Genomic DNA, 57,671 nt, shown 5'->3' on the forward strand with positions numbered 1-57,671 from the left:
TAACTGCCCGTAAATGCCCGATTGGTTCAACTAACCATCCGTGGGATTATAAACCTTCCCACTGATGGAAGTTTCAACTTATTAACAGAATGAAAACACCCCCTCGCACACAAGCTAACATGGAGCAACAACATGCTCAAATGTTAGCCGAGGGGTTTTTCGTTTGAACAAAAAACATTTCCTTTTTCCAATAATTAGCTTAATGTCAATAGGGCTAGCAGGCTGTGGGAATGATGAGTCTGCCGTACAGGATCGCAATACGGAAAGAGCTCAGCCATTTGGCTACTATTCCAATGAAAATCATCATAACGGTGGCAATGTACAAATTTTAGATGATAATGATGGTCCGATAACAGAGATGATGGACCATACGCTGGGTACTGAGGGGACAAATGATAGACGGCAAATCCTCGATGTGAAGGACGAAAATGGGAATCCAGGCAACCCAACTCTACCATTAGCAGAAAATGACCGTAATTTTTTTGAACGGGATAATCGCTTTAGTCGAAGTGATGCCAATTATCATGGCCAATTAGACGGGAACCAAGCTGGTGTTATGGGAACAAAGCGAAACCAGACTAGAATCCAAGGAACGAATGATCGTACAAGAAATCTGGATCAAGTTAGTACCCAGAATAATCGGGTAAAGGATGGAAATCAAACAAGGATTCAGAACACAAGTCCAACGGTCAATGATGTCAATTTATCAACAAAGCTTAATAAAACTGTGCTATCAGTAGCCAACGTTAAAGAAGTTCAATCAATTGTTCATAACAACAATGTTGTGATCGCGGTTGATTTAGATGACGATCGTGATGAACTGAAAACGAAGCAAAGAATTCAGCAGGCGGTAAAAACGTATACAAAAGGGAAAAAAGTCACAATCGTAACTGACCAAGGAAGCTTTACAAGAGTGCGCAATATGAATAATAATGGGGCATTTCGTGATGAAGATAATCAAGATTTAAGAAATATCATCCAATCCAATAATTACCGTAATCGATAAAAAAGGGCAGAACACTTATCCGTGTTCTGCTTTCTTTTTAGTAAGAATAAATTACTTTTTTTGGAAAATGGATAATTAATCTAAAATTGGCTAACCTATTTACGTATTGAATTGTTGGTTTAATGATTTTTATAATTAAGGCTATGTTTTGAGCAATCTGGTGATTGGAGCGAAATCAACAGCCAAACAGAGCCATTTTTAAAAGAGGTGGTCGTTTTATGAATGCCAGGATGTCCGTGTTATTTGCGATGGCAGCGAGTTTACCATTACTATTTATTCATAATGGGAGCGGATTTGCCCAAGAAAAAGAAGAATCAAGACATGTGACACAAGCTCACGAAGCTGAGCACAAGGTAACGATTGTTTTACAAATAGAGTACCTTGATGGCGATGTAAGTGAAGAGGTCATAACGGACACTTCTAGATCGATGCTGGAAATACAAGAAAAGTATAAACAATGGGAACTTATTAGCAGTAAGGATCAAACCTTTGTTTTTCGTTGCAAGGTTGACGATATTTCCCCGCTGTTAAAGGCTAACGGTTATTTTGGCATTACAGAAGAAGGGACATTGACGATTTTTAACGGGAAACCAAAACACTCGAAGGTCATTCATTCGTTTTTTCAAATAGATGTAGGTAAGCTTGAAAGTAGAAAGCGTCAGCAGTTATTAAAAGGAATACCAATCCGCTCGAAGGATCGCTATCAGGAAGTATTGGAAACCTTTAAACCGTATTCTAAATATGAGTAGGAAAAGGAGGCTGGACTAATCAGAGTTCAGCCTTTGTCATTGTTATTTTAACTGATTGTTTTCTAATGTTAAGATTTTTGTTCATGATTCGAAAAATGATATGATACAATGGTTAACAGTGAAATTTTGAGGAGAGAAAGCAATTGTTTGAATATATTAAAGGAAAAATCGAGTTTGTTGGACCTGAATACATTGTGGTCGAGAACCACGGAATCGGTTATCAAATTATTACGTCTAATCCATTTGTTTTTTCGAAGCAATTGGGAGAAGAAGTCAGAATCTATACCTTTCACTATGTTCGAGAAGATTTGATGGCTCTTTATGGCTTCCAAACGAAGGAAGAAAAAATTCTCTTTACGAAGCTACTAAATGTATCGGGGATTGGTCCAAAGGGTGCTTTGGCAATTCTGGCTTCTGGAAACCCAGTGCAGGTGATTTATGCGATTGAAAATGAAGATGAAGCGTTTCTGATCAAGTTTCCTGGTGTAGGGAAGAAAACAGCACGGCAAATGATTCTTGATTTAAAGGGGAAATTACAAGCGGTTGTTCCAGACTTCTTTCCAAACCTATTTACAGAGGAAGAAGAGCGTTTTCAGTCTCCATCTGTTTCTGAGTGGGAGGAAGCAGAATTGGCCCTTAAAGCGTTAGGCTATTCTGAAAAGGAAGTAAGAAAAATCGCTCCTGCCCTACAGAAAGAAAAACTGTCAACTGATCAATACATAAAGAAAGCTTTACAAAAACTATTAAAATAGAGAATGACACAGAGGGTGAGAATACTCAATGGAAGACAGACTTATTTCTGCACAAGCAGATATGCAGGATGATTCATATGAGCAAAGCCTACGGCCACAAACTTTAACTCAATACATTGGGCAGGATAAAATAAAAGCGAATCTAGATATTTTTATTAAAGCAGCAAAGCTACGCCAAGAGACTCTTGACCATGTGTTATTGTATGGCCCTCCTGGACTTGGGAAAACGACATTAGCGACGATTATTGCAAATGAAATGGGTGTTAATATTCGAACGACATCTGGGCCAGCAATCGAACGCCCTGGTGATTTGGCTGCTATTTTAACAGCGTTAGAGCCTGGCGATGTGCTGTTTATTGATGAAATCCATCGACTGCAACGCTCCATTGAAGAGGTATTGTATCCAGCAATGGAGGATTTTTGTCTCGACATCGTGATAGGGAAAGGACCGAGTGCGAGGTCGGTGCGTTTGGATTTGCCACCCTTTACATTAGTGGGGGCTACGACTAGGGCTGGATCAATATCTGCCCCTTTGCGTGATCGTTTTGGAGTGCTTGGTCGATTAGAGTACTATTCGGTTGAACAGCTGACGGATATCGTTACCAGGACGTCTGAAATTTTAGAAACGAATATCGAACCAATTGCTGCTGAGGAGATTGGGCGTAGATCACGGGGAACCCCGCGTATTGCTAATCGCTTGCTGCGGAGGGTTAGAGATTTTGCCCAGGTTAGTGGAAATGGAGAAATAGACGTTGCACTCGCAAATGAAGCTCTTGAGCGTTTGCAGGTTGACCGTTTAGGTCTTGATCATATTGACCATAAATTACTTGTAGGGATTATTGAAAGATTCCGTGGTGGTCCAGTCGGACTAGACACGATTGCCGCTTCAATCGGTGAGGAATCAACCACCATTGAGGATGTTTATGAGCCTTATTTATTGCAGATTGGATTTTTACAACGGACCCCACGTGGAAGAATTGTAACGGATTTGGTTTATCGTCATTTTCACATGGAGGTGCCGGATAAAAAATGAATGGAATCGCCAAAACCGTCATGATGCTTGGTGTCATTATATTTGTCATTGGCTTTATTATGAATTTTATTCATTTAGGTAAACTGCCGGGAGACATTGTAATAAAAAAAGGGAACACTACATTTTATTTCCCTGTTGTAACATCGATTTTAGTCAGTATCGTGTTATCGGTTATATTTTACGTAATTGGGCGCTTTCGTTAAACATGTTAGCTTTAAGGAAGGCTTGATTTTGAAAAGTTTATTAGAGGTAAAGGTGAAAGTATGAAAGTAGATTTGTTTGATTTTGATTTGCCAGAAGAATTAATTGCACAGGTTCCACTTGTTAATCGAACCGATAGCCGACTCATGGTTTTGGATAAGAAAACGGGAGCGGTAAAGCATGAAATTTTTAAAAATATTGTTGAATACTTTAAACCCGGAGATTGCCTTGTGTTAAATGATACAAGAGTGCTGCCTGCTCGACTATTTGGCACAAAAGAGGATACAGGTGCAAATGTTGAAGTGTTGTTGTTAAAGCAGGAGACTGGGGATACATGGGAGACGCTTGTTAAGCCTGCCAAGCGAATTAAGGAAGGAACGAAAATTCGTTTTGGTGATGGTCGACTTTCTGCAGTCTGTGTAGGGACAGCGGACCACGGTGGCAGGACGCTAGAGTTTGAATATGAAGGAATTTTTTATGAGGTTCTTGAATCACTAGGGGAAATGCCGCTTCCACCTTATATAAAAGAGCAATTAGAGGACCGTGAGCGCTATCAAACGGTTTATGCGAAAGAAAGAGGCTCTGCAGCAGCTCCAACTGCAGGTTTACATTTTACGGAAGAATTACTTGCTGAGCTGAGAGAAAAGGGCGTACAGATTGCGTTTATTACCCTTCATGTCGGACTTGGAACATTTAGACCAGTTAGTGTGGAGGATATTAACGAGCATGAAATGCACGCGGAATTTTATCAAATGTCTGAAGAAACAGCTCATCTTTTGAATGAAGTGCGTGCATCTGGGGGCAGAATTGTGTCAGTCGGGACAACCTCCACGAGAACGCTAGAAACAATCGCTAGCGCAAATAATGGAAGCTTTACTGAGGCAAGTGGCTGGACGAGCATCTTTATTTACCCTGGCTATGAATTTAAAGCCATTGACGGTATGATAACAAATTTTCACCTGCCAAAATCCACGTTAATTATGCTAATTAGCGCTTTGGCCGGTCGCGAAAATATACTCCATGCATACAAAACAGCAGTTGCCGAAAAGTACCGTTTCTTCAGCTTCGGCGACGCTATGTTAATAATTTAAAAAGCTTTTAATCATAGCTGTGTTAAGACTAGTGCGCTGATTTAACGCGCCTGTTGATTGGAGTGGAATGTGCGAGACTCCTGCAGGAGTAGTGGACATGGGAGACCCCGCACACGCAAAGCGTCGAGGAGGCTCCCAGACCGCCCTGCGGAAAGCGAGCACATGGAACGGAAATCAACAGACAACTTTAACACGGCTTTCATCAAAAAAGGAGGACAAGAGATTGTCTGCAATTCGATATGAGTTAATTAAAACGTGTAAACAAACAGGTGCGAGGCTTGGACGGGTCCATACTCCACACGGCTCGTTTGAAACCCCTGTTTTTATGCCAGTTGGTACATTAGCCACTGTTAAAACAATGTCACCTGAAGAATTAAAGAACATGGGTGCGGGTATTATTTTAAGCAATACGTATCATTTATGGCTACGTCCGGGCAATGAAATTGTAAAAGAAGCGGGCGGACTTCATAAATTTATGAATTGGGACCGCGCGATTTTAACCGATTCCTGCGGGTTCCAGGTCTTTAGCCTAAGCGATTTCCGAAAGATCGAAGAGGAAGGCGTCCACTTCCGAAACCATCTGAACGGTGATAAATTGTTTTTATCTCCTGAAAAGGCGATGGAAATTCAAAATGACCTTGGTTCTGATATTATGATGGCCTTCGATGAGTGTCCGCCATTCCCAGCGAGTTTTGAGTACATGAAAAAATCAGTGGAACGAACATCGAGATGGGCAGAGCGCTGCTTAAATGCTCATCAACGTCCACAGGATCAAGGATTATTTGGAATCGTTCAGGGTGGTGAGTACGAGGAGCTTCGCAAGCAAAGTGCGAAGGACTTAGTTTCATTAGATTTCCCTGGCTATGCGATTGGCGGGTTATCAGTAGGGGAACCAAAGGATATTATGAATCGTGTACTTGAGTTCACCTCTCCATTATTGCCAACAAATAAACCAAGATATTTAATGGGTGTAGGCTCTCCGGATTCACTAATTGATGGGGCGATTCGCGGAATCGATATGTTTGATTGCGTCTTGCCAACCCGAATCGCTCGGAATGGCACCTTAATGACAAGCGAGGGCCGCTTGGTCGTGAAAAACGCTAAATATGCAAAAGACTTTGGGCCGTTAGATCCGAACTGTGATTGCTACACTTGTAAAAATTACAGTCGTGCTTATATTCGTCACTTGGTACGATGTGACGAAACATTCGGAATACGCTTAACATCTTACCATAACCTATATTTTCTGTTAAAATTAATGGAACAAGTCAGACAAGCGATTCGTGAAGATCGTTTAGGTGACTTTAGAGATGAGTTTTTTGAAAAATACGGCTTCAACAAGCCTAATGCAAAGAACTTCTAATCTGCTATTTCTTGAAAGGAGTTGAAAATATGGAAGGTTTATTAGGAACAGTTGGTCCTTTAGTGCTAATGTTTGCTTTGTTTTACTTTTTATTGATTCGTCCTCAGCAGAAGCGTCAAAAAGCTGTACAACAAATGCAAAATGATTTGAAAAAAGGGGACAAAGTTGTCACAATTGGTGGCTTACATGGTTTCGTTGATTCTATTGACGAAGCAACTGTTGTGATCAAATGTGGAGATGGCAGCCGTCTTACATTCGACCGCAATGCCGTTCGCGAAGTTACTCAAAGCAGTTAATTAAAAGGAAGCTAGCATAACGCTCGCTTCCTTTTTTCATGCCATCCCAAATTATGCAGTCCTTGTTTTGGAGGATAAATTGACGCCTAAAATACCACCCATCATCGCAATCAGGATAAAACAAGTATGGTAAATGATTTGTTGTTGATCAAACAGTCTGTCATAGCCAAGATATTGGAACAAAAGGATGACAAAGGAATAAAGGATTCCTGTTGCTACCCCGAGCATCCAGCCCTTTTCTTTTCCTTTCCCCCAGAAATAAAGCCTCCGGCAAACAGTGATATAAAAGATGCTGCTGTAATAATAACCTGCAAACCAGATTCCTGAACAGACGATAGTTTTAGAATTAAGGAAAAAATCAGGCTACTAACAATTTCTAATAAAAAGATAGCAATTAAGCCGTGTAAAACAGCTAAGCCAAATTGTTTGGATGCGATAATCATCCTCCCCCTTCTTTTTACCAATAGGATTATTACTGCTCCATTGGATTACAGTATTGGTTAGTACAAGCATATTCGCATATGTTTCGGATTAGAATGTAAAGTTTTTTGTAAGAGGAAATTAATTGGATTGAATTCGAATTTAAGACATGAAATTTCAACGATGGGATAAACTAGGATGGTCCAATTTTTCAAGGAGGGGACGAAATTGGAAGAATATTTGATTATCATATTTCGAACAATCGTTTTATATTTGCTCATTTTGCTGTTGTTCAGGTTAATGGGAAAGCGGGAAATTGGTGAATTGAGTTTATTAGATTTAGTTGTCTTTATGATGATTGCTGAATTGGCTGCCTTATCGATCGATAAGACAGATGATTCTATGTTTCGATCAGTCGTTCCGATGATTCTGTTAATGCTTATCCAAATCGGATTTGCTATTTTATCATTAAAAAGTAAAAAGTTTCGTGATCTTGTTGATGGTAAGCCATCGATCATTATTAATAATGGTCAAATAGACGAGCATGCGATGAAAAAACAACGCTATAATTATGACGATCTCCTGCTACAATTAAGAGAACAAAATATTCGAAATATCGCAGATGTTGAATTTGCGATATTAGAGTCGTCAGGAAAGCTGTCTGTATTAGAAAAGCGCGGAAACAATGAACGAATGGGTGGATTTACGCTCCCTCTTATTATGGATGGTGAAATCATTGAAGAAAATCTTCAAAAAATAAACCAAACGAATTTCTGGTTAAGACAGCAGTTGAGGCAAAAAGGCTACAACAATCCGAAAGAAATTTCCTTTTGCAGTTATCAAGATGGCGAATTCTTTATCGATAAAAAGGATGAAAAATAGGGCGTTCTACTTTTGTCATATTTTTCATCCGGATTTTTTAACAACCAAAAACCGCTTTAGCGGAAAATCCACCTCGCTAGTGTTTTTCCAACCAATGGAATCCTTCCGATATCTTCTTTGTAAACTAACCTAAAAACGAACAATAGAATCACATAGAGCAATGTCATCTCCATGGAAGCGATGATCACCTTTAGCGCGAGCGGTGAATCGAGGTTGAAATGATCGATGAGCCAGTTTCCGCACCATGCAGTAAGACCAATCACAATAAAGGTTTTTAAGTATTCTCGTACATAAAATGAAAAAGAGATTGTCTTTAATACAGTGGCAAAATGGAGGAAGGTGACAAGGACTATTCCTGTAATGATTCCTAATGCTGCACCATTAATTCCAAAGCTAGGCTGGCTCGCTAAGACAAAAATAACAGCTGTTTTCATAATCGCCCCAATTAGACTATTAATCATCGCCGCCCGTGCAAGATTTAGAGCCTGCAAAACGGCTTGAAGTGGCCCTTGGTAGTAATAAAATAAAAAGAAGGGAGCCATTATTTTAATAAATTGCGCACCGCTAGTTGAACCGTACATCACTTTCATAAGTGGTTGTGCCAAAACGAACAGGAGAACAACCGAGATGCCACCTGTCAAAAAAGTTAGCCTCAGCGCTTGTTGGAGCCGATGTTCGATTAATTTTTTATCATTGCGTGAGTTTGCTTCACTGATTGCTGGGACTAAAGAAGTGGATAACGATAAGGTGATAAACGATGGAAGCATCAGAACAGGCATTGCGAACCCAGTAAGTGCACCATATTGTTTTGTTGCTTCAATGGTTGCGATACCTGCCAAAGCCAGACTGTGCGCGACCACGATTGGTTCAAAAAACCAGGCGATAGAGCCGATCATCCTGCTTCCTGTTGTTGGTAAGGCTACACTCATTAGCTCGTTGAAGGTTTGTTTTCCCGAATGAACAAACTTGAAAAAATTTGTACGCAACTTAAAGCGTTTCTTTAATTTAAATGAAGTGAGTAAATAAATCAGGGATGCTAATTCGCCTATAACGGATGCAAACATTGCTCCTGCGGCAGCATACTCAATTCCATAAGGCAAAAACGCTTTTGTTAGGGCAGCAATTAAGGCAATGCGGACAAGTTGTTCGAGTACCAGAGCAATTGCCGTAGGTTTCATGTTTTGTTTCCCTTGGAAATAACCGCGCAACACAGACGATACGGCGATAATTGGGACAATTGGTGCAATAGCTAACAGTGGATAAAGGGTCCGACGGTCCGTGAATAAATTTTCTGCTAGGAACGGTGTTAACAATAAAAGGGCAGGAGTAAAGATAATCGATAACAAAAGCGTAATCGATAATGACACAATTAAAATCTTTTTAATTTTTTTATGGTCGCCCATTGCTTCTGCTTCTGATACATTTTTTGAAATGGCAACAGGCAGTCCCAATTGGGTAATTGTAATAACTAACGTAAAGGTCGGAATAGCCATCATGTAAAGACCGACACCTTCTTCGCCAATAAATCGGGCAATCACAATCCGATTGATGAACCCTAGTACCTTGGTTACGAAGGTTGATATTAAAAGAATAAAAGTTCCCCTCAAAAACTTGGACATCTCCGGCTCCCTGCCTTCTCAAACTTACTGATATCATTTACAATTAACTATATGCAAGAAAGTGGACAAAGCATGACAAGTTGTTTTGAGTGAGGATAAAATAGACCTAAGCTTGGAGGCGGGTAGGATGGTTAATGGCCATGAGTATGAGCGTTTTCGTGAATTGGTTCACCCAGCATTAAAAAGTAAGGTAGTGGAATTTAATATTCTTGGCTATCAAACAGTGTCAGAGCAGGAAATTTGGAATTTCTTAATGGCAAAGAAATGGCGAAAGGCAAAGGAAGATGTCCATCTTTATGAAGTTGTCCAAGATATTTTAGGGGTGCAGGTTGGTCAGTATATGAGCTATGCAACGGTTGAAGCCTTTAAAACACCAGAATTTTCATTAGATAATGAAGAAGATCGCAAAGCATTGCTTAAATAAAATTAACATGATTATTAACTTTTATTGACTTTTGCAAAGGGAAATTGACTTCATAAATAAAAAGTTTCATAATGACAATATTGACTTTATTTCTTTATTTTTTTGAATAATAGTTGGTTGGGCTGTTCTATTTAAGGAGGATTTATACATAATGGTAAAACGGAGTCGCATCGTTGCTTTCATTCTCCTCATCGTGTTTATCGGGGGATTAATGGGCACAACAACAAAGGGTATTCTCGACCGAATAAAATTGGGCCTTGACCTACAAGGTGGCTTTGAGGTTTTATACGAAGTAAAACCTGCTCAAAAGGGCCAAAAAATTGATAAGGATGTGCTTGCGAGTACTGCGGAAGCTTTAGATAAGCGGATCAATGTACTAGGTGTCAGTGAGCCAAATATTCAAATTGAAGGAAAAGAGCCGAATTCGGATTCAGTTAGCGGGGGTTGAGGATCAGGATAAAGCTCGTGAGATTCTTTCAACCGAGGCCAATTTGTCATTCCGTGATGTAAATGACAAGTTAATGATGGATGGGTCAGATTTAGCCCAGGGTGGAGCAAAGCAAACATTTGACGAAAATGGAAAACCAAGCGTTTCGCTAACCCTTAAAAGTGCTGATAAATTTAAAGATGTAACAAAACAAATTGTTAACATGGGTTCACCTAATAATTTATTAGTTATTTGGTTGGATTTTGAAGAGGGAAAAGATTCCTTTAAATTGGAAGCGGCAAAGGAAAATCCTAAATACCTTTCAGCACCAAGAGTAAGTCAAATTTTTAATCAAAAACAGGTTTCCATTGTTGGCGATTTTACACTAGAGGAAGCAAAAACGTTATCCGCTTTATTAGATGCAGGGGCATTGCCTGTAAAGCTGAATGAAATTTATTCAACATCAGTGGGCGCTAAATTTGGTGAACAAGCCTTAAACGAAACCGTATTCGCCGGCATCGTAGGCGTTGCGATTATCTTCTTGTTTATGCTGTTCTATTATCGCTTACCAGGGGTGGTTGCTTGTATCACCCTATCAATTTATATTTATCTAATTTTGTTAGTGTTTGATGCAATGAACGGAGTATTAACACTTCCAGGGGATTGCGGCATTGATACTCGGAGTCGGGATGGCAGTTGATGCCAATATTATTACCTATGAACGGATTAAAGAGGAATTAAAGGTTGGAAAATCATTAAAATCTGCCTTTCAAGCTGGGAATCATAATTCATTAGCCGCGATTTTTGATGCTAACATTACCACCATTATCGCAGCGGGTGTATTGTTCTTCTACGGTACAAGTTCTGTTAAAGGCTTTGCAACAATGCTCATCGTGAGTATTCTGTGCAGTTTTATTACAGCTGTTTACGGGACAAGATTGTTTATGGCCCTCCTTGTCCACAGTAAAATGTTTAATAAAAAGCTTGGCTGGTTCGCGGTTAACAAAAGTGAGATTCATGATATTAAGGACAATGTAGATACAATCGATTTACCAACCAAATTTGATCGATTTGATTTTGTTAAAAGCCGGAACAAGTTTTTTGTGTTTTCAGGTGCATTAACGGTTTTAGGGATTATCTTTTTAATTGTATTCCGTTTAAATCTTGCGATTGATTTCTCGAGCGGGACAAGAATTGAAATTGCATCAAAAGATACAATTTCAACTGCTGAAATCGATAAAGAACTAAAGGCATTGGATTTAAAGGCGGAGGATATTGTCTTATCAGGAACTGATAAGGATGTTGGAGTCGTCCGTTTAAAAGGGGTATTGTCCAAGGATGAGATATCCACTCTAAAATCACATTTTAAACAGAAGTTTGGAGCCGAGCCTAACGTTGGTACAGTCTCACCAACTGTAGGCAAAGAATTGGCAAAAAATGCGATTATTTCGGTTATTATTGCTTCAATCGGTATTATTATTTATGTAACAATCCGATTTGAAATGTATATGGCAATTGCGGCGATTGTATCGTTGTTGCATGATGCATTTCTCATTGTTACTGTATTCAGTGTTACACGACTAGAAGTCGATTTAACGTTCATTGCTGCTATCCTGACAATAATCGGATATTCCATTAACGATACGATTGTTACTTTTGATCGCATGCGTGAAAATATGCAAAAGAAAAAGCGGTTAAAAACATACGAGGATATCGTTGATGTAGTCAACACAAGTCTTAGACAAACACTTCTTCGTTCGGTTAATACAGTATTAACGGTTATTATCACCGTAGTTGCATTATTAATCTTTGGAAGTGAATCCATTAGCAATTTCTCAATGGCATTGTTAATCGGGTTAATTGCGGGTATGTACTCTTCAATCTTTATTGCCGCTCAGTTATGGGTCGTTTGGAAAAGCAAAGAATTGAAGAAAAAGGGTGTTATCCGCACAGTTAAAGAAAAACGTAAAAATTCAGATCAGCCACAGGTATAAACAACTATTGACAACCCAAGCCACATGTTGGTACGGGTTGTCTTTTTTATGCTTTTTTCTGAAAAAACGGTAAATGGTTCTCGTATTGAAAGGTCTGACCTGCTCTTGTATAATGAGAAGGTTGAGGGGTGAAAACGAATGTTACGATCAAAATCAAGATGGATAGTTCGTCAGTCAAATGAAGAGAAAATTCAACAGCTTCAGCAAGAGCTTGCTATTTCTCCGCTTGTTGCATCATTACTCATCAATCGCGGCATAGAAACGGTCGAGGATGCAAAAAGCTTCTTACACACGAACGATCAATCCTTTCATGACCCCTATTTACTGAAAGATATGGATAAGGCTGTCACCAGGATTAAGCAGGCGATTGAGCAGGGTGAACAGATTTTCATCTTTGGAGATTACGACGCAGATGGCGTAAGTAGTACTACCGTCATGATGAAAACGCTCCAGGACCTAGGTGCCAACGTACAGTACTACATTCCAAACCGCTTTACAGAAGGTTATGGTCCAAATGAGCCGGCTTTTCGCTATGCATCAGAATGTGGTGTTTCATTAATTATTACGGTAGATACTGGTATTTCTGCCTTACACGAAGCCCAGGTAGCAAAAGAATTAGGCATTGATTTAATTATTACCGATCATCATGAGCCAGGCCCAGTCTTGCCAGAGGCATTGGCGATCATTCATCCGAAATTAGAGGATAGTATTTATCCTTTCCGTGAATTAGCGGGTGTTGGTGTAGCATTTAAATTAGCCCATGCACTCTATGGTTCTTTACCAGAGCATTTACTAGATATTGTCATAATCGGCACGATTGCTGATCTTGTTTCCCTAACAGGGGAGAATCGGTTAATAACCAAACTCGGCATACGTAAAATGAAATCAACAACAAATGTTGGCTTGCAGGCGTTATTAAAGCTTGCCGGAGTTAATTCTAATAGTATTAATGAAGAGACAGTAGGCTTTGTATTAGGTCCGCGTATTAATGCGGCCGGACGCTTAGAAAGTGCTGATATAGCTGTCGATTTGCTTTTAACTGAAGATCCAGAAGAAGCAAATAGTATTGCTGAAGAAATGGACCAGCTAAATAAACAAAGGCAGGCACTTGTTAATTCCATTACGGAAGAAGCTATTAAAGAGGTCGAGGATAACTTTCCAATCTCTGAGAACTCAGTATTGGTCATTGGAAAAGAAGGATGGAACGCTGGCGTTATTGGGATTGTTGCTTCAAAGTTAGTCGATCGCTTTTATCGGCCGACGATTGTCCTTAGTTTTGATAGAGAAAAAGGCTTAGCGAAGGGCTCTGCTCGAAGCATTGCCGGTTTTGACTTGTTTCAAAATCTCTCAACCTGTCGCGAAATTCTTCCTCATTTCGGTGGCCATCCAATGGCTGCAGGGATGACCTTGAAGATCGATGATGTTGCAGAGTTAAGAGGACGGCTGAATGATTTAGCAAAAGAGCAATTGACAGAGGAAGATTTTATTCCAATTGTTAAAATTGATAGTGCTGTCGCCTTAAGGGATATCGATTTGTCTTCGATCGAAGAAATGCAGATGCTCTCTCCTTATGGGGTGGATAATCCAAAGCCAAAGGTGTTAATCAATGAGGTAGCTCTATCGACGATTCGAAAAATAGGCTCAGAGCAAAATCATTTAAAGGTAACGCTCGAAGAATCAACAGCTAAGCTTGATGGTGTTGGATTTGGCTTAGGTCATCTATATGACCACATTTCTCCGAATGCTAAGCTCTCAGTAATAGGAGAGTTGGCGATAAATGAATGGAATAATATTCGTAAGCCGCAAATCTTTCTTTCTGATTTAGCAATCCGCTCCTGGCAGCTGTTTGATTACCGAGGACAAAAACGTCAGAATCAATTTTTAGATTCACTTCCAATTCAGCAACGAAAATGGGTAGTTTTTAATGAGAAAAATAAAGCGATCATACCGGATTATCAAAATCAGGATGTTTTGTGGATTGAATCGATTGATTATGCAAAAAATGTTAACATCGATCAGCAGCACATTGTATTAGTAGATTTGCCGCCAACAAAAGAAATGGTGCAGCATTTGCTCCAAGGTAAGCAGCCAGCTAGAATCTACGTGCAATTTTATAAAAAAGATAGTGATTTCTTTAGTACCATTCCAACTCGAGAACACTTTAAATGGTTTTATGCTTTCCTTGCTAAAAAAGGACCATTCAATATGAAACAGCATGGTCATCTATTAGCAAAACAACGTGGCTGGACAAATGAAACAATTGAATTTATGTCACAGGTGTTTTTTGAATTGGACTTTGTTAAAATAAACAATGGACTCATTACACTAGTGCCTAGTGCACCGAAACGAGACTTAACAGAATCAACGACGTATCAGATGAAGTTAGCGCAAACCTCCCTTGAAAATGATTTGCTGTATTCATCTTATCAGCAGTTAAAAAATTGGTTTGATCAAATGATTCAAGGGTTTGTTAATCATGAGGAGGAAGTAAAAGAATGGATTTGAAACAGTATATAACAACGGTTCCTGATTGGCCAAAGCCAGGAATTCAATTCAAGGATATCACTACTTTAATGGATAATGGTGAGGCATATAAATACGCAACCGATCAAATCGTTGCTTATGCACGTGAGAAAGCGATTGACCTAGTGGTTGGACCTGAAGCACGTGGTTTTATTATTGGCTGTCCTGTAGCTTATTCTTTAGGAGTGGGCTTTGCACCTGTAAGGAAGGAAGGGAAGCTTCCAAGGGAAACCGTTAAAGCTGAGTATGGACTGGAGTATGGAAAAGACGTTTTAACCATCCATAAGGATGCTATTAAACCTGGACAAAGAGTCCTTATTACAGATGATCTATTAGCTACCAGGTGGAACGATTGATGCTACCATCCGTTTAGTGGAGCAGCTTGGTGGAGTTGTAGCTGGTATTGCTTTCTTAATCGAGCTTTCTTATTTAGAAGGTCGCAGCAAACTGGATAACTATGATATTTTAACTTTAATGGAATTTTAAATTGTAGGAGCACTCGAATTAGGGTGCTCTTTTTGAATCGTTACGTTAAATGGGACACAATTCATGCCTGAGAATTCTTATGTTAATATTTTTTCGAACATTTCAATAAAGGTTTTGAACGATAGCCGCCATTATAATATAATTAAATCTTAGAGCTTAATTTTATTCATTGAGTTAAAAAACCAGAACTTTGAGAAAAAAGTTCCAATCACTTTACTTCTTATGTTTTTTTTTCGATAATGATAACAATCATTATAATTTAATAAGTTTTGTAAATGAAACTGGTCATATAAAAATAAGGCGAAAAATAAAGGTGATTCTATGGCGAACGATCAAGTACTTAGCGCCGAACAAGTCATCGACCGTACAAAAGCATACTTAAATGAAGAGCATGTAGAACTAGTCCAAAAGGCGTATGAATATGCTAGACATGCTCATCGTGATCAATATCGAAAATCAGGGGAACCGTATATTATTCATCCCATCCAAGTCGCCGGAATTCTGGCCGATTTGGAAATGGATCCAGCTACGGTTGCCGCAGGTTTTCTTCATGATGTCGTTGAAGACACTGCCGTTACCTTAGCGGATTTAAAGGCGGAGTTTAACGATGAAGTGGCAATGCTTGTTGATGGAGTGACGAAGCTCGGGAAAATTAGATATAAATCACATGAAGAACAACAGGCAGAAAACCACCGAAAAATGTTTGTGGCGATGGCCCAGGATATGCGGGTTATTTTAATAAAGCTGGCGGACCGTCTTCACAATATGCGGACATTAAAGCATTTACCGCACGAGAAGCAGCGTCGTATTTCTAATGAAACAATGGAAATATTTGCTCCGCTTGCCCACCGCTTAGGGATTTCGAAAATTAAGTGGGAGCTTGAAGATACAGCATTAAGATACCTTAATCCACAGCAGTATTATCGAATTGTCAATTTGATGAAGAAAAAACGGGCTGAGCGTGAGCAATACCTTGATGAAGTGATTGCAGAGGTTCGAGCACGAATGAATGAAGTGGCGATTAAGGCAGAGATATCAGGAAGACCAAAGCATATTTATAGCATTTATCGAAAAATGCATTTGCAAAATAAACAATTTAATGAAATCTATGATCTATTGGCGGTTCGGATTATTGTTAATAGCATTAAGGATTGTTATGCAGTGCTAGGTATTATTCATACGTGCTGGAAGCCGATGCCTGGTCGATTTAAAGATTATATTGCGATGCCAAAGCCGAACATGTACCAATCACTGCACACAACGGTTATTGGTCCAAAGGGAGAGCCACTTGAGGTTCAAATAAGGACATCGGAAATGCATGAAATTGCTGAATTCGGGATCGCAGCGCATTGGGCCTATAAAGAGGGCAAAGCAGCAGGAGAAATTACCTCCTATGAAGAAAAACTAACCTGGTTCAGAGAAATTCTTGAATTCCAGAATGAATCAGTCGATGCTGAAGAGTTTATGGAATCGCTAAAGGTTGACCTATTTTCAGATATGGTGTTTGTCTTCACGCCCAAAGGCGATGTGATTGAACTACCATCCGGATCAGTGCCAATTGATTTCTCCTATCGGATTCATTCAGAAATCGGAAATAAAACGATAGGTGCAAAAGTTAACGGGAAAATGGTCACGTTGGATTACAAGTTAAAGACTGGTGACATTATCGAGATTCTGACTTCTAAGCATTCTTACGGACCAAGTCAGGATTGGCTAAAGCTTGCTCAAACCTCACAGGCGAAAAATAAAATTCGTGCCTTTTTCAAAAAGCAGCGTAAGGAAGAAAATGTTGAAAAAGGGAAAGAGCTTGTTGAAAAAGAAATTCGAAATATGGATTTTGATGTTAAAGAAATTCTGACGACCGATAATTTAAAACGGGTTGCTGAGAAATTTAACTTTGCTAGTGATGAAGATATGTATGCTGCCGTTGGTTACAATGGTGTAACGGCCCTTCAGGTAGCGAATCGCTTAACTGAGAAATGGCGTAGAAAACGTGATATGGAACAGGTTGCAGATGTCTCGACTGCTGTTTCTGAGCTTAAAGGATTCCCGGTTAGCAAGAAACGTGAATCTGGAGTTCGGGTAACAGGAATTGACAATCTGTTAATCCAGGTTATCACGGTGCTGCAACCCGGTTCCAGGTGATGAAATCGTTGGTTTTATTACAAAGGGTAGAGGAGTATCGGTGCATCGTGCAGATTGTACAAACATCAATACTGAGGATGCAAAGGAACGTCTCATCCCGGTTGAGTGGGAAACGGGACTAAATGTTCGTAAAGAATATAATGTTGATATCGAAATTACTGGTTACGATCGTCGTGGCCTGTTAAACGAAGTGCTTCAAGCAGTCAATGAAACGAAAACGAATATTTCAGCTGTTTCTGGAAAATCAGATCGAAATAAGGCCGCAACGATTATTATGACGATTGCCATTCACAACGTCGCTCATTTGCAGAAAGTGGTCGATCGAATTAAACAAATCCCTGATGTTTATGCAGTCAGAAGGATTATGAATTAAGGAGTTTTCGCAAAAATGAAAGTAGTAGTTCAGCGCAGTAAGGCAGCTAAAGTTACGGTTGCTGGCGAGATTGTTGGTCAGATTGATCATGGATTTGTCTTGCTTGTCGGCGTTACCCATGAGGATGAGGAAGCAGATGCCGCCTTTTTAGCTGATAAAATCGCAAATTTGCGTGTTTTTGATGATGAAGCAGGCAAGATGAATTTATCTTTGCTAGATGTAGGTGGCCAGATTTTATCCGTATCCCAATTTACCTTGTATGGCGATTGCCGAAAAGGGCGACGTCCGAATTTTCTTGAAGCGGCCAGACCTGAGCATGCGATTGGTATTTACGATGCGTTTAATGGGTTATTGCGGGACAAAGGTATCAAAGTAGAAACTGGCGTATTTGGAGCGATGATGGACGTTGAGCTCATTAATGATGGACCGGTTACGTTGATTGTCGAAAGTAAATAATTAAGTTGTATTGTGCTGTGCTCCCCATTAGATTAGGGGAGTTTTTTGTATGTAAAAAAGCTCGTCCAAGGACGAGCTTTTCCAATTAATTTGTAAAATACTTCACTAACCCTTTATAAATCCCCGTTGCAGCTTTCTCCTGAAAAGCATCCGTGGTGATGAGGTTTTCTTCAGTAGGGTTACTTAAATAGCCTAATTCTAGCAAGGTAGCGTTCCGCTTGTTTTCGCGCAGAACATGGTAATCTCCAAATCGAACGCCTCGGTCTTTAAGACCAGTACTCTGAACAATTGCTGAATGCAACGATGATGCCAGCGGTTTTTGAAACGGGTGATTGTAAAAGCTGGTTGTACCACGAACGCTTGTATCATTAATGCTATCATAATGAATACTAATAAACGCATCTGCTGAATGATAATGGGAAAGGCGGACGCGTGAAGAAAGAGAGAGAAAGGAATCATTTGAACGGGTTAAAATGACATTAGCCCCAGCTGCTTTTAACTTATTGCTTAACAGCAAAGCTGTTTTTATCGTCACATTTTTCTCTTGAGTCCCTTTGTAGCCTTCCGTTCCTTGGTCTTTACCCCCATGCCCTGGATCAACAACAATCGTTTTATTTTTTAAATGTATCTCTGATCCTGATTTTTCAATTTGCTGCGAACTGTTCAGATCTTGAACTAACCAGCCTGCAACATAAGCGCTATCTCCATTTTCTAAAGATATCTCATACCAATCATTTGTTACCTTTACGATTTTAAATGTATCCCCTTCATTGGCTCGTTTGACAACGTCTGATTGAACGCTTGGTTTTTTTCTGATGTTTGTTCCATCAAATAATATTTTGACGGTTCCTGTTTTGGAAACCGAATCATTTGTTTTTGTTACTGACTTTTCCATATACCATGAGGCGACCCAGCCGTACGATCCGGATTTGTATTCAATTTTCATCCAATTATTGACCTCATCCAGGATGACAAATTTGTCCCCTTGATACACTTTACCAATAATGTCTCCGTCAAGTGCCCCTTTTTTACGAACAATAAGAGAAGTTGCTGTAACGGTTCCAGTCGCTTTGTCTGTTTTCGTGCTAGTTGATTCCTTTTGGGATTGATTATTTTCTTCTTTCTGCGATAGTTCAACAAAATTGCTGCTAACCCAGCCTGTGTTGCCGCTATATGTAATTTTGACCCAGTCACCATTGAGTTCCTTAACTTCACCAGTTTGGCCAAGATTGACAGAATCTAGCACCTTGTACTTCGTTCCTGGACCGGAGCGCACTCGGACATTATCGCCGGTTATGGATATAGTTTTGCCTTTAGCAAGCTTCGAGGAAGAGGTTTGTGTTTGTTCATAGGTAACAAGCCAATTTGCGACCCAGCCTTTTTCATTGTTATTAAGCTGTATTTGGATCCAATCTCCGCTTTCTTTTAATACAGGAAAACGATCTCCTTTGCTTGCTTGTCTTATTTTTTTGTAGCTTAAACCTGGGCCTTCGCGAATGTTTGTTTGATTTTCATTGATGATTACACTGCTGCTGTTCGCCGTAGTCTTCCCGACTGGCAGTAATCCAGATACGAGAAGGACGATGATGATAAGCAAACTAATATGTATTTTTTTCTCAGAACAGTGCCCTCCTTTCAGACATACATCCATTTTATCGAACTGTTTTCACGAATACACATCTTTTTGCTCAATGATTATGAAAAATATGAAACATTTTTGCCACTGCTGGACAGACTAATAGTAAAATACTGTGGAAGGATGAGCAAAATGAGATTTAGCAGCAAAGGAATGTCAGCCATTGAAGGAGACAATCAACTGTTTGGGGTAGACTTTCATGATTTTATTCAGCGAGAACAGCAGGCTTCGATGTTTGAATTAGCTTCTGAATTTGGTCTTTCACTTGGTGATGTAAAAAAACTTAAAAAGCATTTAGAACGTTCTTGATGAAACTATTGACAATCCACTTAATGCTCATTATGATTATATAGATAAAATCCATAGTAAATTAGAACTGAACCGATGATCGAGAAAAGTAGTGAAGACCCACGTGATTAGAGAAGAAATGCCTTGGCTGAAAGCATTTCTGCATGTGACTTGATGAAGGAACACTCAGGAGGTTTCACTCTGAAAAGGAACATGAATCCTTAGTAGGAGCTGGACGTAAACAGGCGTTATCTGTTTTGAGCGGAAGTAATTTATTGCTTCAACTAGGGTGGTACCACGGGATTATACAAACTCTCGTCCCTTTTGTTATTTTTAACAAGGGACGGGGGTTTTTTATTTATTTTACATAAATTGTAAACAACAAAATAAATTCCAACTGGAATGGCAATACAGCATGCATTAAGGAGGATCAATCAAAATGTCAATTCAAATTCCTAGAGGAACGCAGGATATTCTCCCTGGACAGGTGGAGAAATGGCAGTTAATTGAAAAGAAAGCAAGAGAACTTTGCGAGAAGTATCAATACCGTGAAATTCGCACGCCAATTTTTGAGCATACTGAATTATTCCAGCGCAGTGTTGGCGACACAACGGACATCGTTCAAAAGGAAATGTATACCTTTACTGACCGTGGTGATAGAAGCCTTACTCTTCGCCCAGAGGGAACGGCATCAACCGTTCGATCGTTTGTGGAAAATAAAATGTTTGGTTATGCTACCCAACCAGTTAAGCTATACTACATGGGACCGATGTTCCAGGTATGAACGGCCACAAGCAGGACGTTTTCGTCAATTTGTTCAATTCGGTATCGAAGCACTCGGAAGCTCAGACCCTGCGATTGATGCAGAAGTTATCTCACTAGCAATGTCACTCTATCAGGAGCTTGGGTTAACGAAATTAAAGCTTGTGATCAATAGTCTTGGTGACAAGGAGAGCCGGACTGCTCATCGTGAGGCGTTATATCAGCATTTCGAGCCGAAAATCGGTGAATTTTGTGGTGATTGCCAAAGCCGCTTATCGAAAAATCCAATGAGAATTCTCGATTGTAAAAAGGATCGTGATCATGAGTTGATGAAATCAGCTCCATCGATCATTGACTACTTGAACGATGAATCTCGCGAGTATTTTGAAAAAGTAAAAAAATATTTAACTGCACTTGATGTGGAGTTTGAGGTCGATCCGAATTTAGTTCGTGGCTTGGACTATTACAATCATACTGCTTTTGAAATCATGAGCAATGCTGAAGGCTTTGGTGCGATTACCACTCTTTGTGGGGGAGGTCGCTACAATGGTCTTGTTGAAGAGGTTGGTGGACCTGAGACACCGGGAATTGGCTTTGCGATGAGTATTGAACGCTTTCTTGCAGCACTTGATGCGGAGAAGGTGGAGCTTCCACTTCAAGAAAGTATCGATTGCTACTTAGTATCACTTGGCGATGAAGCAAAGGATTTCACGGTTTCCTTGCTGCATAAGCTAAGACGAGCAGGATTATCCGCAGAACGAGATTATTTAGATCGGAAAATTAAGCCACAATTTAAAGCGGCTGATCGTCTTCAAGCGAAATTTGTTGCCGTCTTAGGTGATGATGAACTTAAGGTTGGTAAAATTAATGTCAAAAATATGGCTACTGGTGAGCAAAACGAAGTGGCACTAGAGTCATTTATCGAGACATTAAAAGACTATTGTCAAAATTAATTAGCTAGCGGTACAGTCATCAAAAAAGGCTGCCCGCCTTACGCTTTTATTTATTAGAGGGGGAAAAATTTTCATGTTTGGAAGAACCTATTTTTGTGGAGAAGTAACAGAAGCAGCAATTGACGAAAAGGTAACGCTTAAAGGCTGGGTTGGAAAACGACGTGATTTAGGTGGAGTTATTTTCATCGATTTACGTGACCGTTCAGGAATTGTTCAAATTGTTTTTAATCCGGATTTATCAAGTGAGGCTTTGGCTATTGCCGAAAAGGTCCGTTCAGAATATGTCCTAGATATAAAAGGGACAGTTGTTGCCAGAGATGCTGGTACAATCAATGAAAACATTAAAACAGGTAAAATTGAGGTTCATGTTGAGGAAATTACGATTATTAATGAGGCCAAAACACCTCCATTCCAAATTGAAGATAAAACGGAGGTTTCAGAGGATTTACGCCTTAAATATCGCTATTTAGATATGCGTCGTCCAGTGATGTTTGAAACATTCAAAATGCGCCATCAAGTATCAAAAGCGATTCGTGATTATTTAGATACGGAAGGTTTTCTTGATATAGAAACACCAATTTTGACAAAAAGTACACCAGAAGGCGCACGTGACTATCTAGTCCCAAGCCGTGTGCATCCAGGTGAATTTTATGCGCTTCCTCAATCACCGCAACTATTTAAGCAGCTTCTTATGGTCGGTGGAGTTGAACGTTATTATCAAATCGCTCGCTGTTTCCGTGACGAGGATTTACGTGCGGATCGTCAGCCTGAATTTACTCAGGTCGATATCGAGACAAGCTTTTTAAGCCAGGATGATATCATTGCCCTTATCGAAACGATGATGGCAAAAATCATGAGTGAAGTAAAAGGCATTGAAATTCAGCTTCCTTTACCGCGGATGACTTACGATGAAGCAATGGGGCGTTTCGGATCAGACAAGCCAGATACAAGATTTGGTCTCGAATTAACGGATCTTTCCGAAATCCTTAAGGATTCTGGTTTTAAAGTATTCTCTGGTGCAATTAACTCTGGAGGACAAGTTAAAGCATTAAATGTAAAAGGTGCAGCCGATCGTTATTCTCGTAAGGATATCGATGCCCTTACAGAATTTGCAGCAATTTATGGTGCAAAGGGCTTAGCATGGGTTAAAGCGGAGCAGGATGGATTAAAAGGACCAATTTCAAAGTTTGTATCTGAAGAGGAGCAACAGCAAATTAAAGCAGCACTTGATGTTGAAGTTGGTGACTTGCTATTGTTTGTTGCTGATAATAAAAAGGTTGTCGCAGATAGCTTAGGAGCGTTACGCTTGAAGCTTGGTAAGGAATTAGAGCTTATCGATGAAAGTCTATTCAATTTCTTATGGGTGACAGATTGGCCATTGCTTGAATACTCAGAGGAGGATGGTCGATACTATAGTGCTCATCATCCATTTACAATGCCATTCCGTGAGGATTTAGCGTTATTAGATACAGATCCAGGTAAAGTTCGTGCTCAAGCATATGATATTGTTTTAAATGGCTATGAGCTTGGCGGCGGTTCGCTTCGAATTTTTGAACGGCCGATTCAAGAAAAAATGTTTGAAATCCTTGGGTTTACTCCAGAAGAAGCTCGTGAGCAATTTGGATTTTTACTTGATGCGTTTGATTATGGAACACCACCACATGGCGGAATTGCTTTAGGGTTAGACAGATTAGTCATGCTATTAGCTGGAAGCACGAATCTTCGCGATACGATTGCATTCCCGAAAACAGCAAGTGCGAGCTGCTTGCTCACAGAGGCACCATCACAAGTAAGCAAAGCTCAATTAAAAGAGTTGTATTTGGATTTAACTGTAAAATTAGACAAGTAATTGACACTAGTCCTTTCTTGATTGAAAGCATGATTTATGATAATATTTAATCAATAAGAAAGAGTCCTGATGTGTTTGTTGCATTAGCAGATGTTTTGACCTAACATTTTCACTTTGGGAGTTTGGAGTTTTCAAGTTGCGTTCACGCCTCGCTCAATGAGGACCTACATAAGCTTGGGACAGAACACCCACCTGCAGGGAGCAGGATCAAAACGAAGCAATTACGTGACGGCACGATTGGGGCTTTTTCACCTATACATAAGCATTCACTCCATGGTTTCATGGAGTTTTTTTATTATTGGAATGGTTGTGTGCGGTTTGCTTGTTGATTTAGAATGATTTTTTGAAAAATAGACCGATTTTGATAAAAAAATAGCTATTTTCCGAAAAAATCTCAAATTCTTAAGAAGAACTCACTCCTTTTTAATAAAACAGCCCCTTTTTAACAAATGTAAGTAAAATGAGATCGTTTTTATGCACGCAAATCAGCTGATATGCACGTTGAATTGTGAATATGATACAAGTTCAAAAATATATGATACAACTTTTCAGAAATATGCACGACTTTTTCATTTTATAGTCCAACTTTAAAATTTTATGCACGTTTAGTTGTGGATATGCACGCCCAAACGGAGATATGCACGTTTGGCAGCAATAGCCCCTTTATGTGTGGTTCCCATAAAAGTCGCAAGCCATGAGCGGAAATACATTGAAATCATGAAAAAAAGGTAATTCTTATAGAATTACTTGTTTTTATAATAAAGTATGATATATTCATAATCGGGAAAAAGATAAGAAGTGATATGAAATTGAATGAGTTTGTTTTTGGAGTGATAATATATGTTGCATCAATTTTCAAGAAATGAGCTGGCAATTGGTAAGGAAGGTCTAGATATCATGAAGGGCAGCACGGTTGCAGTCCTTGGAATTGGCGGCGTTGGTTCATTTGCGGCCGAAGCGTTGGCCCGTTCTGGTGTAGGCAAATTAATTCTTGTTGATAAAGATAACGTCGATATTACAAATGTGAACAGACAAGTGATTGCTCTTTTATCAACGGTTGGAAAGCCGAAAGCCGATTTAATGAAGGAACGGATTAAAGATATTAATCCAGATTGTGAAGTCATTGCGCTTAAAATGTTTTATACAGAAGAAACGTATGAGCAATTTTTCAGTCATGGTTTAGACTTCGTGGTTGATGCGTCCGATACGATTATGTACAAAATTCATTTGATGAAGGAATGTCTAAAACGCAATATTCCAATGATTTCGAGTATGGGCGCTGCCAATAAAATGGATCCAACCCGCTTTCAAATTGCCGATATTTCGAAAACACATACGGATCCACTAGCGAAAGTAATCCGAACTCGACTTCGTAAAGATGGAATCTACAAAGGGATCCCCGTCGTTTTTTCAGATGAAAGTCCAATTGTGATTCGTGAGGATGTCCGTAAAGTCGTAGGGAATGACCAAGCTGAGATTCGCAAGGCGCAAATGCCACCATCGTCTAACGCTTTTGTTCCGTCAGTCGCTGGCCTAATAATGGCAAGCTATGTAGTCCGCCAACTGTTAGCAAATATAAAAATTACTCGTGTTCGTGACGAAAAATAATAATAAATAACCCATAGCCTTCGAACCAATCGAAGGCTATTTTATTACAATCTCGAGATTGTATTGCCCAAGCGACAAAAAAAAGATAAGTTATTTACGGAAGTTACTCTTAAAAAGCGAGGAGTACGAAATGGAGCCAATTGTTTCAATTAAAAATTTGACCAAGGTGATTAAAGGAAGAACCATTATTGATGATCTAAGCTTCGACGTATACAAAGGAGAAGTATTCGGCTTTCTTGGTCCAAACGGTGCCGGGAAAACGACGACGATTCGGATGATTGTTGGATTGATGAGCATTACATCGGGGGATATTCACATCGGTGGCTTTAGCATTCAAACAAACTTTGAGAAAGCAGTTCGTTCTGTTGGAGCGATTGTAGAAAACCCTGAAATGTATAAATTTTTATCGGGATATCAAAATTTACTTCAGTATGCGCGCATGGCAAATGGTGTGACCGAAGCAAAAATCGCTGAAATCGTTGAATTGGTCGGTTTGTCTGAGCGCATCCATGACAAGGTGAAAACTTATTCACTCGGTATGCGGCAGCGGCTCGGACTAGCGCAATGCCTTCTTCATGACCCCGATGTATTGATTTTGGATGAACCAACAAATGGTTTAGACCCAGCAGGTATTCGTGAAATTAGGGATTATTTACGTTTCCTTGCGCAGGAAAAAAATATGGCCGTCATCGTTTCAAGCCACATCCTATCTGAAATGGAAATGATGTGTGATCGCATTGGTATCATTCAACGCGGAAAACTGATAGATGTTCAGCAGGTTAAGGAGTTTGTTCAAGGAGCAGAAGCGTGGTTCGAATTTGAAGTATCACCTGTTCAACAGGCGATTCAATTATTGGGAAATCTTTATCCCACGATAGAAATACATAAGACTAAGACGGGAATATCCTTGGCAATTGAACAAGAAAGAATACCGGACATTGTTAAGCAATTGGTATTGTCTGATATCAAAATTTACGGAATCAAAGAAATCACGAAAACATTAGAGGACCGATTCTTAGAAATAACAAAAGGGGAGGGTAGAATCTTATGATGAAGTTGATTCAAAATGAAATGGTCAAGATTTTTCGCCGCCCTGGGACGTATGTCATGCTTGGTTTGTTAGTCATTATTATTGCCATTGCAGGTGCGGTGATGAAGTATAATCAAGGTACTTATTCTACTGAAGACCCGCAATGGAAGGAAAGTTTGCAAACAGAAAATGTAGCACTAAGAAAGCAACTAGAAAATTCTGCTGAGGGACAGCCAGAAATGGCTCAATATTACGAAAAAAGCATTGCGTTGAACGAATATCGAATTAAACAGAATCTCCCACCACAAGAAGAATATACAGTTTGGAGTTTTGTTAATGACATTTCACAAACTATTGATTTTGTTGGGATATTTATTATTACAGTCGCTGCAGGAATTGTAGCGAGCGAGTTTAACTGGGGACAATTAAGCTATTGCTAATTAGACCAATCAGTAGAGTGAAAATACTAACCTCGAAGTATTTAACTGTGTTTTTATTCGGTCTTTTACTTCTTACCATTTTATTTGCCTTTTCTGCTGTGTTAGGTGTAATCCTTTTTGGGTACCGGATTCTGCCAGTCCATATTTAATTTATAAAAATGAAGTGGTATTTGAGAGGCCAATGTGGTTGCAGTTGATCATGTTTTATAGCTTAAAATCAATTAATATGGTGATGCTAGTTACGATGGCGTTTATGATGTCGGCGGTGTTCAGAAACAGTTCACTAGCGATTGGGTTATCTATTTTCCTTATGTTTACTGGTGGTCAAGTAACAACGTTAATTGCAGCAAGGTACGAATGGGCGAAATACATCTTATTTGCTAATACTAATTTGATGCAGTATTTCGAAGGTGCGCCGATGATAGAAGGAATGACTTTGTCCTTTTCCATTATGATGCTTGTGCTTTATTTCTGTTTATTTTTAGGGCTGGCTTATTATGTCTTTAAGAAGAGAGATATCACAGCGTAAGTAAAGTAGGGAGTCTGACCCCAAATGTCGTATGCTGGTTAGTGAAGTAGGGGTCAGAAACCAAAAGGTCTGGACAAATATCCGTCACACGCTCTTAAGGGGTCTGACCCAGATATGTTATTTTTTATTTAATTTATCATAAACAGAGGACAAGGCTTGTTCGAATTTTCCGGTTAGCTTCGGCTCGTAGTAGCGTTGATTTTTTATTCGATCAGGGAGGTATTGCTGTTTGACCCAACCGTTTTCAAAATCATGTGGGTATTTATAGTCAATCCCACGACCGAGTTCGCTAGCTCCTTTGTAATGTGCATCGCGGAGATGAGCTGGGACTTCACCGGCTTTTTCCGTTCCGTATATCTGCTAGAGCAGCTTCAATTGCTAAAACAGCCGAGTTTGACTTTGGTGAAAGACAAAGCTCAATCACTGCGTTCGCAAGTGGAATTCTTGCCTCGGGAAAACCAAGCCGTTCAGCGGTTTCGATTGCCGCAAGGGTCCTCGCACCCGCCTGAGGACTAGCTAACCCAATATCCTCGTAGGCGATGACAATTAATCGTCTAGCAATGCTTAGCAAATCACCCGCTTCAATTAACCGTGCTAAATAATGAAGCGCCGCATTGACATCACTGCCACGGATCGACTTTTGAAATGCAGATAGCACATCATAATGTCCATCACCGTCTTTATCGTAGGTCAGGCTTTTTCGTTGGATGCATTCTTCGGCAGTGTTAACATTGATATGAATCTTTCCATCCTCACTCGGGGAAGTGGACAATATCGCAAGCTCAAGCGCATTTAACGCACTTCGAACATCACCATTCGAAACAGTAGCTAAATGGGTTAAGGCATCCTCGGAAACGACAGTCCCGTATTTCCCTAGTCCTCTTTCTTCATCGACCAGTGCTCGACTCAATGCTGTGAAAATATCCTCGGGATTTAACGGCTTCAATTCGAATATTTGACAACGACTTCTTATCGCAGGATTGATCGCAATGTATGGATTGCTTGTTGTGGCGCCGATTAGTGTAATCATGCCACTTTCCAAAAAAGGTAACAGAAAATCCTGCTTTCCTTTATCAAGCCTGTGCACCTCATCAAGGAGCAAAATCACTTTTCCAGACATTTTTGCCTCGGCTGCAACTATTTCCATATCTTTTTTATTGTTCGTTACGGCATTCAGCATTCGGAAAGCGTATTTTGTGCTTCCGGCGATTGCACTTGCAATCGATGTTTTTCCAACTCCGGGTGGTCCATATAAAATCATCGAAGAAAGCTGTTTTGCCTTGACCATTCTACTGATAATTTTTCCTTCACCGACTAAATGGTCTTGTCCGAGTACCTCATTAATATTTTTTGGTCTCATCCGAAAAGCAAGCGGTTTTTCTGACATGTTCATCTCTCCAAATTGTATCGAAAATCCAAATTATATAGCAATCATCCCTCCTAACATACCATGATATAAGGAAAATTGCATTTTCTGTGCTATAATACCAAGGTGAGTATATATTTGATAAAATTGATTAGACTGAATGGAATTGTTGAATTTATTTACAAATAATGGAAATAACATGAATGAAGTGGTAGAGACAAAACTATTGAATTTTAAAAGAGGTGCATAGGATGAAAATCTCAACTAAAGGTCGATATGGTTTAACAATCATGATTGCATTAGCAAAAAAACACGGAAACGGAACGGGTCCATTATCTCTAAAAACAATTGCTCAAGCAAATGATCTTTCCGAGCATTATTTAGAGCAACTTATTGCTCCATTACGGAATGCAGGTTTAGTAAAAAGTATACGTGGTGCTTACGGCGGATATGTTTTAGGTAATGAACCTGCAAACATTACTGCTGGTGATATTATCCGTGTTTTAGAAGGACCGATAACTCCGGTTGAGGGAATTGAAGATGAAGAGCCGGTAAAACGCCAGCTTTGGATTCGTATACGCGATGCGGTTAAGGATGTTTTGGAAAGTACAACATTAGAAGATTTAGCTAATTTTCCAGATGATCAAGAAGAACTTGATTCTTATATGTTCTATATTTAATAAATTGTTCGTTAAGTTTGTTGTGTGTTGATTAAATGAGTGGAATTAGCAACAAACTGTATGAAACGGATTATTGTTTGAAAGCAGGTGAAATTCGATTGGAACGGATTTACGTCGATCACGCCGCAACCTCACCGATGCAGCACAATGTGATAAATGCAATGGTAAAAGTTATGAATGAAAACTTCGGGAACCCGTCAAGTATTCACTCCTTTGGGAGAGAAGCGCGAAAGCTTATGGATGAAGCACGTAACGGGATTGCGCGTAGCATAGGGGCAGAAGGCAATGAATTGATTTTTACGAGTGGAGGGACAGAAGCTGATAATTTAGCTTTGTTTGGTGTTGCCGAAGCAAATCGAAACAAGGGAAATCATATCATTACAACAGTCGTTGAACATCATGCCATTCTTCATTCCTGTAAACAGCTTGAAAAAATAGGCTTTGATGTCACTTATTTACCCGTCGATAAAACAGGTAGAATTTCCGTTCAGTCTGTAAAAGAAGCGTTGCGTGATGATACGATTATTGTCTCGATTATGTACGGTAATAATGAAATTGGCACACTTCAGCCAATAGCGGAGATTGGTAAGTTGCTTGCAGGTCATCAAGCGCTTTTTCATACTGACGCTGTACAGGCGTATGGTTTGGAGCCAATCAATGTCCACGAGCTTCATATTGATTTGTTATCTGTATCGGCGCATAAAATTAATGGTCCAAAAGGGATTGGTTTTCTTTTTGTGAAAAAAGATTTAAAGCTATCCCCACGCAGCTTTGGTGGAGAACAGGAGCGAAAGCGTCGTGCTGGAACAGAAAATGTCCCATCCATTGTTGGATTTCATGAAGCTGTCAAAATTGCGCAGAAGCAGCAGAAATCCAAGCAGGAACTGTATCGGAATTTTAAAGAAATCATGATTCACACGCTTCAGAACGAGGGAATTCAATTTTCCATAAACGGATTGCTTGAAAATTCCTTGCCACATGTTTTAAACTTAAGCTTTCCTGGAGTAAATGTCGAATCGATGCTTGTAAATTTAGATTTGGCTGGTATTGCAGCTTCGAGTGGATCGGCATGTACTGCAGGTTCAATTGATCCTTCCCACGTTCTAGTCGCTATGTTTGGGAAAGACTCTGAGCGAATAATGAATTCAATTCGCTTTAGCTTTGGTTTTACAAACACAACCGAGCAAATTCAACAGGTTGGCGAGGAAACAGCTAAGATCGTTAAACGATTAACAGCTTTATGATAAGAAGGATCGCTATATTAGCGAGGTGAAGAAACAATGCAAAAAGCACCAAAAGATACACGTGTAGTAGTTGGGATGTCTGGTGGCGTCGATTCATCGGTAGCTGCACTGCTCTTAAAGCAGCAGGGCTATGATGTTATCGGTATTTTTATGAAAAATTGGGACGATACTGATGAGAACGGTGTTTGTACCGCAACAGAAGACTATGAAGATGTTATTCGTGTTTGCAATCAGATTGGAATTCCATACTATGCTGTAAACTTTGAAAAACAATACTGGGATAAGGTGTTTACTTATTTTCTTGAGGAATATAAGGCAGGAAGAACACCAAATCCTGACGTAATGTGTAATAAAGAAATTAAGTTTAAGGCCTTTTTAGAGCATGCCTTAAAGCTTGGGGCAGATTATTTAGCAACAGGTCACTATGCTCGTGTTGAATATCGTGATGGCGAATATAAAATGCTTCGTGGCGTTGACGAAAATAAGGATCAAACTTATTTTCTCAACCAATTAAATCAAAGTCAGCTTGAAAAGGTTATGTTTCCGATAGGCTCATTAGAAAAAGCGAGAGTAAGGGAACTGGCGAAAGAGGCTGAACTTGCTACTGCGACGAAAAAAGATAGTACTGGAATCTGTTTCATCGGTGAGCGCAATTTTAAAGAATTCCTTGGAAACTATCTACCTGCTAAGCCAGGCAATATGGAAACCTTTGATGGTAAGATTATGGGACGTCATGATGGACTAATGTATCATACCATTGGGCAGCGCCATGGTCTTGGTATTGGTGGCTCAGGTGAACCATGGTTTGTGATTGGCAAGGACCTGGAACGAAATGTTCTATATGTAGGCCAAGGCTTTGATCATGAAAAGCTTTATTCCGACTCAATTGTTGCAACAAAAATTAGTTGGACATCGAATCGTCCAGTCCAAGCCGAATTTACCTGCACCGCAAAATTCCGTTATCGTCAAGCAGATAATAAGGTGACTGTTAAGAAAATGGATGATGGACAAGTTGAAGTTATTTTTGATGAACCGATTCGTGCGGTTACCCCTGGACAAGCGGTTGTTTTTTACAACGGTGATGAATGTCTCGGTGGGGGCACAATAGATAAAGTATACAAAAATGGTGAACAACTTACCTATGTAGGATAAAAAATAAGGGGCTGACTGTACTTAGCAGTCGCTCCTTTTTTTTGCGTTATATATGCTATACTCTTTGTTAGAACAGGAGTGAAAAGAATGGATAAAAACCAATTGGGTATTGAAATGATGAAAGAGGGAAAATGGGAGGAAGCCGCAAAGGCTTTTATGGAAGTGATTGAAGCCAATCCGTCTGATGCGGTTGCCTATATTAATTTTGGGAATGTTTTATCTGCTGTTGGTGACCCTGAAAAAGCGTTGAAATTTTTTGAAAAAGCGATTGAATTAGGGGGAGGAGGAGCAGCTTATTATAGTGCTGGAGCCCTTTATTATGAAAAAGAGAAATATGATGAAGCTAGAAAAAGCTTTGAACAGGCGATTAAAGAAGGTTTACATACAAGCGATAATTATTTCATGCTTGGTATGACATTCGTTCATACTGGCGCATCTAGATTAGCGCTACCATATTTACAAAGAGCAGTTGAGCTTAATGAAAGTGATGCAGAAGCCTTATTTCAATATGGTTTGTGTTTAGCTCAGGAAGGATTACTTGATGAAGCGATTGCCAAGCTACAAAAATGCATTGAACTAGAACCAGATCATGCAGATGCCTATTATAATTTAGGCGTTGCTTATGCTTTTAAAGAAAACAAAGAAGCGGGGCTCTCGATGCTGGAAAAAGCATTACAAATTCAGCCAGATCATCTTTTAGCACAAAATACAAAGTCTATTTTAATTAGCGCTGAGGAATCAAACTAAGTCATTTTCTTGTAATGAAAGGGGGAAGGCACCGTGCAGCAACAGAATCAACTAGATTTATTCCAGGAACAAGGGAAATTCATTAAAGGGAAGCATCTGGTAACCATTTTTCATAATGAACAAAATTTATATACCGTCCTTAGGATTCGAGTAGAAGAAACGAATGATGAGTCCTATGAGGAAAGAGAAGCTGTCATCACGGGATATTTCCCCCGTATTCATGAACAAGAATCGTATATATTTTATGGTGAAATGAAGGAGCATCCTCGTTTTGGCATGCAGTTTCATGCGACTCACTTTCGAAAAGATATGCCGCAATCAAAACAGGGTGTCATTAATTATCTAGCCGGTGAAATGTTCAAAGGAATCGGGAAAAAAACAGCAGAAAAAATAGTTGAAATGCTTGGTGAAAATGCGATTTCGAAAATATTAAATCAGCCCTCTCTGCTAGATTCCATCCCGAAGCTTCCGCCAGAACGCGCAAAAATGCTTTACGATACGTTGATGGAGCACCAAGGTTTGGAGCAAATTATGGTCGCCCTTAATCAATTTGGTTTTGGACCTCAAATATCAATGAGAATATACCAATCGTATAAAGAGCAAACACTCGAAATTATCCAAAAAAATCCATACCAGCTTGTTGAGGATGTGGAAGGGGTTGGCTTTGGTCGAGCAGATGAATTGGGACATCAGCTTGGCATTACTGGTTCTCATCCAGACCTGAATAAAAGCCGGATTATATTACACACTTGAAACAGAAAGCATTCAAGCGGGTCATGTATTTATTGAAGCGCGTCCGTTGCTGGAGACGGTTCAGTCATTGCTGGAGGAAAATAAGCGGGATCTTATTGACTTTGCCGATATATCGAATGAGTTGATTAAGCTTGCTGAAGAAGGAAAAATTATCATCGAGGAACAACGAGTTTATCTCCCGTCACTTTATTTTTCTGAAAAAGGAATTGTCACCCATGTGAAGCGGTTGATGGCACAAACTGAATATGCTGACCAGTTTCCTGAATCGGAATTTTTATTAGCACTTGGTAAATTAGAGGAGCGAATTGGGGTACAGTATGCACCGACTCAGAAAGAAGCAATCCAAACCGCTCTCATGTCGCCAATGTTAATTTTAACCGGAGGTCCCGGAACAGGAAAAACGACAGTTATTAAGGGAATTGTTGAGCTTTATTCAGAGCTTCACGGTTGTTCCCTTAACCCGAAGGATTATAAAAAGGAAGAACCGTTTCCGTTTTTATTGGCAGCACCAACTGGGCGGGCAGCGAAGCGGATGGCAGAATCAACCGGTCTACCGTCTGTAACGATTCACCGGCTTCTAGGGTGGAATGGCTCGGAAGGGTTTAATCATAATGAGGACAACCCGCTTGAGGGAAAAATACTGATTGTTGATGAGACATCAATGGTTGATGTTTGGATGGCGAATCAGTTGTTTAAGGCTCTCCCACCTCATATACAGGTAATTTTTGTTGGTGATGAAGACCAGCTTCCTTCAGTTGGCCCAGGACAAGTGCTAAAAGATATGCTTCGCTCAAAGGTTATTCCAACCGTTCGTCTTACCGATATTTATCGTCAGGCTGAAGGCTCTTCAATCATTGAACTGGCACATGAAATGAAACAGGGAAAACTTCCGCAGGGAATTGCGGAGCAGCAAAAGGATCGCTCGTTTATTAAATGTTCAACGAATCAAATTGCTAATGCCGTAGAGAAAGTAGTCCTAAATGCGAAGAGGAAGGGCTTTACAGCAAAGGATATTCAAGTGTTAGCCCCAATGTATCGAGGGCCTGCTGGTGTGGACCGCTTAAATGTACTGCTTCAGGAAATTTTTAATCCAAATCTCGATGGCTCTCGTAAGGAGATTCTATTTGGCGAGGTCAAGTATCGAATCGGAGATAAGGTTTTACAGCTAGTCAATCAGCCTGGAGAGTAATGTGTTCAATGGTGATATCGGTGAGATTGTGTCGATCTTTTTTGCAAAAGAGAATGTTGAAAAGCAGGACATGGTCATTGTATCGTTTGACGGGACAGAAGTAACATACACACGACAGGATCTGAATCAGCTAACACTTGCCTATTGCTGCTCGGTTCATAAAGCACAAGGAAGCGAATTCCCAATCGTCATTCTCCCAATCGTAAAAAGCTACTACCGAATGCTCCGCCGAAATTTAATTTATACGGCCATCACTCGAAGTAAGCAATTCCTTATTTTATGTGGGGAAGAAGAGGCATTGAGGATGGGCGTAGAAAGAATGGATGACCAAGCAAGGAATACGACCTTGACGGAAAAATTGCAGGAATTAACGCCACTGATTGAATTAAGTGCTGAAAAAGATTTGAATCCTAATCAAGAACCGTACGAAGACATGTTAATGAATGTGGATCCGTTGATTGGAATGGAACAACTTACACCTTACGATTTTATGGAGAAAAGCATATTGAACTAATTGGTAAACGTTACTCGTTATTTTTTACTAAGGAAATGAGAAACTATAAATGTTCGGAAAGGTGGGGACAATCTTTGCGGACATTCTCATTAGTTAAAGGTCTTCCTGTAATTGAAATAAATAGCGGATCAAAGCTTGGCGAAGTGTGTGACTTAAGCATTTCGAGTGATGGAAAGGTTGAAGGAGTTCTTCTTAAAAAGAAGACTTTGTTTCATAAAATGCGGTTAATTTCGATCCGAAATATCGATTCCTTTGGCTCAGACGGAATAATGGTAAGTCATTCTCAAGTGCTTGAGCCCTTGAATTCTCCTCCAGAACATACTATTGATCATCAAAGAAAACTTACCTGGAAAAATGGTCATGTCAATGGAAGGGGAAAAGCTGGGGATTGTTGAGGATGTTTATTTCCAAGAAGAATTGGGCACAATTGTGGGGTATGAATGCACGGATGGTTTCTTTTCTGACTTAAAAGAAGGAAAACGGGTCGTTAAAACGGACGAACCCCCTGCGATCGGCAAGGATACCATTATCGTGAATGTAGAAACATTGTGAGGTGTCCCCGGTGTTAAAGTGCCCAAACTGCCAAAGTAAAGATATTGGGAAAATTGGAATTAACCAATACTATTGTTGGAATTGTTTTATTGAGCTTTCTTTAAATGATGGTTTAATCCATACACACCAAGTAGAGGAAGATGGTTCATTAAGTTCACTCGATGATTTGTTTGATGAAGATGAGCGTAAATATAGCGTGTAAATCTACGATAGAGGTGAATTAATATGAACAAAGTAGTCACTTCAGCTCTTGCAATCGGTGCAGGTGTAGCAGCTTTTAGTATGATGAGAAATAACAACATGATGTCGAATCGGCAGATGAAAAAAATCGGAAGACGAATCAGCCGAATGTTCTAATTGTACAATCCCCTAAGCGACGCTTAGGGGATTTATTTTGGAAAAATAAGGAGAGTATAAAATTTTGATTGGTGTCTAGCTCCAGGCGCCATCGGCTCGAGGTCACAAGCCAATCCGTCCAAAAGGTTAAAGAACAACCTTTCGGCCGGCTCGTCTTGTGCTTGTCGCCGATAGGCGGGCGCCTTCCGCTTTTCTTTTAAAGCATAAAATCCCTCATACCACTTAAACTAAGCGAGTGGAGGTGTGAAAGTGGAAATGCAAATAAAGTGGTTTTACCGCGTAGGCTTTTTCCTGTTATTATTTGCGATGATTTTTATCTTTCTTAAGCTGCAGCAAATTTGGTTACCAATAGTGAATATAGTCATTACTGCTTTCATTCCATTTTTTATTGCAGCTTTTATTACTTATTTACTTCACCCAACGATTGAGAGGCTCCATGAGGCGGGATTGCATCGTGGTTTAGCCGTCATTTTTATTTATTTCCTGTTTTTTGGAGGAATTGGCTATGGATTGTATAAAGGGATTCCTGCAATCATTGTTCAGATAAAGGATCTTTCTGAAAATATCCCAACATTTGCTACACAGTACATGGATATGGTCGACGAAATCCAAGACGGCACATCGACCTGGCCAAATGGAATGAGGGAAAAAATCGATGCAGGAATACTGGGGATTGAAAAGAAGCTTGATCAATTTTTAACAAGGGTCTTAAGTGGATTTGTCTTAATTCTTAACTCGATTGTGGTATTTGCGATTATCCCATTCATTGCCTTTTACATGCTTAAGGATTACCATTTATTAATGAAAGCTGCCTGGTATTTAACACCGAAAAGCTGGCGCAAGCAAGGACTACAGTTTTTGCGTGATGTTGATTCTTCTCTAGGCTCTTATATTCGTGGGCAACTGCTTGTATGCGTCATAATTGGAGCGATATCAGCGATTCTTTTTTGGATTACAGATATGCGTTATCCATTGATACTTGGTTTCATTATTGGGGTAACGAATGTTATTCCATATTTTGGTCCGATTTTTGGGGCAATTCCTGCGGTGATTATTGCTGCAACCATTTCTGTAAAAATGGTGATCATATCGCTCGTCATTATTTTTATTTTGCAGTTTTTGGAGGGAAATATTTTGTCTCCATTTATTGTCGGAAAGAGTCTTCATATGCACCCACTCTTTATCATGCTTGCCCTTCTGATCGGTGGTGAGGTTGGGGGGTTCTGGGACTGATTATTGCTGTGCCTGTGTTATCGATAACGAAGGTGGCCATCATCCATGCAAAGGATCATGTCGTTAAATACAGGAAAAATTTGAGTGCTCCGTCCAAACATTGACAAACTATTTCTCGATTTTATATAATTCGTCTATATGTATATTTAACATGTTGAAGGAACAAGTATGTTATAGTCCATCTTTAGGAAGCGTGTGCACGTGAGAATCGGTAGTATACGTTTTACCTGCTAGAGAGGAATTTCCTTAGGCTGAAAGAAATTCTAAGATGAAGGATAACAGAACGCTAGTCCGGAGTGCAGCTAACCACTGCCGTAAACCGCGTTAAGGTTAATTGAGAGGTGGACGTTTTATTTTGTCCATAATCAGGGTGGTACCGCGAGAAGCTAAGCTCTCGTCCCTGCTTTAGGGATGAGGGCTTTTTATATTGTTTTTTAACACGATTAGGAGGGTTTTTGGTGAAAAAGAATTTATCTGGTTCAGATATTCGCAGGCTTTATTTAGAGTTTTTTAAAGAAAAGGGACATACGGTGGAACCGAGTGCACCGCTTGTACCTCATGATGATCCGTCTTTATTATGGATTAATAGTGGAGTAGCAACACTAAAGAAATATTTTGATGGACGTGTAATCCCGGATAATCCAAGAATTACGAATGCGCAAAAATCAATCCGTACAAATGACATCGAAAATGTTGGGAAAACGGCAAGACATCACACGTTCTTTGAAATGCTTGGGAACTTTTCAATTGGTGAATATTTTAAGGAAGAAGCAATTGAGTGGGCTTGGGAGTTTCTAACAAGTGAAAAATGGATTGGCTGGGATCCGGAACGCCTATCGGTAACAATCCATCCTGAAGACACAGAAGCATATGAATATTGGAATAAGAAAATTGGGATTCCAGAGGAAAGAATCATCCGCTTAGAAGGTAACTTCTGGGATATTGGTGAAGGTCCAAGTGGTCCGAACACAGAAATCTTTTATGACCGCGGACCAGAATATGGCGATGATCCAACAGATCCGGAGCTATACCCTGGTGGCGAAAATGAGCGTTATTTAGAGGTTTGGAACCTTGTGTTTTCTCAATTTAATCATAATCCGGATGGCACATACACGCCGCTGCCAAAGAAAAACATTGATACCGGGATGGGTCTTGAGCGGATGGCATCCGTTGTTCAAGACGTTCCAACTAACTTCGACACGGATTTATTTATGCCTATTATTAACGCAACAGAAGAAATTTCGGGTGTAAAGTACCGTGAAAATAAAGAAAACGATGTGGCATTTAAAGTCATTGCCGACCATATCCGGAACTGTTGCGTTTGCTATCGGAGACGGAGCGTTACCGTCAAACGAGGGCCGTGGCTATGTATTACGTCGTCTACTTCGCCGTGCAGTACGCTATGCAAAGCACATCAATATTGAGCGTCCGTTTATGTTTGAACTAGTACCGGTAGTTGGAGAAATCATGCATGATTTTTATCCAGAGGTAAAGGACAAAACAGAATTTATTCAAAAGGTTATAAAAAATGAAGAAGAGCGTTTCCATGAGACATTACATGATGGATTAGCGATTTTATCAAGTGTTATCAAGAAACAAAAGGAACAAAATAGCGACACTATTCCTGGTGAAGATGTGTTCCGCCTTTACGATACGTATGGATTCCCAGTTGAATTAACCGAGGAATACGCTGAAGAAGAAGGTATGAAGGTTGATCATGATGGCTTTGAAAATGAAATGGAACTTCAACGCGAACGGGCTCGTGCTGCAAGACAAGATGTTGATTCGATGCATGTTCAAGGCGGAGTGCTTGGTGATATAAAAGTCGAAAGTAAGTTTATTGGCTATGGCCAATTAGAAACAAATGGAACGGTTTTAGTTCTATTGAAAAATGGCGAATTGGTATCAGAAGCTAATGCAGGCGATGAGATTCAGGTTATTTTAGATGAAACTCCTTTCTACGCTGAGAGCGGGGGCCAAATTGCTGACCAGGGTCTTCTTGTAGCAGATGGCGTAAAAGTAAGAATTAAAGATGTTCAAAAGGCGCCTAATGGGCAAAACTTGCATCAAGCAGTGGTAGTTGAAGGAACGCTATCTACCAATCAACAAGTATCTGCAACTGTTGACCAAGAAAATCGGGGTAATATCATTAAAAACCATACAGCTACTCACTTGCTTCATCAGGCGTTAAAAGATACTCTTGGTGAACATGTAAACCAAGCGGGTTCCCTTGTTGAAGCGGAGCGGTTGCGTTTTGACTTCTCTCATTTTGGTCAAATTCACCCTGAAGAGCTAGAAAAGATCGAAGCAATCGTGAATGAAAAGATTTGGAGAAGCATTCAAGTTAATATTGATTTAAAACCAATTGCTGAAGCAAAAGCAATGGGCGCAATGGCGCTGTTTGGTGAGAAATATGGCGATATTGTTCGGGTTGTTCAGGTCGGTGATTACAGTCTAGAGCTTTGTGGAGGCTGCCATGTACCAAATACATCTGTGATTGGATTATTTAAAATTGTTTCTGAATCTGGTATTGGAGCGGGTACGCGCCGAATTGAGGCGGTTACAGGTGAAGCGGCATACAAATTATTAAATGAACAAATTGGTTTGTTACAAGAGGCCGCTGCGAAGTTAAAAGCTAATCCGAAGGACATCGTCCAGCGTGTCGAGGTTCTACTTGGGGAAATCAAGCAGCTTCAACGAGAAAATGAATCATTATCTGCAAAATTGGGTAATATTGAAGCGGGTAGCTTAATTTCTAAAGTAAAGGAACTAGATGGAGTTAAGGTATTGTCAGCAAAAGTCCAAGCAACAGATATGAATAATTTGCGTAATATGGCAGACGATTTGAAACAAAAAATAGGTTCTGGTATTATCCTTCTTGGAAGTGTTAATGATGATAAAGTCAATCTGATTGCTGGTGTCACAAACGATTTAATTGAAAAAGGTTACCATGCAGGAAAGCTTATTAAAGAAGTTGCTACTCGTTGCGGCGGTGGCGGTGGTGGTCGCCCTGATATGGCTCAAGCTGGTGGTAAAGACCCAAGCAAATTAGATGCTGCGCTTAACTTTGTTGAAGAATGGGTGAAATCCGTTTGATTAGTGAACAAAGTAGTGTAAAATGGAAAGTAACCAATTCTTAACAACAAATTGTTGCTTCACTGAAAAAAGCGAGGTGCCTAAGATGAGCTCATTTGATAAAACGATGAGATTTAACTTTCCGGAAGAGCCGTTTGAACATAATGTAACGGAAGTTCTTAATCAGGTTTATGCAGCATTACAGGAAAAAGGATATAACCCGATTAACCAAATAGTTGGTTATTTGTTATCCGGAGACCCAGCGTATATTCCACGTCATCGTGATGCTCGTAATATTATCCGCAAATTAGAACGAGATGAGATTATTGAAGAACTGGTTAAATCGTATTTAAAACAGCAGCATGAGGGGTAATCTATGCGGATAATGGGCTTGGATGTCGGTACAAAAACAGTTGGTGTAGCAATCAGCGATGAGTTAGGGTGGACCGCCCAAGGACTGACAACCTTAAAAATTAATGAAGACGAAAAAGACTACGGCTTTGAAGAAATTGAAAGACTCATTAAAGAGCACGAAGTCAATAAAGTTGTTGTGGGGCTCCCTAAAAATATGAACGGGACGATTGGCCCAAGGGGAGAGGCTTGCCAATTCTATGCTAGTGAATTGGAAAGACTCTATTCAATTGAAACCGTCCTTTGGGATGAACGACTAACGACGATGGCGGCAGAACGAGTTTTGCTTGAAGCAGACGTTAGTCGAAAGAAGCGGAAAAAGGTCATTGATAAAATGGCCGCAACCTTGATTTTACAAGGTTTCTTAGATAGTAAACTATAATGAGGTGGACATAATGAATCACGGAGAAAATAATATTACTGTTGTCGATGAGGATGGAAACGAGCAATTATGTGAGGTTTTATTCACATTTGACTCAGAAGAATTTGGAAAATCATATGTTTTATACTACCCAATCGGTAGTGAGGATGATGAAGAGGACGTTGAAATCCATGCATCAGCTTTTACACCGAACGAAAACGGTGAAGATGGCGATTTAATGCCAATTGAAACAGATGAAGAGTGGGATTTGATTGAGGAGATGCTCAACACATTCCTAGAAGAACAAGAAGACGAAAACTAAGACTAAATAGATCGTACTTAAAAAGCTGCCCGAGAACTCCTCGAGGCAGCTTTTTTGTATGAGAATTAATGGATTTTTACACACTCTGTTGATTGGAACGGAAGGTGTAGCCTACTGTCGGATATCCCCTAATACTTTAATTTTATGTAGAATTTTGCGATTGAAAATAAAAATATAGTATAATGATTCGAGGTGTATAACATAAAGATAAAGCAATGCTTTTGAGTGGAGGGAAGATTTTGTCAGATAGGAAACAAACAAAAGACGTCATTCGCGAAAAAATAATTGAACAACAAAGTGAGGCAAAAGTTGTCCGTAAAATTGTCCTTATCGTATCTATTATTATTTTTCTATTAATTGGAGCTATATTTGGCGGAGGTTATTTTTATATTCAATCTGCTCTTAAACCAGTGGATCCCGAAAATAAAAAAGAAACTAAGGTTGAAATTCCAATTGGCTCGTCAGTTACTGGAATTGGGGAAATTCTAGAACAAAAGGGTATTATCAAAGATGCTAAGGTTTTTAAATATTATGTGAAATTTAAGAACGAGGCTGATTTTATGGCAGGGAGCTATAACTTCGCTCCATCCATGACACTTCCAGAAATTCTTGATGAGCTTAAGACCGGTAAAGTCATGGAAGAGGTCGTTTTCAAAATTACCATTCCCGAAGGAAAACAACTAGACCAAATTGCCGAGATTATCGCGAACAAAACAAATCGTAAACATGAAGAGGTTTTCAATCAACTAAATGATCAAGCATTCGTTAAATCGCTGATGGAAAAATATCCAGATATTCTGACAGATGAAATCTTAAACGATGAAATCAAGTATCCATTAGAGGGATATTTATTCCCAGCCACTTATTCCTATTATGAAGAAAACCCATCGCTTGAAAAAATTGTTCAGGAGATGCTGAACAAAACGAGAGACGTTTTGGGAGAGTACCAGGATCAAATGGCAGCGCAAAATATAACAACACATAAATTATTAACGATGGCTTCATTAATTGAAGAAGAGGCCACTGAGAAAGCAGATAGACACACGATTGCCAGTGTTTTCTACAACCGTATTAATGCAGGCATGCGTCTGCAAACAGACCCAACCGTTTTGTATGCAAAAGGAAAGCATAAGGAAAGAGTTCTTTATGAAGATTTAGAGGTTGATTCACCTTATAATACTTACAAAAATAAAGGTCTGCCACCCGGACCAATTGCCTGTGCGGGGACTATGTCGATTGAAGCAGCCCTTAACCCACAACAAACAGATTACCTTTACTTCCTAGCTACATCGGAAGGGGATGTTATCTTTACAAAAACGCTGGATGAACATAATCGACAAAAGGCGATTCATATTACTGGACAATAAATTAGCTTTCCAAAACATTTTATGTTAAAATTATTCGAGTGTTTTAAGACACCACTGGAATAGCGTGACCCACAGACTGGGAGATTTTATGAAACGGCAAGAATGTTACTGTTTCATATTTCCATTTTGTGAACGCTATTTTTTCTTGTCTCAATATACTAGGCGAGGTGATGGCAGCTTGGAAAATGAGAGGCTGCAATTATATATAGAGGAACTTATCCCACAACGACCAGCTATACTCATCGAAATGGAGAAGTATGCCAAGGAGTTTGGTATTCCGATTATGGAATTAGCTGGAATCGAGGCAATGCTTCAGTTTCTTCGACTTCAAAATCCACAATCGATTTTGGAGGTTGGTACAGCCATTGGTTATTCTGCATTAAGAATGGTTTATGCACTTCCAAAGGCCAACGTCATTACGATTGAAAGAGATGAGGAACGACTGAACAAAGCGATTGAGTATATCCAAAGGGCTGATAAACAGGATCGAATTGTTACCATTCACGGAGATGCTCTTGAAGTGGAAGATGAAATTTCAGCCTATGGTCCGTTCGATGTGATTTTTATTGATGCGGCAAAAGGTCAGTATCAACACTTTTTTAAGCTATATTCACGCTATTTAAATGATGGTGGTCTCATCATTACTGACAATGTCCTGTTTAAAGGACTGGTATGTGAGGCAAACATTGATAGTAGGAATGTTCGACAATTAGTTAGGAAAATTAACACGTTTAATCAATGGCTAATGGCACACCAAGAATATGACACGGTAATCCTTCCAGTCGGAGATGGGATTGCCATAAGTAAAAAGAAGAGGTGAAAATGGTGAAAAAACCGGAATTATTAGTGACACCCACTTCAGTAGAAGATATCATTCCTTTGGCAGAAGCAGGTGCTGATGCATTTGTAATTGGTGAACAGCGCTATGGTTTACGGCTAGCAGGGGAATTCAACCGAGATGAGCTGGCAAAGGCAATTGAATTAGCCCATGGCCAAGGAAAAAAAGTATATGTAGCAATGAATGCTATTTTCCATAATGAAAAAATTGATGAATTAGCAGATTATATTGCTTATGTTCAATCGGTACATGCTGATGCCATCGTCTTTGGGGATCCAGCCGTTTTAATGTCTGCGCGTGAAATTGCGCCTGAGATGAAGCTGCACTGGAATACTGAAACAACCGCAACAAATTGGTACACCTGTAACTATTGGGGCCGCAAAGGGGCGAAACGTGCGGTTCTAGCAAGGGAAATCAGTATGGAAGCTGTTATAGAAACAAAGGAAAAAGCTGAAGTAGAAATAGAGGTTCAAGTGCACGGAATGACCTGTATGTTCCAATCAAAACGTAGCTTATTGGGCCATTATTTTGAATATCAAGGTAAAGAGCTAGAAGTTCAAAAAACGAAGTACGAGAAAAATAAGTATCTTCATGACAAAGAAAGAGGAAACAAGTATCCAATCTTTGAAGATGAAAATGGGACACACATTATGAGCCCTAACGATGTGTGCATCATCGATGAACTCCAGGATATGATTGAAGCCGGTGTCGATTCCTTCAAAATTGATGGCATCCTAAAAAGCCTAGATTATTTAGTAGTCGTGACAGAGCTTTATCGCAGGGCGATCGATGTTTGTGTGGAAGATCCAGATGCATATGAAGACCTAAAAACTGAGTTGTTAGAACAAATAGAAGCGATTCAACCAAAAAATCGTTCACTTGACACAGGATTCTACTTTAAGGAAACTGTTTATTAAAATAAAGATTTCGGGATAAACCTGTTAAGTTTATAGTGCTTTACACATTTTCGTATTAATTTATAAGGAGGCAAACAGGATGACTGCAAATGTAAAGAACAATATTTCAGAAATTGTGGACGGTAAACGTGTTATTGTTAAAAAGCCAGAACTCCTTGCGCCTGCCGGTAATCTTGAGAAATTAAAGATTGCCGTTCAATATGGAGCAGATGCCGTGTTTATTGGCGGCCAGGAATATGGACTTCGCTCAAATGCAGATAATTTTACGTTCGAAGAAATGAAAGAGGGTGTTGAGTTTGCGAAAAAATACAATGCCAAAATCTATGTTACAACCAATATTTATGCTCATAATGAAAATATCGATGGATTAGAGGATTACATTAAGGGTCTCCAAGGAGCAGGGATTCACGGAATTATCGTAGCAGATCCTCTTATTATCGAAACCTGTCGTCGTCTAGCACCTGGAAATCGAAGTGCACCTAAGTACGCAGCAATCATTATCGAACTGGAAGGCTGTTCAGTACTGGAAAGAGGAAGGGCTTGAGCGTGTTGTACTCGCACGTGAAACAAGTGCTGAAGAAATAAAAGAAATGAAAAAGAAAGTGGATATCGAAATTGAAACCTTTATCCATGGTGCTATGTGTATCGCCTATTCTGGCCGTTGTACACTCAGCAATCATATGACAGCACGTGATTCAAATCGCGGTGGCTGTTGTCAATCATGCCGTTGGGATTATGATCTCTTCCAGGTTGAAGGTGATAGTGAAACAGCTCTTTTTGCTGAAAATGATGCCCCGTTTGCAATGAGTCCAAAGGATCTTAACTTAATTCAATCCATTCCAGGTTTAATTGAACTGGGGATTGACAGCTTAAAGATTGAAGGTCGGATGAAGTCCATCCATTATATAGCGACTGTTGTGAGTGTGTACCGCAAAGTGATTGACGCTTACTGTGCAGACCCTGATCATTTCGTAATTAAGCAGGAATGGGTTGAAGAATTAGACAAATGTGCTAACCGTGAAACAGCCCCAGCATTTTTTGAAGGCGTTCCTGGGTATAAAGAGCAAATGTTTGGAAACCATAGCAAGAAGACTACCTTTGAGTTTGCAGGATTGGTTATCGATTATAATTCTGAAACGCAAATGGTAACCCTTCAACAGCGGAATCATTTCAAGCCTGGTGATGAGGTGGAATTTTTTGGACCTGAAATTGAAAACTTCACCTACATTATTGAAAAAATTTGGGACGAAGACGGAAATGAGCTTGATGCAGCCCGTCACCCGCTTCAAATTGTCAAATTTAAAATGGATCGACCTGTTTTCCCTAACAACATGATGCGAAAGGAGAATTAAGCTGTATGTCTCGCAAACCTGTTGTCATAGGTGTAGCCGGGGTTCCGGCTCAGGAAAAACGAGTGTCACAAAAGCAATTTATCAACATTTTAAAGGGCATTCAATCTTAATGATTGAACAGGACTATTATTATAAAGATCAAAGTCATTTACCCTTTGAACAAAGGTTGAAAACCAATTATGATCATCCATTAGCTTTCGATAACGATCTATTAATCGAGCATATTCAGCAATTATTAAAGTTCGAGACGATTTACAAACCTGTATACGATTATTCAATTCATACCCGATCTGATGAGGTCATTAAGGTGGAGCCGAAGGATGTCATTATTCTAGAGGGAATTCTAGTATTAGAGGATGAACGCTTACGAAATTTAATGGATATAAAATTATTTGTTGATACCGATGCGGACTTAAGAATTATTCGCAGATTGCTGAGAGATATTAAAGAAAGAGGCAGATCGATGGATTCCGTTATCGATCAATACGTTAATGTTGTCAGGCCGATGCATAATCAATTTATAGAACCTACGAAGCGGTATGCAGACATCATTATTCCTGAAGGTGGTCATAATCATGTTGCCGTTGATCTTATGGTCACAAAAATCCAAACAATTCTTGAACAAAAATCATTTTTATGAAACAATAGCATAGATAAATAAAAAATAATAATATCGTGCGCGCCCTTTAAAAGGACGCGCTCGTATGTATTTATTATCCTACATAATTTTGAATCCACAATAGTAATGGATGATTGTGATGACTAGAAGGAGTGAATGTCTTTGGCTACAGAAAAAGTATTTCCGATGACCCAGGCTGGTAAAGAAAAATTAGAGCATGAATTAGAACAATTAAAAACAGTTAAACGTAAAGAAGTCGTAGAACGGATTAAAATTGCGAGAAGCTTTGGTGACCTTTCTGAGAACTCAGAATACGATTCCGCTAAAGAAGAGCAAGCGTTTGTTGAAGGACGTATTACGACTTTAGAAAATATGATTCGCAATGCGAAAATCATCGGCGAAGATGAAATGCAAAGTGATGCAGTATCACTAGGACGTACCGTAACATTTATTGAGCTTCCAGATGGTGAGGAAGAAACATATAGCATTGTCGGTAGCGCTGAAGCTGATCCGTTTGAAGGGAAAATTTCAAACGATTCTCCAATCGCTCGCAGCTTAATGGGCAAGAAGGTTGGCGATGAAGTGTCTGTTCAAACTCCTGGTGGAGAAATGAATGTTCGAATTGTCTTGATTAAATAAACGATAAGATTATCCTATACTTAGTTTGAAAAAGCAAAACCTCGTCAAAACTTTTGACGAGGTGTTTTTTATGTTAAAAATAAAAAGAATCATTTTTTGGGGTGTTTTCAGTTTCATCTGTTTAAGCTTTCTGCTTGGCAGATTGATTCAAATACAACTGGTTGATACAAAGAGTTTTACTAAACATGGAATTAATATTTTAGAAGCAAGTGTCAAACAACGGTCTCAAGAAGTCATTTTGGATAGTGGTCGTGGAAATTTCCTCGATCGAAATGGTGATCCACTCATATATGATCAATTACCTGTACTAATATTATTCCCATTTTTGAATAAGATGGATTGGGATGCTGATAAGGTAGCCCAAATCGTTGGTATCGAATCGGATACTTTGAAAAAAATGATTAAAAAGGCCGATAAACCGTTTGCACTGGGTGATCCAAATCCGATTCGTTTAAGTGAATCACAAATGAAAAAGATCAATAAGTTGGAGATTCCAGGTGTATTTGCGGTTGAACGGAAGTATTTACTTGAAAAAACGCCAGCAGAGCAACTAATCGGCATCGTAAAAGAAAATCAACAGGAGCTGGCAAAGCGTTACCCGGACAAGGAATTTCCACAACAGACGTTGCTAGGAATATCTGGTTTAGAAAAAAGCTTCGATGAGTTTTTAATTGCAGAGGGGAAGTCAAAGCTTGTTTACCATGTTGACGGAGATGGGGCACCGCTTTTCGGTGTGAATGTAAAATATGTGGATTCAGCCAATCCTTATTATCCTGTGAACATTAAAACAACCATAGATAAACAAATGCAAACAACCGCTGAAAAATTGGTTGATCAGCAAGGAATTAAAAAGGGTGGTCTTGTTCTTCTTGATGTAAAAACAAACAATGTTTTAGCTCTTGTTTCTCGACCTAGCATTAATCGTAAAGATCCATATGTAGATAATGGGATTGATAATTTAATGGTCAAACAACAAATTCCTGGATCGGTTTTCAAGACAGTGGTCGCAGCAGCAGCGATTGATTATAACTTAAATGATCCAACTAGAACCTTTGACTGTAGTCGGAAAATAAACGGGGAGCCGGATCTTAAATACAATCATGGAATACTCAATTTTAAGGACAGCTTTGCCCGAAGCTGCAATCGTACGTTTGGAGAAATATCAAATGAACTAAAGGATATTAATCCCAATATTATCGAGGAGTATGCACAAAAGTTAGGATTAATTGGAACGAACGGATGGAAAGGAAGTGTTTTCCATTTGGATCAATTTTCACAAATTCCTGATGAAGACAAGGGCCGAGTGTTTATATCAGAAAATGCGAAAAAGGATAAGAATTTTGTGTCTATGACAGGTATTGGGCAGCATGAGGTTCGAGTCACACCGCTTGGAGTAGCGAATATGATGGCGACAATTGCCAGAGGCGGTGAGAAAGATACAGTCCGTGTCGCCTCCAGTATTCAATATCAAAATGGGACAACTATGTTCGAATTTCCAAAATCTAAAGGCAGTGGTGAGACTATTGCTCCATATACGGCCATGAAATTACAAGAGCTACTTCGCGAAGTGGTTGTCAATGACCATGGAACAGGAAGATGGTTTAAGGATTTACCATATGCTGTTGCAGGAAAATCCGGTACAGCAGAAACAGGAAAATACGTGAATGATCAGCAGCTTCATAATAAATGGTTCGCTGGATATTTTCCGTTTGATCATCCCAAATATGTGCTCGTGACAGTGAATTTGGATGTTCCAGAGAATGAGGGCGGTGTTAACCAGCTTTTTGCTGATATGGTAAGCGCCCTATATGATATCGATCAACGAAATTCAGATTAAAACAAACTCCTTCAAGTTTTTAGTGAGTCATGGTAGAATATTATCAACTTGTCAAAGGAGGCTTTATCTTTTGAAAAGCAATTACGAGCAATCAAGAGGAACAATGCGTTCTGAAATTCGTTCCAAGAGAAGAAAAACAAATATGGTCTTAAACGGATTAATTGGGCTTGTGCTCCTATTAATCATTATCGTGTCGGTTTCTATTTTTTCCAAGGATGATCCTGAAAAAGAACAGCAGGAACAAACTGTTGAAAATAAAATGAACAGTAATGATAACGAGAATGAGACTACAAAATCTGCGAAACAAAATCAAGTAACAACTAAAGACGATGCTTCAAATGAGAGCGAGAACGCAGCTGATACAGAACAAGATAAAGGTGAAGATGAACCAACTATTACCGAGGGTGGCGGAGACAATATCCAAAAAACAATTGTCGACCCTAGCTGGGAGCCTGTAGGGACCACTCAATCTGGCCCGAATGCAGACGCAACGGTTGATTGGGACGAAAGGGTTAAGGCACTTGCATCTGCAATTAACGTCGACGAGAGTAATATGACCGTTTGGTATTTAAGTCGTAATGGTCAAGATCAGGCGATTGGTACTGTAACGGCAAAAGATAATCCGCAGCAAGCCTACCGAGTTTACCTCGAATGGGTGAATAGTGAGGGCTGGAAGCCATCAAAGGTTGAAGAATTAATTGAAAATGACAAAGGACAATAATATGTTAAATTAAAAGAGGCTACTTCTGTTTCAGAAGTAGCTTTTTTGTTTTATAGTGCGTTAAAATGATGGAGGTACTTACATAAGATACATAACATTGAAAAGAGGTTAAAGAATGAAAGTTGCAATTATAGGGGCAATGGAAGAAGAAGTTACTTTATTAAGAAAAAATATTATTGATCAAAAGGTAGAAACAATTGCTGGCTGTGAATTTACATCGGGCTCTATGGATGGTGTCGATGTCATTCTTTTACGTTCTGGGATTGGTAAGGTTAATGCGGCAATGTCAACGACCATACTCCTGCAAAAATTCACACCTGATTATATCATTAATACTGGTTCCGCTGGCGGATTTGATCCTAGTCTTAACGTTGGAGACATTGTTATTTCCTCTGAAGCTAGACATCATGATGTTGACGTAACTGTATTTGGCTATGAATATGGACAAGTTCCTCAATTGCCACCAGCGTTCACTGCTACCGATAATCTAGTGCAAATCGCCGAGAAAAGTGCCAAAGAAATTTCTGATGTGCAAGTCGTCACAGGGGTCATTGCGACTGGTGACTCCTTTATGAATGATCCTGATCGTGTTGAATTTGTACGAACAAAATTCTCGAATGTTCAAGCAGTCGAAATGGAAGCTGCTGCGATCGCGCAGGTAGCACATCAATTCAACGTTCCATTTGTCATTATCCGTTCCTTATCAGACATTGCTGGAAAAGAATCGAATGTCTCCTTTGAACAGTACCTAGTTAAAGCAGCTGTTAACTCTGCTAACCTGGTAATGAAAATTGTCTCAGGATTAAAAAATAGTTAATGAAAAGCGCCCAATATCGGTTGGGCGCTTTATCAATATTCTAGCTGCAGTGACTTCGTAACACTTCGATAATAGAAATTTGTCGGAATGTTTGGTCTGGAAAGTGTTTACTTAATTGGATGCCATGGATATAATAACCTATGTAAGATAAATTTACCAAAAAGGAGGTCGAATGAAATGAACGCAAAGAAAATGATGCCAGCTATTCAACACAACAAAATAACTTCATATTACACACATTCGGCCAACTGGGACTGGTACGCTTAATCTTTTTTAGCATATCCTTACCGCATGGGGAATGGTGTCTCCTGCGGTATTTTTGTGTCCACATTTATATACTGCCGCAGGGGGAATGTCTCCTGCGGTATTTTTATTGAAGGGATATGGAAAATAATGGAATAAGGGAGGTGAGGTGAGATGACCTTAAATATTTTATTTTTTACGATTACGATCAAAAAACGTAAAAAATCAAAAGAAGAGTTTTTAAATCAAGAATTTATAGAACAAATTTATGAACAACACAAAGAACGTCAGTATTCCCTGTATCGTCCATTTTAATTTGTAGTCTCTGTAAAAAACAAAAGAAAGGTGGTAATGATTATGTACGATATCATTCAGCGAAGACAAAATTGGTTATGGGTGGAGAAAGATTCCACCTAGTTATCTTGATGAAGAGGTGAAACTTAATGTCATTGCACATCTTGTTGTTCACGATATTTTTTCGAAAAGGAATGGAAAAGAAATGAATCTTTGTTAGAAATATCACTTTTAACAAAATGTTCACAAATAGAAACCTGTATTAAGTTGTTGATGTGATAAGTTGAAATTGTAATATTCAGATACTAAACAAGGGGTGTTAGTGAATGTTTTTAATGGTGATGGGTCTCACGGTTTGTACGGTTATTGTTAGTATTATTGCAACTGAAGTCAGTGCTGCCGAAGAATGTTAAAGAAATAAAAGCATTAGCCCTCGTGGTTAATGCTTTTTTTATTCATTCACTAACCTGTTATTTTCTCGCATCGATCCTAAGTAAATCATCATTCCTTAGAAAAATATCACCGGACAGACACAAACCTTAGCCAATGAACATAGGATTAGTTATAGGCATTCGCCTAAACTTGCGGGGGTGAATCCATGTCCGGCATTTTAACAGCACTGGGTTACTTAGTAAAGGAAATTGTATTTCTGGTTTCTTACGTCAAAAATAATGCATTTCCTCAGCCCTTGTCTGCAGCAGAAGAACGAAAATATTTACGACTAATGGCAAATGGAGATCCACACGCTCGAAACATGCTAATCGAGCATAATCTGCGGCTAGTTGCTCATATTGTGAAAAAATTTGAAAATACAGGTGAAGACGCGGAAGATCTAATTTCAATCGGTACGATTGGATTAATAAAGGCGATAGAAAGCTATTCAGAAGGAAAAGGAACCAAACTGGCTACCTATGCAGCAAGATGTATTGAAAACGAAATCTTAATGCATTTACGCGCTTTAAAGAAGACGAAGAAAGATGTTTCCTTACATGATCCGATTGGACAGGATAAGGAAGGGAACGAAATTTCACTGATCGATGTGTTGAAATCAGAATCAGAAGATGTAATCGATACGATTCAATTAAATATGGAGCTTGAAAAGGTTAAGAAATATATTGATGTTTTAGATGATCGTGAAAAAGAAGTGATTGTTGGCCGATTTGGTCTTGATTTGCAAAAGGAAAAAACACAACGTGAAATAGCAAAAGAGTTAGGAATTTCAAGAAGCTATGTATCTAGGATTGAGAAGCGGGCATTAATGAAGATGTTTCATGAATTTTATCGTGCCGAAAAGGAAAAACGAAAAAATGGAAATGGATGATGGGAATTCCCATCATCCATTTTTTTAAACTTTTTTAAGCTTGAAAGGACTGACCATTAATAAAGATAAAAGGATCATTAAAAAGAAGAATGCTTGCGGATGGGAATACGGAATGATAAGGAAACTAAGCGTTGCCAGACAACCCGCAGCGGTTATCGGTAAACCCGTGAAATAACCATTGTTTTCAGAAATGTTGAACCTGGCTAACCGAAAAGCTCCGCATCCAATGTAGAAGACTGTGAAGAAAATTCCTGGTGCCCCAAATTCAAATAAAATTCCTTGATATAATAATAGTGCAGGGGCGACTCCAAATGATATAATATCACTCATGGAATCGAGTTGCTTGCCAAGCTCTGATTCAATATGAAATTTCCTGGCCACCATTCCGTCAAACCGGTCAGCAAGTGCTGCAACAAAGATAAGTAGGAGACTAAGACGTAAATTGCCGTTTAAGCCGACAATAATCGCATAACCACCTAGCCCTAAATTTGTAAGTGTTAATACATTTGCTGTTTGACTTTTTAGCTTTTTAATGGTGTGATCAAATACTTCTAATAAAAACAATGCTCCTCACTCCTTATTGAACGGAAGGGGTTTTACAATAGCTTATATAATAATATTTAATTTTAAGCGTTTTATGCATGTGAGTAAAGAACATAATTTGGAGGGTACCGTATTGATTCAAAGCTTATACAGACTCATGATAGAACTAACAAATGGTAGATTGACATCAGCTCTACTCAAACGCTTTTCAACATCAAGACTAAGCCGATTTTTTATACCTTCATTCGCCAAAGTCTATAATTTAAATTTGGATGAAATGGAGAAACCGTTACATGCATTTCCTACGCTACATGAACTGTTTGTTCGAAGGTTGAAAGCGGGTGCGCGAATACACAATTCGAATTCAAATTCTGTCGCAAGTCCTGTGGATGCAGTATTTGAAGAAATCGGCCAGATAGGTGAGAATAGTGAAATAACGGTTAAAGGAAAAACATACTCGATTGCTGAAATGCTCGGGAAGCAAGAGGCACTAGCAAAATATATAGGCGGGGCCTATATCCTACTATATTTAAGCCCAAGTCACTATCATCGAATTCATAGTCCGATTACCGGTGAAATAACCGATCAATGGACACTTGGAAAGAAATCGTTCCCAGTCAACAAATTAGGGTTAAAATATGGGAGACAGACATTATCAAAAAATTATCGTCGGATTACCGAGATCAAGCATGAGTATGGACATGTGGCAGTTGTTAAAGTGGGCGCTATGTTTGTAAATTCAATCGAAATGGTTCATGAGGGATCACAAATTAACAAAGGTAATGAACTAGCCTATTTTACGTTTGGCTCAACGGTCGTCTTGTTGTTTGAGAAGGATTCTTTTGCGGTAAACAACGATCTACAAACGCCGATCGAGGTTATTGTTGGCCAAGAATTAGGTGAAATGTCCGATCATTAAAAAAATAAGCCTATCCGGCTTACAATCTTAGGATGACACCTTGATATTATGGTATAAAGCTCTCCGTTTTAATTCATTTTCAATTAAGCGGATGAAATCAGGATTAAGCTTTAGTTCGACTGCTTTGTGATAGGATTCCATTAACAGGTTATCTGATAGTTTTTTCATAACAGCATTCACCCTTCCGGATAAGTTTTGTTCTTTTTATCGAGCATAGGCATATAATGGTAAGATTGCTTGCTGTATCCTTACTCTATCAAATAAAAAATATTAGAACAACCGTTCTGTTATCCACAAACTACAGTGGATAACATGTGATTAATTTGTTTATAACTAGCAATAAGCGGGAAAATCATAATGGTATATTGTGCATAAAGTTATCCACAACCATGTGGAATAAGAGAACTGTCGAAAACTTTTATTTAGAAATTCGAACAATCTTCACAATTCGATTTCATTCTACATAATTTATGTCGCTAATTTCGATTTTCGGTTTATAATAATGTATTTGATATGGTCAATAGGTCAAAATTTAGGTAAAGTAGTAATTTGTTTTAGTATTTGTATTCGGACTAAATGGAATATGGGGTGTAACCAATTGATAAAAAAATTCTTACCGGACCAACATGTTAAAAGTATCTTTGACATTTCACCTAATGGATTAAAGGAAAAAGGAGTAAAAGCGATTATCACAGATTTGGATAATACGCTAGTTGAGTGGGACCGTCCAAACGCAACTCCAAAGCTGGTTAAATGGTTTGAAGAAATGAAAAAGAATGAAATCTTGATTACAATCGTTTCAAATAATAATGAAGAGCGTGTTAAAGCCTTTTCAGATCCTTTAGGGATCCCATTTATCTTTCAAGCAAGAAAGCCTCTAGCAGGTGCATTTAATAAGGCAATAAGCCAAATGGGAGTGAAGAAAGAGGAGTCTGTTGTGATTGGTGACCAGCTATTGACTGATGTACTGGGCGGAAATCGCAGTGGATTTCATACCATTCTTGTGGTTCCAGTCGCAAAGACAGATGGATTTTTTACGAAGTTTAATCGTCAAATTGAACGAGTCATATTAAATTGGTTCCGAAAAAAAGGGATGATCCAATGGGAGGATTAAAGAGTGAATGAACAATTAGCTTGTATTGGCTGTGGTGTAAAAATTCAAACAGAACATCCAGCTGAATTGGGCTACGCCCCAAAATCTGCATTAGAAAAGGATACAATCATTTGTCAACGTTGTTTCCGTTTGAAAAATTACAATGAGGTTCAGGATGTCCAATTGACGGATGATGATTTTTTAAAAATCTTAAACGAGATTGGGAAAAAGGATGCCCTTATTGTTAAAATTGTTGATATTTTTGATTTTAATGGCAGTTGGCTACCAGGCTTGCATCGGTTCGTTGGCCACAACAAGATTTTATTAATTGGCAACAAAGTCGATTTATTACCCAAATCTGTAAAGCCGAATAAATTGATTAATTGGATGAAGCAGGGAGCTAAAGAGCTTGGCTTAAAGGCGGAGGATGTACTGCTTGTTAGTGCCTCAAAGGGCCAGTTTATTCGTGAAGCGGTTGCAGCCATTGAACACTATCGCAATGGTAAAGACGTGTATGTTGTTGGTTGTACAAATGTTGGTAAATCAACGTTTATAAACCGCGTAATTAAGGAGTTTTCAGGTGAAGATGAGGTCATTACTACCTCGCATTTCCCGGGAACAACCCTAGATATTATTGAAATTCCACTTTCAGATAATAGAGCATTAATCGATACACCAGGAATTATTAATCATCATCAAATGGCTCATTTTGTAGACAAGCGTGACTTAAAATACATTACACCAAAGAAGGAAATTAAGCCTAAAATATATCAGTTGAATGAAGGACAAACCTTGTTCTTCGGAGGACTAGCTCGATTTGATTATCTGACTGGTGGACGACGCTCGTTTACTTGCTATTTATCAAATGAACTTTCCATCCATCGAACGAAGGTGGAAAAAGCGGATGAACTTTATCAAAACCATGCGGGAGAGCTCCTTACACCACCAAGGAAAGACCAGCTAAATGAGTTTCCAGAGCTTGTGCGCCATGAATTTATGATTAAAGAAGGAAAAACAGATGTTGTCTTCTCAGGTCTTGGTTGGGTAACGGTAAATGAGCCTGGAGCTAAGGTTTCTGCTTATGTACCTAAAGGTGTTCATGTCATGTTAAGGAAATCACTTATATAAATAGAGATTTGCGTTAAGGGGAGAGGAATGTGAAGAAACTATTTGGAGTCATCGGCGATCCGATTGCACACTCGATGTCACCGCTCATGCACAATGATCTTTTTCAACGCTACAACATAGATGCTCATTATTTCCCGTTTCATGTTAAAAAAGAAGATTTGTCGCAAGCTATTAATGGTTTAAAGGTTTTAGGAATCTCTGGTTTTAATGTGACTGTTCCGCATAAAGTGGCCATCATTCCTTTATTAAATGAAATCGATCCATTAGCGAAAGCAATTGGAGCTGTAAATACGGTCGTCAATGTCGATGGCAAACTTATCGGCTATAACACCGATGGTTCAGGGTATGTGAAAGCTTTGACAGAGCAGGTTTCAAGCCTCAAGGATAAAAACGTGCTAATGATTGGTGCAGGTGGGGCTGCACGTGGGCTTTTTTTCTCCTTGTCAAAGGAAGGGGTTAAGAGGCTTGATATCGCAAACAGAACGATCGAAAAAGCACAAGAACTAATTCTTGATTGTCCATATGCTATTGAAGCAAACGCACTTAGTAAACAAGAAGCCGAGTCAACGCTGGGTGAGTATGATATCATTATTCAAACGACATCGATTGGAATGGCACCGAATGTTGAAGAAATGCCCATTTGTTTAGAAAAGCTTAAAGAGGATGCATTTGTTAGCGACATCATTTATAATCCGCTTGAAACCTCATTGTTAAGAGGAGCAAAGCAGAGAGGTGCCGCGATTCAAAATGGATTGGACATGTTTGTTTTTCAAGGGGCGCTTGCCTTTGAGTTATGGACTGGAATCTTTCCAGACACAGATCGCATGAGAAGTATTGTACAAAAGCAACTAGGAGGAAAATAATGTTAACAGGTAAACAAAAGCGTTTTTTACGTTCGAAAGCACACCACCTTACGCCAATCTTTCAAGTAGGTAAAGGTGGGGTTAATGATAATATGATTAAACAGATCTCTGAGGCACTTGAAGTAAGAGAATTAATGAAAATAAGCATCCTGCAAAACTGTGAAGAGGATAAGGATGTTGTGGCAAGACAATTGGCTGACGGAAGCGATTCCGAGCTTGTACAATTGATTGGAAAAACAGTTGTCTTATACAAGGAATCACAAGAAAATAAGCAAATTGAATTGCCATAACAGCAAGGAGGGCTGGTTTTGAAAAAAATCGGCATACTTGGAGGCACCTTTGATCCTCCTCATCACGGTCATTTATTGATAGCCAATGAAGTATTGCAAGAATTAAAGCTTGATGAAGTATGGTTTTTGCCTAATCAGGAGCCCCCGCATAAGCAAAAATCTGATGGTGCAAGCAATGATGACCGTGTGAGAATGCTTGAATTGGCCACCTTCGGACATCCAAAATTCGTGATCGAAAAGATTGAGCTAGAACGACCTGGACCGTCCTATACGTTTGATACGATGAAGCTTTTAACGGAGAAATATCCAGAATATGATTTTTATTTTATCATTGGTGCGGATATGATTGAATATTTATCAAAATGGAATAAAATAGATGAACTTATCCGAATCGTTAAGTTTGTCGGGGTAAATAGACCAGATTATCAAGATATTACCCCGTATCCAATCATCCACGTAACCGTACCTGGAAATGGGAGTATCGTCAAGACTCATTCGTAATCGAATGAAAGAGAAGCAAACGATTCGGTATTTAGTACCTGAATCTGTTCGAAACTATATTGAGGAGAATCGGCTATA

Annotated in this window: 45 protein-coding genes, 1 other RNA gene, 13 pseudogenes and 1 other annotated feature (1 of these 60 running past the window's edge); of the genes and pseudogenes, 53 read left to right on the forward strand and 6 right to left on the reverse strand. The window is 39.3% G+C overall.

The window, feature by feature from the left end; genetic code table 11:
* The first annotated feature begins 163 nt into the window (after positions 1-163).
* The 8 genes from RGF10_RS06480 (at position 164) to yajC (ending at position 6,491) form a co-directional block, all read left to right on the forward strand.
* The gene (locus RGF10_RS06480) at positions 164-1,006 is read left to right on the forward strand and encodes a YhcN/YlaJ family sporulation lipoprotein (protein WP_318508233.1); all 843 of its coding nucleotides are present in this window, start codon (positions 164-166) and stop codon (positions 1,004-1,006) included.
* 218 nt (positions 1,007-1,224) lie between these two features.
* Positions 1,225-1,755: a BofC C-terminal domain-containing protein gene (locus RGF10_RS06485; RefSeq protein WP_318508235.1), complete on the forward strand. Its 531-nt coding sequence runs from the start codon at positions 1,225-1,227 to the stop codon at positions 1,753-1,755.
* A gap of 143 nt (positions 1,756-1,898) precedes the next feature.
* Positions 1,899-2,507: a Holliday junction branch migration protein RuvA gene (gene ruvA / locus RGF10_RS06490; protein ID WP_318508237.1), complete on the forward strand. Its 609-nt coding sequence runs from the start codon at positions 1,899-1,901 to the stop codon at positions 2,505-2,507.
* Between the two features lie 28 nt (positions 2,508-2,535).
* The gene (gene ruvB, locus RGF10_RS06495; RefSeq protein ID WP_318508239.1) at positions 2,536-3,540 is read left to right on the forward strand and encodes a Holliday junction branch migration DNA helicase RuvB; all 1,005 of its coding nucleotides are present in this window, start codon (positions 2,536-2,538) and stop codon (positions 3,538-3,540) included.
* Positions 3,537-3,743 (forward strand): DUF2905 domain-containing protein, encoded by a 207-nt coding sequence (locus tag RGF10_RS06500; protein ID WP_318508241.1) that lies wholly within the window; start codon positions 3,537-3,539, stop codon positions 3,741-3,743. Before ruvB ends, RGF10_RS06500 begins: the two co-directional genes overlap by 4 nt.
* A gap of 60 nt (positions 3,744-3,803) precedes the next feature.
* Complete coding sequence (gene queA, locus RGF10_RS06505) at positions 3,804-4,832, forward strand: tRNA preQ1(34) S-adenosylmethionine ribosyltransferase-isomerase QueA (protein WP_318508242.1); 1,029 nt, start codon at positions 3,804-3,806, stop codon at positions 4,830-4,832.
* Between the two features lie 223 nt (positions 4,833-5,055).
* Positions 5,056-6,195: a tRNA guanosine(34) transglycosylase Tgt gene (gene tgt / locus RGF10_RS06510; protein WP_318508244.1), complete on the forward strand. Its 1,140-nt coding sequence runs from the start codon at positions 5,056-5,058 to the stop codon at positions 6,193-6,195.
* Between the two features lie 29 nt (positions 6,196-6,224).
* The gene (yajC, locus tag RGF10_RS06515; protein WP_318508246.1) at positions 6,225-6,491 is read left to right on the forward strand and encodes a preprotein translocase subunit YajC; all 267 of its coding nucleotides are present in this window, start codon (positions 6,225-6,227) and stop codon (positions 6,489-6,491) included.
* Positions 6,492-6,542: 51 nt separating this feature from the next.
* Here the strand turns inward: yajC and RGF10_RS06520 are convergent.
* Positions 6,543-6,934, reverse strand: a pseudogene (locus tag RGF10_RS06520) (TIGR04086 family membrane protein).
* A gap of 205 nt (positions 6,935-7,139) precedes the next feature.
* On the opposite strand from RGF10_RS06520, the gene RGF10_RS06525 reads away from it, so the two are divergent.
* Positions 7,140-7,793, forward strand: coding sequence for a DUF421 domain-containing protein (locus RGF10_RS06525; protein WP_318508248.1), 654 nt, complete (start codon positions 7,140-7,142; stop codon positions 7,791-7,793).
* A 56-nt stretch (positions 7,794-7,849) separates the two neighbouring features.
* On the opposite strand, the gene spoVB is transcribed toward RGF10_RS06525, so the two are convergent.
* Complete coding sequence (gene spoVB / locus RGF10_RS06530; protein ID WP_318508250.1) at positions 7,850-9,412, reverse strand: stage V sporulation protein B; 1,563 nt, start codon at positions 9,410-9,412, stop codon at positions 7,850-7,852.
* Between the two features lie 127 nt (positions 9,413-9,539).
* Here spoVB and RGF10_RS06535 point away from each other — a divergent pair, with 127 nt between their 5' ends.
* From RGF10_RS06535 to dtd, 6 genes and pseudogenes are all read left to right on the forward strand, one after another.
* On the forward strand, positions 9,540-9,836 hold the full coding sequence (locus RGF10_RS06535) for a post-transcriptional regulator (RefSeq protein WP_318508252.1): 297 nt from the start codon (positions 9,540-9,542) through the stop codon (positions 9,834-9,836).
* 151 nt (positions 9,837-9,987) lie between these two features.
* Positions 9,988-12,257: pseudogene (secDF, locus tag RGF10_RS06540) on the forward strand (protein translocase subunit SecDF).
* Between the two features lie 138 nt (positions 12,258-12,395).
* Positions 12,396-14,762, forward strand: a complete 2,367-nt coding sequence (gene recJ, locus RGF10_RS06545; protein WP_318508254.1) for a single-stranded-DNA-specific exonuclease RecJ — start codon at positions 12,396-12,398, stop codon at positions 14,760-14,762.
* Positions 14,753-15,266: pseudogene (locus tag RGF10_RS06550) on the forward strand (adenine phosphoribosyltransferase). The gene recJ and the pseudogene RGF10_RS06550 overlap by 10 nt, the downstream one beginning before the upstream one ends.
* Before the next feature lie 321 nt (positions 15,267-15,587).
* Positions 15,588-17,784, forward strand: a pseudogene (locus tag RGF10_RS06555) (RelA/SpoT family protein).
* 15 nt (positions 17,785-17,799) lie between these two features.
* On the forward strand, positions 17,800-18,240 hold the full coding sequence (dtd, locus tag RGF10_RS06560) for a D-aminoacyl-tRNA deacylase (protein WP_318508256.1): 441 nt from the start codon (positions 17,800-17,802) through the stop codon (positions 18,238-18,240).
* 85 nt (positions 18,241-18,325) lie between these two features.
* Here the strand turns inward: dtd and RGF10_RS06565 are convergent, their stop codons facing one another.
* Positions 18,326-19,891 (reverse strand): N-acetylmuramoyl-L-alanine amidase family protein, encoded by a 1,566-nt coding sequence (locus RGF10_RS06565; protein WP_318508258.1) that lies wholly within the window; start codon positions 19,889-19,891, stop codon positions 18,326-18,328.
* Positions 19,892-20,008: 117 nt separating this feature from the next.
* On the opposite strand from RGF10_RS06565, the gene RGF10_RS06570 reads away from it, so the two are divergent.
* The 7 genes and pseudogenes from RGF10_RS06570 (at position 20,009) to RGF10_RS06600 (ending at position 27,335) form a co-directional block, all read left to right on the forward strand.
* Positions 20,009-20,185 carry a hypothetical protein gene (locus RGF10_RS06570; RefSeq protein ID WP_318508260.1) on the forward strand — a complete coding sequence of 59 codons (177 nt, stop codon included), beginning with the start codon at positions 20,009-20,011 and terminating at the stop codon, positions 20,183-20,185.
* A gap of 66 nt (positions 20,186-20,251) precedes the next feature.
* Positions 20,252-20,490: a binding site (T-box leader), on the forward strand.
* A gap of 113 nt (positions 20,491-20,603) precedes the next feature.
* Positions 20,604-21,879: pseudogene (hisS, locus tag RGF10_RS06575) on the forward strand (histidine--tRNA ligase).
* Between the two features lie 73 nt (positions 21,880-21,952).
* A complete protein-coding gene (aspS, locus tag RGF10_RS06580; protein ID WP_318508262.1) occupies positions 21,953-23,728 on the forward strand; it encodes an aspartate--tRNA ligase in 1,776 nt (591 codons plus the stop codon).
* A 60-nt stretch (positions 23,729-23,788) separates the two neighbouring features.
* A non-coding RNA gene (gene ssrS / locus RGF10_RS06585) (6S RNA) lies at positions 23,789-23,976 on the forward strand.
* A gap of 592 nt (positions 23,977-24,568) precedes the next feature.
* On the forward strand, positions 24,569-25,336 hold the full coding sequence (locus RGF10_RS06590) for a tRNA threonylcarbamoyladenosine dehydratase (protein ID WP_318508263.1): 768 nt from the start codon (positions 24,569-24,571) through the stop codon (positions 25,334-25,336).
* 130 nt (positions 25,337-25,466) lie between these two features.
* Positions 25,467-26,387: an ABC transporter ATP-binding protein gene (locus RGF10_RS06595; protein WP_318508265.1), complete on the forward strand. Its 921-nt coding sequence runs from the start codon at positions 25,467-25,469 to the stop codon at positions 26,385-26,387.
* Positions 26,384-27,335: pseudogene (locus tag RGF10_RS06600) on the forward strand (ABC transporter permease). Before RGF10_RS06595 ends, RGF10_RS06600 begins: the two are co-directional and overlap by 4 nt.
* Before the next feature lie 117 nt (positions 27,336-27,452).
* On the opposite strand, the pseudogene RGF10_RS06605 reads toward RGF10_RS06600, so the two are convergent.
* Positions 27,453-28,722 (reverse strand): annotated as a pseudogene (locus RGF10_RS06605) (replication-associated recombination protein A).
* 230 nt (positions 28,723-28,952) lie between these two features.
* Between RGF10_RS06605 and cymR the strand changes: the two are divergent.
* The 25 genes and pseudogenes from cymR to sigK all read left to right on the forward strand — a co-directional run bounded on the left by cymR (position 28,953) and on the right by sigK (position 52,256).
* Positions 28,953-29,381 (forward strand): cysteine metabolism transcriptional regulator CymR, encoded by a 429-nt coding sequence (gene cymR / locus RGF10_RS06610; RefSeq protein ID WP_318508266.1) that lies wholly within the window; start codon positions 28,953-28,955, stop codon positions 29,379-29,381.
* Between the two features lie 98 nt (positions 29,382-29,479).
* Complete coding sequence (locus RGF10_RS06615; RefSeq protein ID WP_318509347.1) at positions 29,480-30,625, forward strand: cysteine desulfurase family protein; 1,146 nt, start codon at positions 29,480-29,482, stop codon at positions 30,623-30,625.
* Between the two features lie 36 nt (positions 30,626-30,661).
* A complete protein-coding gene (gene mnmA / locus RGF10_RS06620) occupies positions 30,662-31,777 on the forward strand; it encodes a tRNA 2-thiouridine(34) synthase MnmA (RefSeq protein ID WP_318508268.1) in 1,116 nt (371 codons plus the stop codon).
* Between the two features lie 87 nt (positions 31,778-31,864).
* Positions 31,865-32,524 (forward strand): tetratricopeptide repeat protein, encoded by a 660-nt coding sequence (locus RGF10_RS06625; protein WP_318508270.1) that lies wholly within the window; start codon positions 31,865-31,867, stop codon positions 32,522-32,524.
* A 33-nt stretch (positions 32,525-32,557) separates the two neighbouring features.
* Positions 32,558-34,980: pseudogene (locus RGF10_RS06630) on the forward strand (ATP-dependent RecD-like DNA helicase).
* Positions 34,981-35,054: 74 nt separating this feature from the next.
* Positions 35,055-35,375: a PRC-barrel domain-containing protein gene (locus RGF10_RS06635; RefSeq protein ID WP_318508272.1), complete on the forward strand. Its 321-nt coding sequence runs from the start codon at positions 35,055-35,057 to the stop codon at positions 35,373-35,375.
* A complete protein-coding gene (locus tag RGF10_RS06640) occupies positions 35,341-35,532 on the forward strand; it encodes a PRC-barrel domain-containing protein (protein ID WP_318508274.1) in 192 nt (63 codons plus the stop codon). The genes RGF10_RS06635 and RGF10_RS06640 overlap by 35 nt, the downstream gene beginning before the upstream one ends.
* A 10-nt stretch (positions 35,533-35,542) precedes the next feature.
* On the forward strand, positions 35,543-35,734 hold the full coding sequence (locus tag RGF10_RS06645; protein WP_318508276.1) for a hypothetical protein: 192 nt from the start codon (positions 35,543-35,545) through the stop codon (positions 35,732-35,734).
* A 23-nt stretch (positions 35,735-35,757) separates the two neighbouring features.
* Positions 35,758-35,889, forward strand: coding sequence for a YrzQ family protein (locus tag RGF10_RS06650; protein WP_318508278.1), 132 nt, complete (start codon positions 35,758-35,760; stop codon positions 35,887-35,889).
* A gap of 249 nt (positions 35,890-36,138) precedes the next feature.
* Positions 36,139-37,226, forward strand: a pseudogene (locus tag RGF10_RS06655) (AI-2E family transporter).
* A 381-nt stretch (positions 37,227-37,607) separates the two neighbouring features.
* A pseudogene (gene alaS / locus RGF10_RS06660) lies at positions 37,608-40,218 on the forward strand (alanine--tRNA ligase).
* Positions 40,219-40,303: 85 nt separating this feature from the next.
* Positions 40,304-40,570, forward strand: a complete 267-nt coding sequence (locus tag RGF10_RS06665) for an IreB family regulatory phosphoprotein (RefSeq protein ID WP_318508280.1) — start codon at positions 40,304-40,306, stop codon at positions 40,568-40,570.
* A gap of 3 nt (positions 40,571-40,573) precedes the next feature.
* The gene (gene ruvX, locus RGF10_RS06670) at positions 40,574-40,990 is read left to right on the forward strand and encodes a Holliday junction resolvase RuvX (protein WP_318508282.1); all 417 of its coding nucleotides are present in this window, start codon (positions 40,574-40,576) and stop codon (positions 40,988-40,990) included.
* 13 nt (positions 40,991-41,003) lie between these two features.
* Positions 41,004-41,291 (forward strand): DUF1292 domain-containing protein, encoded by a 288-nt coding sequence (locus tag RGF10_RS06675; RefSeq protein ID WP_318508283.1) that lies wholly within the window; start codon positions 41,004-41,006, stop codon positions 41,289-41,291.
* Between the two features lie 215 nt (positions 41,292-41,506).
* On the forward strand, positions 41,507-42,658 hold the full coding sequence (gene mltG / locus RGF10_RS06680; RefSeq protein ID WP_412176684.1) for an endolytic transglycosylase MltG: 1,152 nt from the start codon (positions 41,507-41,509) through the stop codon (positions 42,656-42,658).
* Between the two features lie 178 nt (positions 42,659-42,836).
* Positions 42,837-43,478 (forward strand): O-methyltransferase, encoded by a 642-nt coding sequence (locus RGF10_RS06685; RefSeq protein ID WP_318508285.1) that lies wholly within the window; start codon positions 42,837-42,839, stop codon positions 43,476-43,478.
* 5 nt (positions 43,479-43,483) lie between these two features.
* Positions 43,484-44,413: a peptidase U32 family protein gene (locus RGF10_RS06690; protein ID WP_318509350.1), complete on the forward strand. Its 930-nt coding sequence runs from the start codon at positions 43,484-43,486 to the stop codon at positions 44,411-44,413.
* Between the two features lie 79 nt (positions 44,414-44,492).
* Positions 44,493-45,765 (forward strand): annotated as a pseudogene (locus RGF10_RS06695) (peptidase U32 family protein).
* Between the two features lie 5 nt (positions 45,766-45,770).
* Positions 45,771-46,405: pseudogene (udk, locus tag RGF10_RS06700) on the forward strand (uridine kinase).
* 141 nt (positions 46,406-46,546) lie between these two features.
* Positions 46,547-47,023 (forward strand): transcription elongation factor GreA, encoded by a 477-nt coding sequence (greA, locus tag RGF10_RS06705; RefSeq protein ID WP_318508287.1) that lies wholly within the window; start codon positions 46,547-46,549, stop codon positions 47,021-47,023.
* A gap of 70 nt (positions 47,024-47,093) precedes the next feature.
* Complete coding sequence (locus RGF10_RS06710) at positions 47,094-48,860, forward strand: peptidoglycan D,D-transpeptidase FtsI family protein (RefSeq protein ID WP_318508289.1); 1,767 nt, start codon at positions 47,094-47,096, stop codon at positions 48,858-48,860.
* A 70-nt stretch (positions 48,861-48,930) separates the two neighbouring features.
* Positions 48,931-49,581, forward strand: a complete 651-nt coding sequence (locus RGF10_RS06715) for a YrrS family protein (protein WP_318508291.1) — start codon at positions 48,931-48,933, stop codon at positions 49,579-49,581.
* Between the two features lie 115 nt (positions 49,582-49,696).
* Positions 49,697-50,398: a 5'-methylthioadenosine/S-adenosylhomocysteine nucleosidase gene (gene mtnN / locus RGF10_RS06720; protein ID WP_318508292.1), complete on the forward strand. Its 702-nt coding sequence runs from the start codon at positions 49,697-49,699 to the stop codon at positions 50,396-50,398.
* Between the two features lie 417 nt (positions 50,399-50,815).
* Positions 50,816-50,956 carry a YrzI family small protein gene (locus RGF10_RS06725; RefSeq protein WP_318508294.1) on the forward strand — a complete coding sequence of 47 codons (141 nt, stop codon included), beginning with the start codon at positions 50,816-50,818 and terminating at the stop codon, positions 50,954-50,956.
* 577 nt (positions 50,957-51,533) lie between these two features.
* On the forward strand, positions 51,534-52,256 hold the full coding sequence (sigK, locus tag RGF10_RS06730; RefSeq protein ID WP_318508296.1) for an RNA polymerase sporulation sigma factor SigK: 723 nt from the start codon (positions 51,534-51,536) through the stop codon (positions 52,254-52,256).
* 24 nt (positions 52,257-52,280) lie between these two features.
* Here sigK and pssA read toward each other — a convergent pair whose 3' ends face one another.
* The gene (pssA, locus tag RGF10_RS06735) at positions 52,281-52,820 is read right to left on the reverse strand and encodes a CDP-diacylglycerol--serine O-phosphatidyltransferase (protein WP_318508298.1); all 540 of its coding nucleotides are present in this window, start codon (positions 52,818-52,820) and stop codon (positions 52,281-52,283) included.
* A 112-nt stretch (positions 52,821-52,932) separates the two neighbouring features.
* Here pssA and RGF10_RS06740 point away from each other — a divergent pair, with 112 nt between their 5' ends.
* Positions 52,933-53,718: a phosphatidylserine decarboxylase gene (locus tag RGF10_RS06740; protein WP_318508300.1), complete on the forward strand. Its 786-nt coding sequence runs from the start codon at positions 52,933-52,935 to the stop codon at positions 53,716-53,718.
* A 27-nt stretch (positions 53,719-53,745) separates the two neighbouring features.
* Here RGF10_RS06740 and RGF10_RS06745 read toward each other — a convergent pair whose 3' ends face one another.
* Positions 53,746-53,886 (reverse strand): sporulation histidine kinase inhibitor Sda, encoded by a 141-nt coding sequence (locus tag RGF10_RS06745; RefSeq protein ID WP_318508301.1) that lies wholly within the window; start codon positions 53,884-53,886, stop codon positions 53,746-53,748.
* 334 nt (positions 53,887-54,220) lie between these two features.
* Here RGF10_RS06745 and RGF10_RS06750 point away from each other — a divergent pair, with 334 nt between their 5' ends.
* The 5 genes and pseudogenes from RGF10_RS06750 to RGF10_RS06770 form a co-directional block, all read left to right on the forward strand.
* A complete protein-coding gene (locus RGF10_RS06750) occupies positions 54,221-54,832 on the forward strand; it encodes a YqeG family HAD IIIA-type phosphatase (protein ID WP_412176685.1) in 612 nt (203 codons plus the stop codon).
* A gap of 3 nt (positions 54,833-54,835) precedes the next feature.
* Positions 54,836-55,939 carry a ribosome biogenesis GTPase YqeH gene (gene yqeH, locus RGF10_RS06755; protein WP_318508305.1) on the forward strand — a complete coding sequence of 368 codons (1,104 nt, stop codon included), beginning with the start codon at positions 54,836-54,838 and terminating at the stop codon, positions 55,937-55,939.
* A 29-nt stretch (positions 55,940-55,968) separates the two neighbouring features.
* Positions 55,969-56,802 carry a shikimate dehydrogenase gene (gene aroE, locus RGF10_RS06760; protein ID WP_318508307.1) on the forward strand — a complete coding sequence of 278 codons (834 nt, stop codon included), beginning with the start codon at positions 55,969-55,971 and terminating at the stop codon, positions 56,800-56,802.
* Entirely contained in the window at positions 56,802-57,092 is a 291-nt protein-coding gene (gene yhbY / locus RGF10_RS06765; protein WP_318508309.1) for a ribosome assembly RNA-binding protein YhbY, read from the forward strand. The genes aroE and yhbY overlap by 1 nt, the downstream gene beginning before the upstream one ends.
* An 18-nt stretch (positions 57,093-57,110) precedes the next feature.
* Positions 57,111-57,671 (forward strand): annotated as a pseudogene (locus RGF10_RS06770) (nicotinate-nucleotide adenylyltransferase) (it continues 121 nt past the right edge of the window).

This window comes from Bacillus sp. T3, assembly GCF_033449965.1.
Lineage (GTDB): Bacteria > Bacillota > Bacilli > Bacillales > Cytobacillaceae > Bacillus_BU.

Bases quoted from the DNA above. Each gene is read 5' to 3' on its own strand.
- sigK (WP_318508296.1), top strand. From the start codon at position 51,534: ATGTCCGGCATTTTAACAGCACTGGGTTACTTAGTAAAGGAAATTGTA.
- queA (WP_318508242.1), top strand. From the start codon at position 3,804: ATGAAAGTAGATTTGTTTGATTTTGATTTGCCAGAAGAATTAATTGCA.
- RGF10_RS06570 (WP_318508260.1), top strand. From the start codon at position 20,009: ATGAGATTTAGCAGCAAAGGAATGTCAGCCATTGAAGGAGACAATCAA.
- RGF10_RS06535 (WP_318508252.1), top strand. From the start codon at position 9,540: ATGGTTAATGGCCATGAGTATGAGCGTTTTCGTGAATTGGTTCACCCA.
- RGF10_RS06590 (WP_318508263.1), top strand. From the start codon at position 24,569: ATGTTGCATCAATTTTCAAGAAATGAGCTGGCAATTGGTAAGGAAGGT.
- yhbY (WP_318508309.1), top strand. From the start codon at position 56,802: ATGTTAACAGGTAAACAAAAGCGTTTTTTACGTTCGAAAGCACACCAC.
- RGF10_RS06710 (WP_318508289.1), top strand. From the start codon at position 47,094: ATGTTAAAAATAAAAAGAATCATTTTTTGGGGTGTTTTCAGTTTCATC.
- RGF10_RS06565 (WP_318508258.1), bottom strand. From the start codon at position 19,891: ATGGATGTATGTCTGAAAGGAGGGCACTGTTCTGAGAAAAAAATACAT.
- RGF10_RS06650 (WP_318508278.1), top strand. From the start codon at position 35,758: ATGAACAAAGTAGTCACTTCAGCTCTTGCAATCGGTGCAGGTGTAGCA.
- RGF10_RS06595 (WP_318508265.1), top strand. From the start codon at position 25,467: ATGGAGCCAATTGTTTCAATTAAAAATTTGACCAAGGTGATTAAAGGA.
- RGF10_RS06640 (WP_318508274.1), top strand. From the start codon at position 35,341: ATGTCAATGGAAGGGGAAAAGCTGGGGATTGTTGAGGATGTTTATTTC.
- ruvX (WP_318508282.1), top strand. From the start codon at position 40,574: ATGCGGATAATGGGCTTGGATGTCGGTACAAAAACAGTTGGTGTAGCA.
- mltG (WP_412176684.1), top strand. From the start codon at position 41,507: ATGCTTTTGAGTGGAGGGAAGATTTTGTCAGATAGGAAACAAACAAAA.
- cymR (WP_318508266.1), top strand. From the start codon at position 28,953: ATGAAAATCTCAACTAAAGGTCGATATGGTTTAACAATCATGATTGCA.
- yajC (WP_318508246.1), top strand. From the start codon at position 6,225: ATGGAAGGTTTATTAGGAACAGTTGGTCCTTTAGTGCTAATGTTTGCT.
- RGF10_RS06745 (WP_318508301.1), bottom strand. From the start codon at position 53,886: ATGAAAAAACTATCAGATAACCTGTTAATGGAATCCTATCACAAAGCA.
- recJ (WP_318508254.1), top strand. From the start codon at position 12,396: ATGTTACGATCAAAATCAAGATGGATAGTTCGTCAGTCAAATGAAGAG.
- RGF10_RS06625 (WP_318508270.1), top strand. From the start codon at position 31,865: ATGGATAAAAACCAATTGGGTATTGAAATGATGAAAGAGGGAAAATGG.
- mtnN (WP_318508292.1), top strand. From the start codon at position 49,697: ATGAAAGTTGCAATTATAGGGGCAATGGAAGAAGAAGTTACTTTATTA.
- dtd (WP_318508256.1), top strand. From the start codon at position 17,800: ATGAAAGTAGTAGTTCAGCGCAGTAAGGCAGCTAAAGTTACGGTTGCT.
- RGF10_RS06500 (WP_318508241.1), top strand. From the start codon at position 3,537: ATGAATGGAATCGCCAAAACCGTCATGATGCTTGGTGTCATTATATTT.
- aspS (WP_318508262.1), top strand. From the start codon at position 21,953: ATGTTTGGAAGAACCTATTTTTGTGGAGAAGTAACAGAAGCAGCAATT.
- RGF10_RS06665 (WP_318508280.1), top strand. From the start codon at position 40,304: ATGAGCTCATTTGATAAAACGATGAGATTTAACTTTCCGGAAGAGCCG.
- RGF10_RS06485 (WP_318508235.1), top strand. From the start codon at position 1,225: ATGAATGCCAGGATGTCCGTGTTATTTGCGATGGCAGCGAGTTTACCA.
- ruvB (WP_318508239.1), top strand. From the start codon at position 2,536: ATGGAAGACAGACTTATTTCTGCACAAGCAGATATGCAGGATGATTCA.
- RGF10_RS06675 (WP_318508283.1), top strand. From the start codon at position 41,004: ATGAATCACGGAGAAAATAATATTACTGTTGTCGATGAGGATGGAAAC.
- RGF10_RS06725 (WP_318508294.1), top strand. From the start codon at position 50,816: ATGACCTTAAATATTTTATTTTTTACGATTACGATCAAAAAACGTAAA.
- RGF10_RS06750 (WP_412176685.1), top strand. From the start codon at position 54,221: ATGTATTTGATATGGTCAATAGGTCAAAATTTAGGTAAAGTAGTAATT.
- mnmA (WP_318508268.1), top strand. From the start codon at position 30,662: ATGCAAAAAGCACCAAAAGATACACGTGTAGTAGTTGGGATGTCTGGT.
- spoVB (WP_318508250.1), bottom strand. From the start codon at position 9,412: ATGTCCAAGTTTTTGAGGGGAACTTTTATTCTTTTAATATCAACCTTC.